This is a genomic window from Actinoplanes sp. NPDC051475 (assembly GCF_040689425.1).
Lineage (GTDB): Bacteria > Actinomycetota > Actinomycetes > Mycobacteriales > Micromonosporaceae > Actinoplanes.
Map to the genome: position 1 here is coordinate 230,686 of NZ_JBFAZZ010000014.1, position 56,823 is coordinate 287,508.

Consider the following 56,823-nt stretch of genomic DNA (forward strand, 5'->3'; position numbering starts at 1 on the left):
CGACGCCTCGCTGGACGCGGTGGCGTTCGGCGCCGAGGCGGACCGGCAGCGGCTGGCCGACCTCGCCGGTGTCACCGGCGGCCGGGTCCTGACCGCCGGCGACGCGCCGGCGCTTCGAGCGTCCTTTCGCGACATGGCAGAGGACCTCTCGGCGCCGATGGTGGTTCGCGTCGTCGTACCGGCGGAGCTGGCGGGCCGGCCCACGCTGCTGCGCGTACGGCTGCGACTCGGCGAGCTGGAGCTCGGCGCCGACGCCCCGGTCACCTTCCGCGCCGACCCGGCGGCGGGATCCGCTCCCCCGCCTGTGACGCTCGCCGGGCCCGCTTCGCCCGGACCGGCACCCACGCTGGCGGTGGTGGCGGTCGCCATCTTCGGTTCGGTGCTGCTGGCCCTGCGTCCCCTCCTCGGCCGCGGGCGGGTCCGGCGACGGCTCCGGGAGCTGGACCGGTTCGTTCCGGCCCGCCGCGGCGCACCGGCGGAGGCGGCGGCCGGCGGCAACGGACTCGTCCGCGCCGTGATGGAGGTGTCGGAGCGCGCGGTCCGCAAGCCGGACCGCCACCGGCGCCTGGAACTCATGCTCGACCGCGCCGGCAGTTCGCTGCGCCCGGCGGAGTGGCAGCTGATCCGGCTCGGCTGCGCGGTGGGCGGGGCGGTCGCGCTGGCGGCCCTGCTGCCCTGGTGGGCCGGCGTACCGGGCGGGTTGCTGGCCGGGTGGGGGGCGGCCGGACTGCACCTGCGGTTCCGCGCCGCCCGGCGGGTCCGGTCGTTCGCCGTCCAGCTGCCGGACGCCCTGCAACTGCTGGTCGGCTCCCTGCGCTCCGGCTTCTCGCTGCCGCAGTCGCTGGACGCGCTGGTCCGCGACGGCGCCGAGCCGATCGCCGGGGAGCTCGGCCGCGCGCTGGCCGAGACCCGGCTCGGCGGGGACCTCGAGGAGTCGCTCGAACGCGTAGCCGAGCGCAATGCCAGCCAGGATCTCTCGTGGCTGGTCATGGCGATCCGGATCCAGCGCGAGGTCGGCGGCAGCCTCTCGGAGGTCCTGGAGACGGCGGTGGGCACCATGCGGGAGCGGGCTCGCCTGCACCGGCACGTCCGCGCGCTCTCGGCGGAGGGACGGCTGTCGGCGATGATCCTCTTCGGCATGCCCATCGTGCTCGGGGCGTGGATGTTCGTGTTCCGGCGTGAATACCTGCGCCCGCTCTACACCGAGCCGCTGGGGCTGCTGATGCTCTCCGCGTCGGTGGTCGGCGTCCTCATCGGCGGCGTCTGGCTGCGCAAGCTCATCAAGGTGGAGGTGTAGCGTGCCGCCCTCGATGCTGCTCGGCCTCGGCCTGGTCGCCCTGACCGGCGCCGTGCTGGTGCTGGCGCTGGCCTTCGCCGGCGCCCCGGCCGGCGCGGCGGTGGCCCGGCTGCTCGAGTCGACGCCCCGGCCGGACCCGGCGACGTTCGTGGCGCCCCGCGACCGGCCGCTCGCCGAGCGGCTGGGTGCGCCGCTGACGCGGCAACTGGGCCGGCTGGGCACGGTGCTGACCCCGTCCGCAGTCGTCGCACGCCTCCAGCGGCACCTGGACTACGCCGGGAACCCACCGGCGCTGCCGCTGCAGCGGGTCGTGCCGCTCAAGGGCGTCACCCTCGTGGCCGGCGCGATCGCCGGTGCCGGCTTCGGCGGCCTGCTGGGCGCCGCGGGCGGTGCCGTGACCGGCGGCGTGCTGGGCGCGGCCGCCGGGTTCTTCGGGCCGGACCTGCTGATCTACAACATGGCGCTGAAGCGGCAGCAGGAACTGCTGCTGTCCATGCCCGACGTGCTCGACACGCTGGTCATCAGCGTCGAGGCGGGCCTGGCCTTCGACGCGGCGATGGCACAGGTCGCGCAGCACGGCCGCACTCCGATGGCGCGGGAGTTGTTGCGCGTCCTGCAGGAGATGCAGCTGGGCGTCGGGCGGGCCGCCGCGCTGCGCGCGCTGGCCGCCCGGACCACCGTCCCCGAGCTGCGCACGTTCGTGACGGCGGTGGTGCAGGCCGGCGAGCTGGGCATCCCGATCGCCGGGGTGCTGCGCGAGCACGCCTCCGAGATGCGGGTGCGGCGCCGCCAGCGCGCCGAGGAGATCGCGCAGAAGGTGCCGATCAAGATCCTGTTTCCGGTGTTGTTCTGCCTGTTCCCGGCCCTGTTCGTGGTGATCCTCGGACCGGGCGTGTTGCAGATGATCCACGCGTTCGCGCGGTGAGAGGAGAGGCATGGCCAAGGTCCTGGTGGTCGACGACGACCCGGCGATCCGGCAGTTGCTCAGCGACGTCCTGGAGCTGGACGGTCACGAGGTGCATGTCGCCGTGGACGGCGCCGAGGGTGTGCGGGCGTACGCGAGCGTGCGGCCGGACTTCGTGGTGCTGGACGTCATGATGCCGCGGCTGGACGGGTACGACGTGCTGCGCAGCATCCGGGCCGGGGAGGGCTCCGAGGTGCCGGTGCTGCTGCTGTCCGCGGCTCCCGACTGCGCCACGCGCGGCCGGGAGATCGGGGCGAGCTACTACCTCGCCAAGCCGTTCACCGCGGACGAGGTGCTGTACCTGATCGACGGCGTCGTCGGGCACCAGACCCCGATCGCCGACGTCCGGGCGGCCGTCGACGTCGCCCGGGGCCGCGGCTACTCCGGCTACGCCTGACGCGCCGGGCGGACACCTTTCGTCCGCCCGGCGCCAGGAGTACGCCCTACGAGACGGCCACAGTGGAGAGCGTGGAGTTCGCGCCCGCGGTGTACGCGACCACGTGGTAGGCGGAGGTCTTCGCGCGCGCCTCCGGGTCGATCCACTGCTCGGTACGCGTACCGGCGACCAGCCCGAGCCGGTCGACGAGGTGCACCTCGTCGGCGACCGTACCCTCGATGAGGTACCAGGCCTGCACCGACACCGCGTCGGCCGGCGCCTGGAACGTGTAGCTGCTGGTGATCCAGCCGTTCGCCGAGTCGGTCGTGGCGTGGTTGTTCGTGGCGAGGTTGTACACCGAGCCCGTGGCGGTGGTGAACTTCAGGCCGGCGCGTACCCAGCGGCCGGCGCCCGCGGCCTTCGCGGAGATGACCGAGGTGTAGCTCTGGCCCGGCGTGACGCTCAGCGCCCGGCCGGCGAAGCTGACCTCGCCGGAGCCGCTGGAGGTCAGCGACATGGCGCCCGTACCGACGGCGCCGGTGTCGACGCGGTCCAAGGTGGTGCGGAATCCCGCGGTCCACCCGGCGATGCCCGCGGCGGCGTCCTCGAAGCCGGCCTCGTCGGCCGTGAGCAGGTTGCCCGGGATCGTCGCGCTGCCCACGGGCACGTCCCCGACGAGCTCGTCGTCGCGGTACACGCGGTATCCGGCGATCGGGCGGTCCTCCAGCGCGTACGACTCCTCCCAGCTCAGGGTGGCGCCGCTCGCGGTGAGGCCGGCGGGCGCCTCGGGGGCCAGGGCCACATCGCGGTAGGCACCGGCGATCACCCTGGTCACCGCGTTGGTCTCCCCCGCCGGGCCGGTGAGCACGGTGTTCGACGGTACGGTGGGCGCGCGGCGGGCACCCAGCTGGATGCCGTACCAGGTGGTCCTGTGCGCCCGGCGGTCGCCGACGACGTTGCCGTAGATGCGGTCGCCTTCGCCGATCGACAGGCCGATGCCGGCGGTGTCGAAGAGCCCGGCGCCGGTGTCGTAACCGGTCGAGCCGCCCCAGCCGGAGTTGCGGACCCGGTTGCCGGTGATGGTGTCGGGGGCGTTCTTGGCGTGGCCGTAGCTGCCGAGGACGAGGATGCCCGACTGGCCGGAGTACCGCACGACGTTGTCGCGGACGACGTTGTTGCCGCCGGGGCGCACGACGTGGTCGCCGGCGGCGGTGCTGTGGTCGTCCCAGCCCCCGGTGGTGCCGGCCGTGCCGTCGGCGTCGCGGTAGTCGTCGTAGACGATGACGATTCCCGCGTCCTCGGCGTGGCTGATCCGGTTGCCCGAGACCACGGAGTCGCGCGGGTTGGTGATGTCCCGGTTCTCGCCGCTGTGGTCGTAGCCGCCGTTGGTCTTGAGGCTGATCTGGGCGCCGTACAGGACGTTGTCGGCGACGGTGGCCTGGACCAGGCCCTCGAGGTACATGTTCCCGTAGAGCGACTTGTCGCCGCGGGCGGCGGCGACGGCACGGTCGGACGTGACGCTGTTGTGACGCACCGTGGTCCGGATGGCGTTGGTGAAGTCGAAGCTGTTGCCCCGGATCGTCTTGTCGAACTGGTTGTCCTCGACGACGACGCCGTCGTTGCGGCTGCCGCCGCCCACGTTGTCCTCGTCACCGGACTCCGCGCCGCCCCAGTTGTCGAAGCGGTTGTCGACGATCCGGACGTCCTTCACCCCGTCGCCGACCCAGATCTTGAAGTACTCGAGGTTGGTGAAGCGCACCTGGCGTACCGTCCACCGGTCGCCGACCGCGATGCCGCCGCCGGCGTTCGTGCTGGCCAGATCGCCCTGGGGCCCGCGGAAGTCGCAGTACGCGCCCGGGCGGCCGGGCAGATCCCGGCGGACCGGCGCGCCGGCGCCCTCGCGGCAGTTGCCGTTCACGGTGAGGTCGGCGACGAGGTTGCTGCTGCCGGCCCGGCGGGTGTGGTAGTCCCAGCTGATCAGGTAGCCGTACGTGAAGTTCTGCCAGGAGGCCGTGATCATCGAGACCGTGGTGTCGGTGATGCCCCGGCCCCGCAGGTTCACGTCGGGCGGCAGCTGCAGGCCGCGGCTCAGCCGGTACGTGCCGGCGCCGAGCAGCACCGTGGCCGGCCGGGCGGCCCGGAGCACGGATCCGTCGGCCTTCAGCACCGCCGGGACGACCAGGGTGGCCGCCTTGGCGACCGCGGCCTGCAGCGCGGCGTGGTCGTCGGCGCCGGACGGGTCCGGCGCGAAGACGCAGGCGGCGTCGGCGCGGCAGTCGCGGACCTTCATGGCCGCGGGGGCCACCGTCGCCGCCAACGAGTACCGGGGCGGGTCCGCGGGGGCAGCCTGCGCCGGCCGGCCCACCAGCCCCGGGATCGAGACGAGCGGCAACAGGGCGGCGGCAGCCCACCGCCGGGCGAGGTACGTCATGCGTGCCCCATCGGCTCCTCACCTCAACGGCGGGTCAACGCGGGGTCATCTCGGGCGCAGGTCAGGCCGGCCGGTCCAGGAAGTCGACGAGGAACGGCAGGGTACGGGCCAGCGGGCCGGTGTCCCCCGCGGCGGCCAGTTCGCCCAGGTAGTCGCCGTGGTTGCCGGGCACGATCAGCACACGGGCGTCCGGGATGAGCGAGGCGAGGCGGACCGCGTGCTCGGTGCGGACCACGTCCCGGTCGGCGGCCACGACGAGGGTCGGCGCGGTGATCGAGGCGACCAGGGCCTCGGGCCAGTCGGTGAAGCCGGTGAGCATGAGGTCCCGGTCCAGGTGGAACATGAGCTCGGCGTGTGCGGGATCACCGCTGACGGCCAGGTCCGCCTCGCGGTACGGCTCGGGGAGGTCGGCGTACGTCGCCGCCGCCAGTCCGTCCCAGAACCCGTCGACCATGCCGTCGCGGCGGAACGGCGCGGAGGCGACGACGAGCCGGTGCACGGCGGCCGGGTGCCGTACGGCCAGCTGCATGGCGACCTGCCCGCCGTTGCTGAACCCGAGCACGTCGACCGGTCCGAGGGCAAGTTCGGCCAGCAGCCCCGCGACGCCGTCCGCCGACCGCTCGAAGGACGCGGCCCGGTCGCCCGCACCGGTGCGTCCGTGTCCCTGGAGCTCGACCGCGAGCATCCGCCGGGATTCCCGCAGGGCCGGGATGAGCCGGCCCCAGTTGGAGTCGATCGTCGATCCGCCGCCGTGCAGGAGCAGCAGCGGAGGGCTCGAGCCGTGCGGCGTGCCGTGCCATTCGAAATACAGCGGGAGCCCGGCCGACGAATACCCGTACTCGTCGCTCATGACAACGCCGGCAGGCCGTCGATGCTGTGGGCGTTGCGGGTACGCCGGTACTGCGCCAGGTCCTCGTCGCTCTTGCGTTCCGCCCACCGGACGAGCAGGTCCCGGTCCCCCGCGTACTCCATGAGCGGGACCTGGTAGCCGCAGGAGTCGCTGATCCGCTCGACGGCGACCTCGATGACCGACCGCAGGCCGTGGGCCGGCTCGCCGGGGAACAGCGTGAGCAGATCCGCGAATCCGGCGTCCTCGGGTGCGACCACCCGCCCCCGCCCGTGCAGCCGGACGATCTTCGGCGGCCCCTGGAACGCGCACAGCATCAGCGTGATGCGCCCGTTCTCGCGGAGGTGCGCGATGGTCTCTGCTCCGCTGCCAGTGTAGTCCAGATATGCCACCCGATTCTCGTCCGGCACCGCCAGGCAGCCGGTGCCGCCCTTCGGGGAGACGTTCACGTGTCCGCCGGAGCCGCTCGGTGCGGTGGCGACGAAGAACATCGGCTGCCCGAGGATGAACTCGCGCAGCCGGCCGTCGATCGCTTCGTAGACCTTGCCCATGCGCCCGATCGTCGCAGCAACCGTCCCCCCACGGCCAGTGCCCCCACCGGGATGCGCCGTCGTGCAAGGATGTGCCGCGCCACCTTCCGACGAGAGCAGAGTAGAGGGTCAATGCGTACGACGCGCTTCAAGCTTCCGGTGATCCCGGCCCTGGCAGTGGTCGCAGTGGCCGTCACCGGTACGGCGTTCGCCGTCGGCACCGCCTCCGCCCAGACGACGACGGCCGCCTCGGACGCGGCCCTGGTCGCGACGCTGGACCAGGTGCTCGCCGACCCCCGCCTGGCCGGCTCCACCACCGCCCTGCAGGTCCGGGACGCGACCAGCGGGGCGGTCATCTACTCCCACAACGTCGACCAGCGGGTCATCCCGGCCTCGAACGAGAAGCTGATGACCTCCGCGGCGGCCCTCGAGGTGCTGGGCACCGGCTACAAGTTCCACACGGTCGCCCGCTACTCGGGCACCAAGAGCGGCACGACCGTCTCCGGCAACGTCTACCTGAAGGGCCAGGGCGACCCCACGCTGACGTACGCGCAGTTCGACGCGATCGCCGCGGCTGTCTCCGGGGCCGGGATCAAGAAGTTCACCGGGTCCCTGGTCGCCGACGACTCGTGGTTCGACCACACGCCGCTGGGCCTGGACTGGTCGTGGCAGGACGAGACGTACGCCGACAACGCCCGGATCTCGGCGCTGACGATCGCCGCCGACGCCAACTTCAACACCGGCGCCCTCTCCGTGCAGACCAAGCCCGGCACCGCCGCGGGCCATGCGGGCACCCTGACGCTCACGCCGGCCAACTCGGTCGTGAAGGTGGTCAACAACACGGTCACCGGCGCGGCCGGTACGGCCACCACCATCTCGGCCACCCGCGGGCACGGCACCAACACCGTCACCGTGGCGGGCTCGATCCCGCTCGGTGGCGCCACGAAGACGAACCTCGTCTCCGTGCAGGACCCGACCAAGCTCGCCGCCGGCGTCTTCCGCGACGCCCTCAAGCGCCACGGCGTGACGGTCTCCGGCTCCACCACCACCGGGACCACGCCCAGCTCCGCCAAGACGATCACCGACCACGCCTCGATCTCGCTCGGCCAGCTGCTGCCGTACTTCCTGAAGCTGTCCAACAACGGCCACGCCGAGCTGCTGACCAAGGCGATGGGCCGGGCCAAGACGCCCGGGTCGGCCGGCAGCTGGAGCACCGGCCTGACCGCCGCCACCGGCGCGCTGAAGAGCATCGGCGTCGACACCAGCAAGATCACCATGGGTGACGGCTCGGGCCTGACCCGCCGCGACTGGCTCACCACCGCCCAGATCGCCACCCTGCTCCACGCCGCGCAGTCCCGCCCGTGGTTCGACACCTGGTACGCAGCGCTGCCGATCGCCGGTGACCCGAACCCCCTGATCGGCGGAACCCTCGCCAGCCGCATGCGCGGCACTCCCGCCGCCGGCAACCTGCACGGCAAGACCGGCACCCTCTCGGGCGTCAACGCCCTGTCCGGCTACGTCGCCGACCGCGCCGGACGCAAGCTGCTCTTCTCGTCGATCTCCAACGCCGCGCAGTCGAACGTCAGCGACCTGCTGGACACCGCCGCCGTGGCCATGGCGAGCTCCGGTGGTCCGTCGGCGGCGTCGCTGCGGGCACGGCAGCTGCCGACGGTGCCGCGCCACGTCGTCACCCGCAACGGCGAGGACGTCGAGTGCTCGTGGGTGCCGGACGCCTGCTAGCCGGACTGCTCCGGGGCATCCGGTGGCGGAATGCGGCGACGCACGTCCGCCACCGTGCCCGGACCGGGCTGCCAGGCGGCCACCCAGGCGTTGTCGCTCGGCGGCGCGACCATGCCTTCCTCGAGGAAGGCGTACCGCCCGTCGAGCAGGCGCCGCGCCGCCTTCCCGTCCAGCGCGTCGGTGTTGTCCCAGAGCGCGGTGAAGAGGGCCTCCACCCGCAGCCGGGCCTGGCGGCAGAACAGGTCCGCCAGCTCCGTGCCCGCCGGCCGGTCGCGCCGCTCGGCCCGGGCGCGGACGCAGGTCGCCGACATCGCGAACAGCTCCGCCCCGATGTCGACGATCCGGCCGAGGAAGCCCTGCTTGCGCTCGAGCTTTCCCTGCCAGCGGGACATCGCGTAGAACGTCGAGCGGGCCAGTTTGCGCGAGGCGCGCTCGACGTACCGCAGGTGGGCGGCGAGCGGGCCGAACTCGGCGTACGCGTTGAGCGTCTGACCGCGGCCGACCGCCAGGGTCGGCAGCCAGCGCGCGTAGAAGGCCCCGGCCCGCGCTCCGGCCCGGGCCTTGCGGGCCAGCCCGGCCTCCGGGTCGACGATGTCACCGGCGACCGCCAGGTGGGCGTCCACCGCCTCGCGGGCGATGAGCAGGTGCATGATCTCCGTGGAGCCCTCGAAGATGCGGTTGATCCGCAGGTCCCGCAGGATCTGCTCGGCCTCGGCCGGGCGCTCGCCGCGGGCGTCGAGCGAGGCGGCCGTCTCGAAGCCGCGGCCGCCGCGGATCTGGACGAGCTCGTCGGCGACCCGCCAGGCCATCTCGCTGGCGAAGAGTTTGACCAGCGCCGCCTCGATGCGGATGTCGTTGCGGTCGTCGTCGGCGATCAGGCAGCTGAGGTCCAGCATCGACTCCATCGCGTACGTCGTCGCCGCGATGAACGCGAGCTTCGTGGACACCGCCTCGTGCTGACCGACCGGGCGGCCCCACTGCACGCGGTCCGCCGACCATTCGCGCGCGATCTGGAGTGACCGCTTGCCCGCACCGACGCACATGGCGGGCAGGGACAGCCGGCCGGTGTTGAGCGTGGTCAGCGCGATCTTGAGGCCCTTGCCGAGGCCACCGATGACGTTCTCCGCGGGCACGAACACGTCGTGGAACCGGGTGACGCTGTTCTCGAGCCCGCGCAGCCCGAGGAACTCGTTGCGCCGTTCGACCGTGATGCCCGGCGCGTCGCCCTCCACCACGAACGCGGTGATGCCCTTGTCGGGCACCCGGGCCATCACGACCAGCAGGGTGGCCACCGTGCCGTTGGTGGCCCACAGCTTGATGCCGTTGAGCCGGTAGCCGCCCTCGACCGGTTCGGCGACTGTTCCCAGGCGGGCCGGGTCGGAGCCGACATCGGGCTCGGTGAGCAGGAACGCGGACACCTCCCCCGCCGCGAGCCGGGGCAGGAAGGCCTTCTTCTGCTCGGCGCTGCCGAAGATCTTGAGTGGCTGTGGCACGCCGATCGACTGGTGCGCCGACAGCAGCGCGCCGACGGCGGGGCTCACCGAGCCGACGAGCGTCAGCGCCTTGCAGTAGTGCAGGTTGGACAGTCCGAGGCCGCCGTACTCCTTGTCGATCTTCATGCCGAAGGCGCCGAGGCGGGCGAGGCCGTGGAAGACCTCGTCCGGGATGCGGGCCTCGCGCTCGATGCGGGCACCGTCCATCTCGGAGCGGGCGTACGCGTCCAGCCTGGCGAGGAAGTCGTCGGCATCGGGGCGCGGCTCCGGGGCCGGCCAGGGATCGATGAGGTCGAGCCGGAAGCGCCCGAGGAACAACTCCTTGCCGAAGCTGGGCTTGCGCCACTCGGTCTCCCGAGCCGCCTCGGCCACCCGTCGCGCCTGCTGCTCGGAGACGTCGGCCGGCTTGCGCTGCGTCGTGGTCACGGTTTACCCCCTTGACCCGGGTACGGCTACCGCCACGACGCTACCCATCTCCGTTACCGAGCGGTAGCTCCCCGCGCTCGCCAACGAAATGTTAAAGAGTGTTGACAATAAGTCTTTCCATCGACGAGGCTCCATGAAACGAGCCTCAGGAGGAGCGATGAGACCCTTGCACCGGTGGGTGGCGCTGGTGGCGGGAGCAGCCACCGTGGCAGCGGCGATGATGACGGCGCCGGCCAGTTTCGCGGCGACCGGCAGCGGCGCCTCGGTTCTCGTGGCATGCTCCGCCCCGGCCTGGGCGGAAGGCACCGCGTACGCGGCGGGCGCCCAGGTCACCTACGGCGGACGGCTCTACCAGGCCCTCGTGGCGCACACCCCGCCGCCGGGCGCGGGCTGGAACCCCGTCGCCGCCCCGTCGCTCTGGCGTGACCTCGGCGCCTGCGACGGCGGCACCCCGCCCACCACACCGCCCACGACCCCGCCGACCGTGCCGCCCCCCACGACGGCCGGGCTGGCCACCGCGCCGTACGTGGACATGGGCGCCTGGCCCACCCCGTCGCTGGCGTCCATGGTGAGCAGCGGGAACCTGAAGAACGTCACGCTCGCGTTCATCACCGCGTCCGGGTGCAAGGCCATGTGGTTCAACGCGTACGACCCCCGGGCCGGGTGGGCCAGGGACCAGATCGACGCCGTCCGGGCCCGCGGCGGGGACGTGAAGATCTCCTTCGGCGGCGCCACCGGCATCGAGCTGGCCCAGTCGTGCACCAGCGTGGCCGCCCTGCAGGCCGAGTACCAGGCGGTGGTCAGCGCGTACGGCCTCAAGTACATCGATCTCGACATCGAGGGGGCGGCCTCCGCGGACCCCACGTCCGTCAACCGCCGGTCGCAGGCGCTCGCCGGGTTGCAGCGCGCCAACCCCAGCCTGCGGATCTCGCTCACCCTGCCCGTACTGCCGGAGGGCCTCACCGCGGACGGGCTCAACGTGGTCCGCTCCGCCCGGGACGCCGGCGTGGCCGTCGATCTGGTGAACGTCATGGCCATGGACTACTACCGGGCCGGGGACTACGGCGATCTGGCCGTACAGGCGGCGAACTCGACCTTCGGCCAGCTGAAGTCCCTGTATCCGGGCCGGACCGACGCCCAGGTCTGGAAGATGGTCGGGGTCACCCCGATGCTCGGGCAGAACGACGACGGCCACGTCTACGACCAGAACGACGCCCGCCAGATGGTGTCCTTCGCCCAGGGCAAGCACCTCGGCATGCTGTCCTTCTGGGAGCTGACCCGCGACCGCAACGCTTGCACCGGCGCGCTCTACATGTGCACGAACATCCCGCAGGCGGCGTACGAGTTCAGCCGCATCTTCGCCGGCTACACGGGATAAGGGGCCACCCGGCCGGGTGGCCCCTTATCCCGGCCGGGTCAGATCTGGAAGCCGGCGACGAGCGTGTGCAGCTCGTTGCTCATCCGGGCCAGGTCGGTGGAGGCCTGCTGAGCCTGGGTGACGCCGGTCGCGGTGGTACGGACGGCGACGGCGACGCCGGCCATGTTGTCGGCGATCTCCCGGCTGCCGGACGCCGCCTCGGCGACGTTGCGGCTCATCTCGGAGGCCGTCGCGGTCTGCTCCTCCACGGCGGCCGCGATGAGGTTCTGCGAGTCGCTGATCCGGCCGATCACGTCGCTGATCCGGCCGATCGCACCCACCGCGCTGTCCGTGTCCGCCTGGATGGACTGCACCCGGCGGGCGATGTCCTCGGTGGCCTTCGCGGTCTCCTGGGCCAGGTCCTTGACCTCGCCGGCGACCACTGCGAAGCCCTTGCCCATCTCACCGGCGCGGGCGGCCTCGATGGTGGCGTTGAGCGCCAGCAGGTTGGTCTGCTCCGCGATCGCCGTGATCACCTTGACCACGTCGCCGATCTCCGCCGAGGACGTGCCCAGCTTGCCGACCGTCGTGGTGGTGTCCCGGGCGGCCGTCACCGCCTCGGCGGCGGTGCGAGCGGCCTCGCCGGCGTTGCGGGCGATCTCCTGGATCGACAGGCCCATCTCCTCGCTGCCGGCCGCCAGCGTGTTGACGTTGCCGGACACCTGGTCGGCGGCGCCGGTCACCACGTTGGCCTGAGCGTCGGCCTCCTCCGCGGAGGCGGCGATCTCCGTCGACACGGCGGACAGCTCCTCCGAGGCGGCCGACAGGGTGCCGGCGTGCCCGGCGATGGTCGACACGGTCTCGCGCAGGGCGGCCGCGGTGGAGTTGAGCGCCTCACCGAGCCGGCCCATCTCGTCCTTGGAGCGGACGTCGGCCTGCGCGGTCAGGTCACGCTGGGCGAGCCGGTGCAGCGCCGAGACGACGACCGAGAGCGGGCGTACGACGGACCGGGTGACCAGAATGCTCAGCAGCACCGCCAGCAACAGGGCCACCGCCAGTGCCACGCCGAGCACCGTCAGGCTGGCGACCCGCGCCTTGGCCGCCTCCTTCCGCAGGGACGCGACCCGCGTGTCGACCGACTTCTCCAGCTCGGCGGTGATGTCCAGGACCGCGCCGTACGAGTCGGCCGCCTCGCCGCCGTTGATGCTCTTCATCGCCTTGGCCCGGGCCTCCTGGGTGTCCGGCTTCAGCCACTCCATAAGGGTGTCGTCCCACTTGAAGAAGTCGTCCCAGGCGGGCTTGAGCTCGGCGAACTTGGCCTGCTCGGCCGGGGTCATGTCGGCGGTGTGCGCCGCCGCGTACGTGGCGTAGATGGAGGCCTTCGACTTCAGCTCGCCCTGGCGGTTGTAGCCGTCGGCGCCGGTGGCATATGCGTACCCGAACGCGCCGGCGTCGGCGACCACGAGGCCCTGCCACCCGGTGACGTCCGCCGCGTAGTACTTCATCAGCTGCACGTCGTCGCGGACCTGCTCCATGGCGGCCAGCCGCCGCTGGGCGTCGTCCTGCTGGCGCAGGCCCCACCAGCCGGCACCCGCGGCCGCCAGGATGAGCACGGTCAGGACGCAGAAGGAGAACGCCAGCCGCTTGCCGACGCTCACGTCACGGAAATACCGCACGACACAACTCCAGGGCTTTTCGGGAAAGCTTGGGAATACGTCTTAATGATCGGCAGCTTCGGCGCGCAGCAAAGGTCTGACTTTGGTGCTAACAGCCAATAAGGCACCCCGCGGTCTGCGAAGGTGGCTCTGGGGAGTCGTCACGACGGGAGTCATGCATGCCGCAGAGCTACGAGGGGCGCCCACTCGCCCGGCCGGGCGAGGAGCTCACCGACCAGGGCCTGGGCTTCGACCTGGGCACCCTGATCGACCGCCGGCAGCTCCTGCGGGCGCTCGGCCTCGGCGCCGCCACCCTCGGCCTGGCCGGCTGCACCGACGACGACCGGCCCACCGTCCGCAGCACCCCGGGGAAGTCGTTCTCGCCGGTGCCGCTGGGCGAGATCCCGGACGAGACCGCCGGCCCGTATCCCGGCGACGGGTCCAACGGCCCGGACGTGCTCGAGCAGAGCGGGGTCGTCCGCGCCGACATCCGGTCCAGTTTCGGTACGGCGAGCGGCACGGCCGAGGGCGTTCCCATGAAGCTCGAGCTCACCCTGCTCGACCTCGCCAACCGCGGTCAGCCCTTCGCCGGGGCGGCGGTGTACGTGTGGCACTGCGACCGGGCGGGCCGCTACTCGCTGTACTCCGAGGGCATCCAGGACCAGAACTACCTGCGCGGCGTGCAGATCGCCGACACGGACGGGCGGGTGCGCTTCACGAGCATCTTCCCGGCCTGCTACAGCGGGCGCTGGCCGCACATCCACTTCGAGGTCTACCGGGTCCAGGACGACATCACGGACCCTGCGAAGGCCGTCGCCACCTCCCAGGTCGCCCTGCCGAAGGACGCCTGCGACAAGGTCTACCACCAGTCCGGCTACGAGGCCTCGGTCACCAACCTCGCCCAGGTCAGCCTGTCGGGCGACAACGTGTTCGGCGACGACTCCGCCGCCCACCAGCTCGGCGTGGTGGCCGGGGACCCGGGCAGCGGTTACACCGTCTCGCTCGACGTCGCCGTCGACGCGACCACAGCCCCGGGCGGAGGCCAGCTGACCGGCGACGGCGCACCGTCCGGCGCACCGGGCGGCACCCCGCCGAGCGGCCCCCGGCCCACCGGTCCGCCGCCCACCACGGGGCCCTGAGCTACCGGGACCCCGGCAGCCCGGCGTCCACGCGGAACCGGCCGACCATGGTCTGCAGGCGTTCCGAGACCATGGCGAGTTCGTCGGCGGAGGTCCGTACCTGCCCGATCCCCTCGGCGGTCGCCTGCGTGGTGTGCGCGATGAGGCGGACGTTGTCGGCGATGCGGCCGGTGCCCGCCGCGGCCTCGGCGATGTGCCGTCCCATGCCCTCGGTGGTGCTGCTCTGCGCCTGGACCGCGTCGGCGATCGTTCCCTGATGCTTGTTGACCTCGCCGATGACCTCGCCGGTCACCGAGATGGCCGACACGGCCCGGTGCACCTCAGTCTGGATGGCGGTGATCCGGCGGGTGATGTCCTCCGTCGCCTTCGCGGTCTCCTGAGCCAGGTCCTTGACCTCCCCGGCGACGATCCCGAAGCCCCGGCCGGCCTCGCCGGCCCTGGCCGCCTCGATCGTGGCGTTGAGGGCGAGGAGGTTCGTCTGTTCGGCGATCCCGTTGATGATTGCCACGACATCGGTGATGGCCGCGGACGACTCGCCCAGCTTCGTCACGGTGCCGGTCGCATCCTCGGACCGGGACACGGCCGTGCGACCGGCCGCGCTGGCGTTCGCCGCGCTGCGGGCGATGTCGCCGACGGAGGCGGTCATCTCCTCGGTGCCCTCGGCGACCGTGTGCACGCTGCGCGACACCTCTTCGGCCGCCGAGGCCGCCGACTCCGCCTCCTGATGGGCCTGCCGGGCGCTCTGCGACATCTCGTTGCTCACGGTCGAGAGCTCCTGCGCGGCGGCGGCGGCGCTGGTCGCCGACTCGGCGATGTCGCGCACCAGGTTGGCGATGCCGTCGACGAACCGGTTGAACCGTCGGGCCAGGTCGCCGACCTCGTCGCGGCGGGTCTCGTCGACCCGCCGGGTCAGGTCGCCGTCGCCGTTGGCGATGTCGTCGATGCGGCGCGACAGCTCGTTGATCGGCGTGGTGATGCCCCGCGTGAGCCACAGCGCCAGGAGCACCAGCGACACGAGCGCCAGCGCCGTACCGCCGAGGACCACCGAGGCGGTGCTGGTGGCGGCCGCGGCGGAGGCGTCCTGCCGCTTCGCGACCACCGCACGCTGGGCGGCCAACATCTTCCCCACGACGGTCTCGACCCCGCTCATGAGCTGCTGACCCAGGTCCGTGGCCTCGAGCGCGCTCGCGGCGGCCAGCCCCTGGCCGCGGCGGGCCTCGATGATCCGTGACATGAGCGCGAACCGCGCGTCGACCAGCGGCCGCAGCTCCCGGATGAGGTTGCGCTGCACCAGGTCGGAGTGCGTCGACGCCGCGACGCGGGCGATGAGGTCGTCGACCGATCGGCGGGCGGCGTCGAACGGCGCGAGCGAGTCCTGGTCGTTCGTGATGAGGTAGCCGCGCTCGCCGTTCTCGGCCCGCGAGAGCGTGACACCCAGCGCCTGCAGGTCGTCCATCACCGAGCGGGCATGCGTCACGGCGCTCTCGTTGGAACGCAGCCGTGTGGTGTTGTAGTACGAGATGCCGCCGACAGCCGTCAGCAGCACCAGCGCCACGGCGAAACCGGCGAGCAGCCGCCGGCCGATCGTCCAGCGCCAGCGCCAGCGCCCGCGCGGCGGCGCGGACGCCGGCGCGCCGCTGCTCCGCTTCATCGCGTGATGGAAGGGCCGCACCGTGACCTCCAGGCGTAGTCGGATCCGGCTGGTCGGGGGCTATTCGTCCCGGGTGAACTTCGTGATGGAGGAGTCCTTGGCGACGGCGTCGGCGGCCCGCTGGAGCTTGGCCGAGAACGTCGCGGGAGTCGTCAGAGCGCCGGACATCACCTCGGCGATGGCCGCCTGCCAGGCCTTGTCGAGGTCTCCGTACCAGTCGCTGAACCGCCAGCTGATGGTGTTCGTACCGGCCTGCTTCATGACCGCCGCGGCCGAGGTGAGCCCGGCGGAACCGGTGACCGCGTCGGCGGCCCCGGCCACGCAGGACAGTGACCGGGTCAGCTCGGAGAACTTCTGCGCGGCCGGACGCGACAGCATGATGCGCAGGTATTCCAGGCCACCGGCCTTGTTGACGGCCTTCGTCGGCACCACGAACGCGCCGGCCGCCGACGCGCGTACCGTCTCGTAGGGCATCTTGTCGCCGGCGGCGGCGCTCCACACCGGAGCGATCGTCAGCTTCACCTCGGCGGGCAGCGTGTCCTTCATCTCGTTCTCGAGCCAGGTGCCGCACGGCAGAAGGGCGGCCTTGCCGTCGATGAGGGCCTGCTGGGATTCGGTGTGCGAGAGCTTGTCGCTGCCCGCCAGCACGTACCCCTTCCGGACCATCTCGATGACCATGGAGATGGCGGTCTGCACCGCATCCTGGCGCCAGGCGTTCGGCTCCAGGTTGTCGATCTTCATGGCGGCCTCCCGCCCGCCGATCTTCTGGATCCAGTCGGCGATGGGCCAGCCCATGTAGTACGGATACTGGCCCGCGTGCGCCCACGGCGCCACGCCCGCGGCCTTGATCTTCGGCGCGAGCGCCATGAACTCGTCCCAGGTCTTCGGTGGCTGCCAGCCCTGGCGGTCCCACAGCGAGGCGTCCCGGAACAAGCCGAAGACGGTGAACGCGTAGTTCATCGAGTAGAGCTTGCCGTTGAAGGTGCCGGCGGCGACCGTGCCGGGCACCAGCGCGTCGCCGACCTTGGCGCCCGGGTCGTCCAGGCTCGGCGCCTGGAGCAGCTCGGTGAGGTCGCACAGGGCGCCCTCGTTGACGAGCGTGCCGATCACGAACGCGTCCGCCCCGTCGTTGTTCATCACGTCCGGCGGCGTGCCGGCGGCGAACCGCGGCTGCAGGTCGTCGTGGATCGTCTTGGTGGCGGTGTGGGTCACCTTGGTACCCGGAAACCGCTGCACGAACATCGCCTCGTGGGCCTTGGCGTAGTCCTCGCCGAAGCCGCCGTTGAAGATGACAACGTCGAGCGGCTGGGCGCCCGCGCCTCCGAAATAGTCGGCGGCCGCTCCCGTCCCGGACCCGTTGTCGCAGGCTCCGAGCAGCGGGACGGCGGACGTGCCGACCACGGCGGCCACGGCGGTCCTCAGAAGAGTCCGGCGTGCGAGGACGCCGTCCAGATCCCCCACGGATACGCCACCCTTCCCATAGTCCACAGGTCAGCGCGACGGCGGGGGGCAGCTCCCCGGGTCACAATGGTCAGACCTTCACGGGCGCCGCAACGGCTCCATCGCAACCGGATCGGCGCCGCATCCGGCGCCGTGATCCTCACGTTCGGGTCAAGGGTAGATCGTCTCCCGGCGGCGTGTGCCGTTGATCGGGAAAGCTAAGGATGTTTAGTCGGCCGCTGCGTCGAGCCCGGCACGACGGCCGCGGAGGAAGGCCCGTTCGGTCCCGGTGCCGGCCAGTGCGATCGCCTCGTCGTAGGCGGCCGCGGCCTCCGCTCTGCGGCCGAGCCGCGCCAGCAGGTCGGCCCGGGTGGCCGGAAGCAGGTGGTAGCCCGGCAGCTCGACGCCCTCCAGGGTGGCCAGGGCCACCGCCGGCCCGTGCACCTCGGCGACCGCCACCGCGCGGTTGAGCGCGACCACCGGCGTCGGCGCCACGGCCTGGAGCTGGTCGTAGAGCGCCAGGACCTGGGACCAGTCGGTGGCGGCGCCGTCGGTGTGCACGGCGTTGATCGCCGCCTGGATCTGGTACGGACCCCGCCGGTTGCGCCGCAGGCAGCGGCGGACCAGGTCGTGCCCCTCGGCGATGAGCGCCTTGTTCCACAGCGACCGGTCCTGGTCCGGCAGCAGCACCAGCTCGCCGGCCGGGCCGAGCCGGGCGGGCCGGCGGGCCTCGGTGAGCAGCAGCAGGGCGAGCAGGCCGAGCACCTCGGGCTCGTCGGGCATCAAGGCGGCCAGCTCCCGGGCCAGCCGGACGGCCTCGGCGCACAGGTCCGTACGGATGAGCGACCCCGACGTGGCCGCGTAGCCCTCGTTGAACATCAGATAGAGCACCGTCAGGACCGGCGGCAGGCGATCCGGAAGCTCCTCGGCCGCCGGCACCCGGTACGGAATGCCGGCGTCGCGGATCTTCTTCTTGGCGCGCACGATGCGCTGGGCGACGGTGGCCTCCGGCACGAGGTAGGCCCGCGCGATCTCCGGCACCTCGAGCCCGCCGAGCAGGCGCAGCGTGAGGGCGGTCCGCGCGTCGGCGGCGAGCGCCGGGTGGCAGCAGGTGAAGATGAGCCGGAGCTGGTCGTCCCGCACGGGTCCCACCTCCCGAGGCTCGTCCGGCTGATGCAGCAGCAGTGCTTGGGCGTGCCGTGCCTCACGGGTCGACTCACGGCGCAGCCGGTCGACGGCACGGTTGCGGGCGGTGGTCACGATCCAGGCGCCCGGGTTCGGCGGCAGGGTCTCCCACTTCTCCAGGGCCACCGCGAAGGCGTCCTGGACGGCCTCCTCGGCGACGTTGATGTCGCCGAGGAGGCGGACGAGCGTGGCCACGCAGCGGCCGTACTCCGCGCGGTAGACGCCGTCGAGGTCCATGTCGGTGTGCCGGTCCGCGGTCAGCTCTCGGGTTCGTCCTGGAAGGGCCGCACCTCGACCGGCCCCATGCAGGCCTCCGCGCACTTGGCCGCCCAGGCCAGCGCCTGGTCGAGATCCTCGCAGCGCAGGACCCAGAACCCGCCGAGCTGTTCCTTGGTCTCGGCGAACGGTCCGTCGGTCATGGTGGTCCGGCCGTTCTCCGACCGGACGACGGTGGCGGCCTCCGCCGGCAGGAGACCTCCGCCGAAGACCCAGGCTCCGGCCGCCTGCAACTCGCGGTTGACCACGTCGACCTGGCCGTAGAGGGTCTGCATCTCCTCTTCCGACGGGGTCGGCTGGCCCTCGACCATGTGTACGGCGAGCAGGTACTGCTTCATGACGTTCCTCCGATGAAGTGGACGGGTGAAATGGTGGCAGAAGCGGGGTGACAGCGGTACCGGTCAGGCCGGCAGGCGGCGCGCGACGGCGGGGATCACGATGGCGGCGGCGATCAGGTGGGTGAGCATCAGCAGCGCCTTGGTGCCGACGGCGGCGTCCGCGAGCACGTCCGGGACCAGCGACAGGACCGTCAGCACCACCGTCGTACGGACGAAGGCGCGGCGCGGGGCGCGGACCGTGCGCGCGAGGACCGCGGCCAGGGCCAGGCCGATGATCGAGCAGATCGCCGTCAGCACGCCGAACCCGGACAGCGGGATCGGGGCCCCGCCGACGTCCAGGCTGAGGCCGGCGGCCCGGCCGGTGGCGGCGACGGTCATGGTCGCGGCGCAGGCGGCCGCTGCGGCGGCGATCCCGGTCCCGATCAGCGCGGCGAGGCTCGAGTCGGCGGCGCGGGTCGTCTTCGCGGTGGTGGTCATCGTGCCCTCCGGTGGTTCGGCAACCGGCTCGGTGCCGGCCTCTCACCAGGGCTACGAAAACGGGCCGCCCCGATCGACAGGGCGGCCCGAATTTCTCAGAAGTTTTTTGACCAGTGCGTCAGACGGCTACCGGTGCGGTCGCCGTCGCGATGTCCAGGGCCGGCTTGGGGTCGCCGACCACCCCGCCGGTCTCCAGCGCGAGGAACGCCTCCACGACGTGGGCGGGAAACTGCCGCCCGCTGCCGCGGCTCAGTTCGGCACGGGCCTGGTCCACCGGCAGTCCCGGGTGTCCCGGACCGGGCATCCGCAGGACGGCCCACGCGGCGCAGACGCCGGTCACCGCGCTGGCCGGAACCGGCACCGCGTCCGGGCGCCGGCGGGCGACCTCGGCCACGATCGTGGCCCAGTCCTGGATGCTCTGGTCGAGCTCCACCAGCTCGTCCGGGACGGCCGGGGCCGGCTGCGTCCGGACGGCCGGGTCGGCGATCACCACGCGGTCGCGGCCACCGCGCTTGGCCGCGTAGAGGGCGGCGTCGGCGGCGTTGACGAGCTTGTCGGCCGCGACCACGTGCGGCGACCCGGAGGCGGCACCACCGATCGACACGGTGACCACGACGGGCGTACGGCCGTCGACCAGCACCGGCGCCTCCTTCATCCGGGTCCGGATGCGTTCGGCCAGGACGGCCAGATCCTCCTGGTCGGTGGCGGTGGCCAGGACGGCGAACTCCTCGCCGCCGAAGCGGGCCACCACGTCGCTGCCGCGGCAGGTGCTCCGCAGCCGGCGGGCGACCTCGACGAGGACCTGATCGCCCGCGGGGTGCCCGTGCGTGTCGTTGACGCGCTTGAAGTGGTCCACGTCGAGAAGCAGCAGCGCGAACGAGCCGCCGTGCCGGGACGCCCGGTCGATCTCGACGCGCAGCTGCTCCGACAGGAAGCGGCGGGTGTAGAGGCCGGTGAGGGCGTCGGTGATCGCCAGCCGCCGCTGCGCCGCGATCAGCCCGGCCATCCGGAGCAGGACGAGCAGGAACAGCGCCGCCGATGCGCCGACCACCATGAGGTCGGAGCTGGCGGCACCCCGCAGGTTCTGCACCACGAGGACGGCAGGGGCCATCGAGGTGGCGATCCCGAGCAGCACGAGCCGGTACGACGTGGCGCCCGAGCGGGTCTCCGCCGGGTCCGCCGTGCGCCGCATCGACGGGTGCAGGCCCGCCGCCCCGAGCGCGATGTAGCTGAGCATCCAGATCGCGTCGGGCCAGCCGCCGTCGGTGAACGAGCCCATCAGGGTGAGCAGGCCGTAGGTGGTGTCGGCGAGCAGGGTGAGGCCGAGGAAGGCCAGTAGCAGCTGGTAGGCCGGCTGGCGGGCCCCGCCGCTGAGCAGCATGCGGATGGCCACGGTCAGCACGCACAGGTCCATCACCGGGTACGCGGTGGCCGCGACCCGGTCCAGCGTGCCGATGCCCGGGGTGGTGACCGTCGGGTGGATGAGGAAGACCCACCACAGCACCCCGACGCCGATCGCGAGGATCGCGGTGTCGACCAGCGCGGCGAGGTTGCGTTCCGGGGAACGCTTCCGGCTCAGCCGCACCAGGGCGGCGGCGACGAGCACGTACTGGCCCAGGTAGAGGACGTTCGCCAGCGGCGGGTAGCTGGAGTCGTTCTGCGAGGCGATGTAGTAGGTGATGTCGCCGCTCAGGTACATCACCTGGCCGGCGGCGAGCAGCCACCAGACCGAGGAGAGCTGTGGCCGGTGCCGGCGGATGCCCGCCACGATCGCGACCGACGCCGACCCGCTGATCAGGCAGTAGAGCCACGTCTGCAGCCCGGGCGCACCGACGGCGGGAACCACGTAGTAGCCGGCGAGGGGCACCAGAGCGCCCACCGTCCAGACGACCCAGGCCCACCGCCACACGTCGGGACGCGCCGGGGTGCCACCTGTCTGGCCATCACGAGAAGTCACGAAATCCATCCCATCATCGGGCGTTCACCGATCGGTAGTGCGCGGGTTGCCCCTGGGGAGCCGTCAGCCGCCGGTGATCGACCAGTGCCAGGCCTCGGAGGGCAGGTTCACGAACCCGTACCGGCCGGCGTTGGCGGCCAGCCACCGGAACGCGGCGCTGTCGCGGCCGATCGTCCTTCCCTCGGAGCTGATGTCGATGGCCAGGCCGAGCTCGTGCAGCGACCGGCCGGGAATCGCCGTCGGCACCCGGCACGAGGAGGCCGGCGCGGTCCAGACGTCCGGGCAGCCGTTGACCTTCCGCAGCTTGATCTGCTGCTGCTTGGTCCGGAACCCGCCGCCGGAGAGGACGATCCCGTCGGCCTTCGCGTCGGCGAGCATCCGCCGGAACGTGAACGCGACGCTCTTGTGCACGGTGATGCCGTTGACCGTGGTGGTGTCCGCGACGGTGAACCGGGTCCGCACGTCGGTGACGACGTCCCGGCTGATGGCCGCGGCCTGCCCGGCGAACTCGGCGGACTTGTCGAGCGCGATGAGCCGCTGCTGGTTGGTCCGGATCGCCGTCGTGAGGCGCTGGTACGCGGCGACCACCCGGTCGAGGGTCACGGTGGCGGTCCGGGCGGAGGACTGCGCCGCCTTCAGCGCCACGGCGGTCTTGCGCGCCTGGACACTGCGGGTGCTCGCGGACTGCACCGCGGCGGTGACGGCACCCTTCGCCCCGGCCACCACGACGCCGCTGCGCGGCCGCTGCTGCGACACCAGGGTCAGCCTGTTGCGAGCGCTGGTCAGTCCCTCGCGGGCGACGGCATAGCTGGTACGGGCGGCAGCGTCGGCGGCCACGGCCGTGGTCAGCTCGGCCTGGGCGGCGGTGTGCGCCTCCCGGCCCTTGCTGACCCGGGCGGACTGGGTCCGGAGGGAGGCCCGCTGAGCGGCGAGCGTGGTGCGCACCCGGACGTACGCGGCGGACGGGGTGAGGCTGTGGTGCATCAGCGAGGCCCACTGCTGCGCAACCTGGGGCACCGCGGCCGACGTGGGAATGGGTGTACCGGTGATGGTCAGCACAGCGGCAAGGGCCGCGACCAGCAAGAATCGAATTCGCGGTGTCGTCATCGGCGTACGCTCCTCGGCCTGAACGGTCAGGGGGCGGGACAGAGACGAACACCGGATGGTCCGTACCAATACCGAACCGCCCGCGACGGTGGCCGTCGCGGGGCGGAAGGCGAGCCCCGAGCTTGTCCAGACGAGTCTCGAAGCCCAGGGGTGCAGCTCCGGACCGGAGCCGGGAGCGGAAAGGTTGCCGTGGCCGGCGCTACATCCGGCCGACCACCTGCCGGGCCAGCGTGGTCACCCGGGCGACGTCGGCCTGCGGGGTGAGGGTCCGGCCCTTGAGGTACTGCACCGCCACGGTGACGTACAGGTCGCCGTCGAGCACCTTCACCTCGGTCTGGCCGCGGTGGTAGTACGAGTACGCCTTGTCCCCGATGCCGCTCACGTCCCTGGCCTCGGGCCGGACCTTCCGGACCGTCGCGTACTCCTTGGCGGCGCCGTTCGACGGCTTCGCCAGCTCGAGATACACCCACGACTCGCCCGAGCCGTCCTTCCACTGGCAGAACCGCGAGCTCCCGATGCCGTTGGGCTGCGGTTCGCCGACCGGCCCGCCGAAGAGGGTCTCCATGTCGGCACGGGTGAGCAGCCCGCACGCGTACGCCTCGTCCTCGTAGCCGCCCACCGGCTCCGCGGCCTCCGCCTCGGTGCCAGTTTCGGCATCGGCTGTCGCGCCCGGCGGCGCGGCGGCCGGAGGCTGCGGGTCGTCGTGGGAGGCGCCACATCCGGCGAGCGCGAGAACCGCGAGCATCAGTGCACTTGTCAGAAGCTTCTTCACGCCTGAGAAGGCTCCAGGAGTCACCGGGCGGCCGCATCCGTGCCCGCACGTACGCCTGGGATCTACGTGTCTCGCCCGGCCGGCCTCACTTCGGCCAGGAGTCCTCGATGCGCCGCAGCGTCGTCCCGGTGTCCGCGCCCTTGATCCACTGGGTCATGCCGGTCCAGAACGTACCGGCTCCCACCGTCGCCGGCATCATGTCCGAGCCGTCGAACCGAATCGTCACCGAGCCGTCGGTGAGGACGCCGGCGGAGAGCTTGTCGACGGAGGTGCGGGTGTTCGCCGGGTCGAAACCCTTGTTGGCACTGACCGCACCACCGAACTTGGCCCGCTCGTTCGCCCACTCCGGGGTCGACAGGTACGCGGCCACGGCCTGCACCTCGGGCCGGTCGGCGAACGCACCCACGAACTCGCCCGCCACCAGGATCTGCCGGCCCTTGGCCGGGTCGATCGGCGGCAGGACGAAGGCGAAGATGTCACCGTCGGGGGCGATGGTGGCGCTCTTGGGCCACAGGTCGGCGTAGAACGACGCCTGCCGGTGCATCGCGCATTTGCCGTCCAGGATCGGCAGACCGGCCTGGTCGAAGGAGGTGGAGACAACGCTCTTGGCGCTGCCGTTGATGTACGCCGGGTTGCGCAGGATCCGCCCGATGCGGTCCAGCGCGGCGGCCACCCGGGGGTCGTCGAACGGGATCTCGTGCTCCACCCACTGGTCGTAGACGTCCGCACCGAACTGGCGCAGCATCACGTCCTCCAGCCAGTCGGTCACCGGCCAGCCGGTCGCCGCGCCCGACGCGATCCCGAGGCACCAGGGCTTCATGCCGTCGGCCGCGATCCGGTCGCTGAGGGAGATCATCTCGGCCCAGGTCTTGGGTACGTCATAGCCGCGCGCGCGGAACATCTTGGGCGAGTACCAGACGTACGACTTGATGTTGGCGGTGTAGGGCGCGGCGTAGAGGACGTTGTCGACGGTGCCGTATCGGCTCCAGTCGGGCGAGAACCACTTCGCGACGTTCTCGCGTACCGTCGCCGGGGCCGGCTTGACCGCGCCCGCCCGGGCCAGGTCGGCGAGCAGCCCGGGTTGCGGAATGACCGCCAGGTCCGGAGCGGCGCCCTGCTGGACCCGCCGCCGGAGCTCGGGCTCGAACTCCGCCGAGCCCTCGAACCGGATGTCGATGCCGGTGCAGTCCTCGAACCGCTCCCACGACTGGTCGGCCTGCTGGACGCCGAGGCCGCGGATCGCCGAGAACATCGACACCGACGTGCCTGAGTGGCCGAGGTAGCCGGCGAACGCCTCGCACCCCGACTCCACCGCCGGCGAGCCGCCGGAGCACCCCGTGGTGCCGGCGAGAACGACCAGAGTCGCCGCAACCGCTGCACGTAGCCTCATGTCATCGCCTTCAACTGGTCGAACCGCACGACGGTGTTCTTGCCTTGCGCCTTGGCGGCGTACATCGCCACGTCGGCGTCGCGGATCAGGGCGTCGATGTCGGTGTGGCCGTTCCACAGCGCCACGCCGATGCTGGCCCGGGGCCGCAGCTCCACCTCGGGGAGCACGAGCGGTTCCCCGATGCTCGTGAGCAGGCGGTCCGCCACCGCGTACGCGTCGCCGGGCTTGGCGAACCCGTCGAGCAGGACCGCGAACTCGTCGCCCCCGAGGCGGGCGGCCGTGTCGTCGGGGCGCTGGAGGCCGTCGCGCAGCCGTTCGGCGACGGCGACCAGCAGGACGTCACCGACGCCGTGGCCGTACAGGTCGTTGATCTCCTTGAACCCGTCGAGGTCGACGAGGATGAGGGCCAGGTGGGCGCCCGGGCCGCTGCGGGCGAACGCATCGGTGAGCAGGTCCCGGAGCAGGGCCCGGTTGGGCAGCCCCGTGAGGTTGTCGTGGTACGCCTGGTGCTTGAGTCCCGCGAAGGCATCGCGCAGCGCCACGAGGGCCGTGTTCAACGCGTGACCCATCTGCCCGACCTCGTCGTTGCCCCGGACGGTGAGCCGGCGGTTGAAGTCGCCCCGGCCCACCGCGGTCAACACGTCGACGGCCTCCCGCAGCGGCCGGGACAGCGTCCGCGCCGCCAGGATCGACAGGGTGACGGCGACCAGCGCGCCGGCTACCAGCGACAGCAGCATCAGCCGCTCGGTGGCCCGGCTGCTGGACAGGGACTCGCGGGCGCCCGCGGCCACGGAATCGACGAGCTGGCTTAGCACGGCGTCGGCGCGGGTTTTCACCGACCGTGCCACCGCCTCGGACTGCACCAGGAGGATCGTGGTCGCCTTCTGCCGGTCGCCGCTGCGGCTGGCGTCGAGCGCGGTGTCGCGGGCGGTGCGCCACAGGTCCAGTAGCGATCCGAACGCCTCGAGGGCCCGCTTCTCCGGCCGGGCGAGGTCGAGCCGGCGCAGCTCCGCCAGGTCGACGTCGAGCCGATCGTCCGTCGTCGCGATCATCGTCTCGTACTGGCGCCGGTAGAAACCCGGCTCGGACAAGATGTGGGAGACGGTCGCCTCGAGCTGGGTGCCGACGGCGGAGCGGGCGTCGGTCATGTGGGACAGGGCCAGCACGTTGGTCTGGTACTGGTAGTCCTGTTGCGCCGCCAGGTCCTTGATCCGGAGCAGACCGACGACCCCGACCATCGCGAACACCGAGGCCACCACGAGGGCGACACTCACGATCTTGGTGTTGATCCGAAGGTCGGCGAAGGCCTGCTTCGGGTGCGTGACCCCGCGCAGCAGCCTGCTCGACACGGGCGCCTCCCCCCGGATACGCATCACCGACTGCGGACTCTCCTCCCATCGGTCGCGCGCGCCGCCAATCAAGCGAATAGCTGATCACCGCGGAAGGGGGCCACTATGCTGAGTTCGCCGGCCGGTCCTCGTCCTCGGAAGGGTGGTGCCATGCCCGGGCGCCGACGCGGCCCGCTCAGCGTGGCCCTGGTCCTTCTTCTGGCCCTCGTATCGGCGTGCGGGAACGGCACCGAGGACGGCGGGTCGGAGCGCCCCGACGACAAGGTCGAGGTCTTCTCGTGGTGGGACGGGCCCGGCGAGAAAGAGGGCTACGAGGCTCTCATCGCGTATTTCCAGCAGAACAATCCGACCATCGAATTCGTGAACGCCGCCGTCGCGGGTGGTGCCGGGATCAATGCGCGGGCCGTGCTCGCCAGCCGCCTGGCGGCGGGTGATCCGCCCGACTCCTACCAGATCCACGCCGGGCTGGAGCAGACCAGCGACATCAAGGCCGGCAAGGTCGAGGACCTCACGGCCATGTACGAGCGGAACGGCTGGCGGAAGCTGTTCCCGCAGGCGCTGCTGGACGCCACCACCATCGGCGGGAAGATCTATTCCGTACCGGTGACGATTCACCGCTCGAACGTGCTGTGGTTCAACGTCCGGACGCTGAGCGCCGCCGGCATCACGAAACCGCCGGCCACCTGGTCGGAGTTCCTGACGATCGCGGCGAAATTGAAGGCGAAGAACATCACGCCGTTGTCGATCGGCCCCGGCTGGACCCAGAAACATCTGCTGGAGAACGTGCTGCTCGGCGAATTGGGACCCGAGAAGTACACCGGACTCTGGAACGGTAAGACGAATTGGCTCGGCAAGGACGTACGGGCGGCCTTCGAGGTGTTCGCCAAGGTCCTCGCGGCATCGAACATCAAGACGTTCGGCGGTGACTGGCAGTCGACGCTGGACAGGATGATCGCCGGCGACGCCGCCTACACCGTGATGGGCGACTGGGCCGACGCCTACCTGGGCCGGGCCAAGGGCCTCAGGTACGGGACGGACTACGGTGCGGTGGCCTCCCCGGGCACCAGCGGCGTGTTCAACTTCCTGTCCGACGCGTTCACGCTGCCCAAGGGTGCCCCGCACCGGAGCGCGGCGGAGAAGTGGCTCACCGCGTGCGCGTCGCTCGAGGGCCAGGAGGCGCTCAGTGTGAAGAAGGGGTCGCTGCCGGCCCGGCTCGACACCGACCGGGCGAAGTACAGCGACTACCTGGCCACGGCGCTGGCGGCCTGGCAGGATCCGGCCACGGTGGTGGTGGGGTCGGCGACCCACGGCGTCACGGTCGACCCCGCGCGCAGCACCGAGATCGACACGGCGCTGGCGACGTTCGTCGAGGACCGCGACGTCGACGCGTTCGTGCGTTCGGTCGCCAAGACGTACGCCGGCTACCAGCCCTCCTGAGCCGCCCCGGTCACGCGGGCACCTTCGCCGGCTGCGTCGCGTACTCCTCGCGCAGTTCCTCCGGGCTGATCGCCGGGCCGAAGAGCCAGCCCTGACCGAGGTCGACCCCGACCGCCGCGAGGGCGGCGGCGTCGCACTCGGTCTCCACGCCCTCCGCGACCACGGTGGCCCCCGTGGCCCGGGCCAGGTCGACCAGGGAGTGGGTCACCACGCTCAGCACCGGGTCGGCGCCGATGCCCGTGACGATGCTGCGGTCCAGCTTGATGACGTCCGGCTGGGTGACCACGATGTGCCGCAGCGACGAGAACCCGGCGCCCACGTCGTCGATCGCCAGCCGCATGCCGCGGGCCCGCAGCGGGGCCAGCACGGCCTTGAGGGCGTCGTAGTCCTCGACCGGCTCGTGCTCGGAGAGCTCGAGCACGACCCGCTCCAGCGGAAAGCGCTCGAGCAGCCGGCTGCAGGCCCGGGTCAGCAGCGTCGCCGGCGAGACGTTCATGGTCACGTAGTGCGCCACGCGGTCGAGGTGCTCCGCGGCCCGGCGCAGGGCCAGCAGCTCGAGCCGGTGGCCCTCGCCGATGGTGTGCGCGTCGGCGAAGCAGCGGTCCGGCGGCAGATTCCACTCCTGGGGGAAGCGGCTCAGCGCCTCCGCGCCCACCCGGCGCCGGCTCGCCAGGTCGACGATCGGCTGGAGCAGGACGACGGGCCCGCCGGCGTCGAGGATGGGGCCGAGCCGCCCGGCGATCTCCGCCTGGCGCACGTGCTCCCGCAGGGTCGGCTCGATGATCATGGAGGCGGCGTGCGACAGCACGTCCATCAGGGCCCGGTCCCGGGGGGTGAGCGCGGGGTTCGAGTCGAAGCCGGCGGCACAGAAGGTGCCGTACACGGTTCCGTCGCTGAGCACCACCGGCACCGAGACGAAGCTGCGCAGCCACGGCACCTGCGCCCCGGGGAGGTGCATGGCCTCCGGGTGCACGGTGACGTCCGCCATCACCGGCGGGAGCCGCCCGTCCATGATCGCCTGGCAGAACGAGGACTCCTGCGGCTGGGACATGCCGGGGCGGAACACGTTCGGGATCGTGGACTCGACGGCCTCCAGGTGCTGGATCTCGCCGTCCATCCGGGTGAGGAAAGCGACGCCGAGGCCCAGCGACTTACGCGCTGTCTGCAGCAGGTCGGTGAGCTGCTGCGTCGCTTCCTTATGCTGCTTGAGCACGTCGCCTCCTTTCGCGGCGTCGGAGCCGCCGTCAGAGACAATCGGCGGCTTCGCCGCCTTCTTGAGCGCCCGTGACCGCTAGTCCGGCGAGGCGGCGCACCACCAGCAGGGCGATGTCGTCCATGGGATCGTGACCGGCGTCGATGGCGAGGAGGTGGTCGCACATGGCCTCGGCCGGTCCGGACTCGGCGGCGAGGGCGAGCCGGTCGATGCCGACGTCGATCACCTCGCCACGGCGTTCCACGAGCCCGTCGGTGTAGAAGACGAGGGCCGCGCCCGGCGGGATGGGTACGACGGTGGTGCGGCGGACGGCGGGCGGGTTCCCGACTCCCAGCGGCCGGTCGACGCGGATGTCCACGAGTCTCGCGGGCTCACCCGGAACCGCCAGCATCGGCAGCAGGTGCCCCGCCGACGAGAGGTGCATCGTCGCCCGGTCCGGGGCGATGAGGGCGTACATGGCGGTCGTGAGCGATCCGGCCTCGAAGTGGTGGATCTTGCGGTCGAGCGCGGTGAGCACCTCTGCGGGGTCGTCGATGATCAGCGCGTACGCCCGCAGGGCACTCCGGATGCGGCCCATGACGACCGCGGAGGGCAGCCCGTGGCCGGAGACGTCACCGATGACGGCGCCCACCCAGCCACCCGGGAGCTCGAAGACGTCGTACCAGTCGCCGCCGATGCCCAGGTCGTGCCCGGGCAGGTACCGGGCCGCGAGGTCGAGGCCCGGCAGCGCGGGCAGCCGGCTGGGCAGCAGGCTGCGTTGCAGGGCCAGCGCCGCCTGCCGGTCGAGGATCTGCAGCCGGGTCTGAGCGGCCTGCCCGGCCCGGTCCGCGACGAGTTGCAGCAGCTGGATGTCGTCCTGACCGAACTGCCGTGGCGTGAGCGTGCCGACGTGCAGGACGCCGACGAGCTGACCGCCGACGATCATCGGCACGCCGAGCAGGGACCGGAGGCCCTTGTCGATCAGCAACGGATTGATGACGCTGTCCGGCGTCACGTCGTTGATGATCACCGGTCGCCGGCCGGCCGCCACGCTCCCGGCGAAGCCCTGGCCGACGCCGATGCGAAAGCTGCGCCGTACCTCTTCCTCCAGGCCCTTGGCCGCGGTCGCGACCATCTCGTTGGTGTGACCGTCGACCAGCAGGATGACGGCGGTGTCGACGGTGAGCAGTTCCCGCGCGCGGTCCAGCAGCTCGTCGAGCAGCTCCGCGACGTGCAGGTCCGACAGCGACGCATCGGTGATGGCGGTGATACGACGCAGACGCTCCTCGTCGGTCATCGGTTCGGTAGGCGCCACGCACGCAGCCTAGACCGTCACTTGGCGGAGGCCCCTTGTAACCGATCGGTACCTCCTCGCGGCGCCCCCGGCGGCGTAGCGTGGGCCCCAGCGACGCGCAGAAGGGTGGGATGCGTGCGGACGATCTCGGTGGACACCGATGCCGACGGCCGGCTCACTGTGTTCCTGCGGGGTGATCTGGACTTCACCAATGCGTCGCAGGTCGCCGGGGCGGTGCAGGAGGCGATCCACCGGGGCCGCCCGGCCGCCGTGCAGGTCGACCTCGCCGACGTCACCTTCCTGGACTCCTCCGGCATCGGCCTGCTCGTGCGGGCCATGAAGGCGGCGGAGGAGGGCGGAGCCGGCTTCCGCGTCGCGAACCCCACCGCCAAGGTCCTCGACCAGCTGTGGATGTCCGGCCTGCTGGAGGCGTTCGGCCTGGCCGACCCCTCCGAGGACCCGTGATGGGCGAGCGGCCGCGCCGGGCCCTCGCCGGCGGCTGAGGGCCGGCATGGCGACCGAGGCGGACCCCGGGTACCTGCAGCGCCTGGCCGAGCTCGAGGCCCAGGTGAGCGAGGCCACACTGAGCTCCGACGTCGTGTGCGAGCGAGCCGCCGGGCTGCTCGCCGGACGGATCGGCTGCCGCATCGACGAGGCCCACGCGCACCTGCGGCACCTCGCCGGCCAGCAGGACCGGGAGGTCGCCGCGGTCGCCTCCGGCGTGCTCGCCGTCCTCGAGACCCAGGAGACCACGCCCTCGGGACGACTGCACCGCAGTGCCGAGGAGGTCCTGCGAGTGGCCCGGGCGCCCCGGGAGGCGCGGCCCCGCTCCCGGTCGCGACCCTCCCCCACGCCCCGGGACGACTGGACCGGCGTCGTGCAGCAGGTGCTCGACACCGTGCCCGGGGAGTACATCGTGGTCACCGCGCTCCGCGACGAGGCCGGAGACATCGCGGACTACGAGATCGTCGCGGTCAGCCGTACCGTCTCGGACCGGTCGGGCCGCACCGGCCCGCACCTGATCGGCCGGCAGGTCAGCGAGGTGTTCCCCGCGGTCGTCGGCGGACCGGTCTGGCGGGCCTGGTCCGACGCACTGGGCGACGGCCGGCACCGCCAGGTCGGCGGAGCGACCGCGTTCCACCAGGAGGACCGGCATGCGATGCCGCACCTGTCCGTGCGGGTCCGGCCGGTCGGGCCGGGCCTGATCACCACCTGGTCCCGCGCCGACGAACAGACCCGGCTGGCCGAGCGCATCGCGCAGACCGAACGGCTGGGCAATCTGGGCTGGGGCGAGTGGGACCTGGTCACCGACGCGACGGTGTGGTCCGACGAGATGTACCGCATCTATGAACGCGACCCCGCGCAGGGGCCGCTGCCCCGGGAGGAGTCCGACGCGCTCGGCCTGCCCGAGGACGAGCCGCTGCGGCGGCAGGCCATGGAGGCGTTCGGGCGGGGCGAGACCATCGACCTCACCGCCCGCACCGTCATCAACGGCACGATCAAGCACCTGAGAGCCGTCATCGACGCCGTCCGCGACGCCGACGGCAGGCCGGTGAAGGTGTACGGGATCATCCAGGACGTCACCGCCCGCGAGACGAGCCGCCTCAAGCTGGCCGAGGTGCAGCAGCAGCTGCGCGAGCACCAGGAGAGCCTGGCGGCCGAACACCGCCTCGCCGCCCGGTTGCAGCACATCGTCCTGCCCATCCCGGACGCCCCGATCGACCTGCCCGGACTGCGCGCGGCCGTCCGGTATCTCCCGGCGGAGCAGGCCAGCCGGGTCGGCGGCGACTGGTACCACGCCGCGACCGCCGGTGACGGCCGCATCGTGCTGGCCGTCGGCGACGTCGCCGGTCACGGTCTCAAGGCCGCGGCCACCATGGCCCAGCTGCGCCACGCGATGGCCGCTCTCGCCGTCACCACCACCTCCGACCCCGCGGTCCTCCTGGCGCATCTCAACAGGCTGCTCTACGCCGGTGACGCCGAGACCGGCACCGCCACCGCGGTCATCGCCCGCTACGACCCCGGCACCCACGAGTTGACGTGGGCGCAGGCCGGCCACCCGGCACCGCTGCATGCCCGGGCGGGCACCGTCACCGAACTCCCCCGGCGCCGGGGACCGCTGCTGGGGGCCCTCCGCGGCGCCGAGTACCACAGCTCGGTCACCCACCTCGAACCCGGCGACGTGCTGCTGCTCTACACCGACGGCCTCATCGAACACCGGTCGCACACGCTCGACGAGGGGCTGGCCCCCGTCCTGAGCGTCCTGCGCCGCGTCACCGGCGTACCGGGCGGGCAGCCCCTGGAGGACCTGCTCAGGGAGCTGCGCCGCGCCAACCCCGACGACGACACCTGCCTCCTCGCCGCACGCCGGCACCCCGGCCCACCACCCGACCCCGGAGCCCACCGTGGCTGACTCCCCCGCTCCCGAGCAACCGTCCGCCTCGCCACTGCTCGACCGCGACTTCGACACGGGGACCCTGGTGACGCTGCGCCGTGAGGTGGAGCGCTGCGCGCAGAGCAACGGCTTGGCGGATCTGGACCTGTACAGGTTCGTCGTGGCGGTCAACGAGATCACCACCAACGCCGTACGCCACGGAGGCGGGCGGGGACGGCTCGAACTGTGGCTCTCCACCGACCGCCTGCACTGCCGGATCACGGACGAGGGCGCCGGCATACCCGCCGAGTACCACCGGCCCCGGCGTCCGGAAATCCATGCGGTGGGTGGGCGCGGGCTGTGGCTCGCCCGCAACGGCATCCCCGCCTTCGCCATCGAGACCGGCGCCTCCGGCACCGAGATCACCCTCTCCAGCGCGGCCACCGCCGGGTGAGTTGATTCCGGGGGGCCGTGGGGCCAGCCTGGAGGGATGTCCCTGGTCCGCTCCGCCGGTCTGCAGAAGTTCCGGCAGGTCGTCGAGTCGCTCGGCGGGGACGCCGTCGGCTGTGCGCGGCGGGTGGGACTGCCGGTCGAGGCCCTGGACACCGACGAGCTGCTGGTGGAGGACTCGAAGCTGGCGGCTGTGCTCGAGGTGGCGGCCACCGGCCTCGGCTGCCCCGATCTCGGGTTGCGCGTGGGCCAGGTCCAGGACCTCGGCCTGCTCGGGCCGCTGGCGGTCGCGATCCAGCATTCGCCGTCGGTGGCCGACGCCTTGGAGTGCACCTCGCGCTACCTGTTCGTGCATGCCCGCGATCACAGCGTCGCGGTCGTCGAGGATCCGGAGGGGGCCCGTGGTGTGGTCGCCCTGCGCTACGCGTTTCCCGGGCGGCGGCCGCTGCCGCAGGCGACGGACATGACGGTGCTGTTCCTGCACCGTACGGTGATGTTCCTCGCCGGCGGCCCGTACGGGCTGAAGTCCGTCGACCTGCCGCACGAGCCGGTCGCACCCCGGCGGCGGTACGAGGAGGCGTTCGGCGCGCGCGTGCGCTTCGGCCGCAGCGTGGCGGTGCTGCGGATGCCGTCGAGCCTGCTGTCACGCACGCTGGACGGGGTCGACGCGACCGTACGGAGCCTGGCGATGGCCTTCCTGTCGAGGCAGTCGCCGGAGTCGGGCAAGGCGGTGACGTCGCGGGTACGGGCGGTCCTCGACCAGTCGCTGGGGACCGGGCCGACCGACCTTGCGGACGTTGCGAGCGTGCTGGCGGTGCATCCCCGTACGCTCCAGCGGCAGCTCGCCGCGGAGGAGACCTCGTTCGGGGCGGTGCTGGACTCGGTACGCCGGGCGCGGGCTCGGTCGTACCTCACCACCACGACCATGCCCTTGGCGCAGGTGAGCAACCTGGTGGGGTTCGCGGAACAGGCGGTGCTGACCCGGTGTGCGAAGCGGTGGTGGGGACGGACGCCTTCGCAGTTGCGGCGGGAGGCCCGGAACCGGCCCTGAGGGTGTCGCGCAGAATCAAATGCTTGTCGCGTACGATCAATTAATTCCGGTGTGGCTGCCTAGGCTGAAGTCATGGATTTCAGTCCCTCCCCCCGGGCCGCCGAACTGACCGAGGCGGTTCGCGCCTTCGTCGAGGCCGAGATCGCCCCCGTCGAGCGGCACCTGCACGACCGGGCGGGCGAGGTGCGCCGACACGGCACCGGAGCCGACCTGTGGCACGTGCCCGACGAGGTGCGCGAGCTGCAGCGCAAGGCCCGGAAGCTGGGGCTGTGGAACCTGTTCCTGCCGGCGGAGCACGCAGGCCCGTACGCGGAGCGGTTCGGCACCCGCGACGGCATGGGCCTGAGTAACCTGGACTACGCCCCCGTCGCCGAGGCGACCGGCTGGTCGGCCCTCGCGCCCTTCGTCTTCAACTGCAACGCGCCGGATTCCGGCAATGCCGAGGTGCTGCTGCGCTACGGCTCGCCGGAGCAGCGGGAGCGCTGGCTCGAGCCCCTGCTCGACGGGCGGATCCGGTCGGCGTTCGCGATGACCGAGCCCGCGGTGGCGTCCTCGGACGCGACGAACATGCAGCTGACCGCCGTGCTCGACGGCGACGAGGTGGTGCTCGACGGCCGGAAGTGGTGGACGACCGGCATCGGTCATCCCGACTGCGCGGTACTGATCGTCATGGGTCTCAGCAACCCGGACGCCCCCGGCACGGCCGGCACTCGATGGTGCTCGTCCCGCGCGACGCACCCGGCGTGAAAGTGGAGCGGATGCTCGACACGATGGGGTTCTTCGACGAGCCGTTCGGCCACGGCGAGGTCTCGTTCACCGACGTCCGCGTGCCGGCCTCCGAGGTCGTCGCCGGTCCGGGCCGGGCGTTCGAGATCGCCCAGGGCCGGCTCGGGCCGGGCCGGGTGCACCACGCGATGCGCATGATCGGCCTGGCCGAACGGGCCCTGCACCTGGCGTGCGAGCGCGGCCTGTCGCGTACGGCGTTCGGCAGGCCGCTGGTGGACCTCGGCGGCAACCGGGAACGCATCGCGGAGGCCCGCATCGCCATCGACTCCGCGCGGCTGCTGATCCTGCACGCGGCGTGGAAACTCGACCGGTACGGCCCGGCGGGCGCCGTCAGCGAGGTCAGCGCGATCAAGGTCGCCGCGCCCGCCGTGGCGCAGCAGGTCGTCGACTTCGCCATGCAGATCCACGGCGGCGCGGGCCTGTCCAGCGACTTCCCCCTGGCCGAGGCATGGACGGCGGCCCGCGCGGTACGCCTCGCCGACGGGCCCGACGAGGTACACAAGGGCACCGTCGCCCGCCGGGAACTCGCCAAGCACGGAGCTGCCCGATGAGCGCGCGCCGGGTCCTCATCACCGGCGGCGCGTCCGGCCTGGGCCGGGCCCTCGCCGTACGCCTCGCGGCCCGCGGGGATCGGGTGCTGGTCACCGACCTGGCGGCGGCCGCGACGGTGCCGCCGGACGCGCTCTACCAGCGCCTCGACATCACCTCCACCGACGATTGGGCGGCGGCCCTGCAACGGGTCGAGCACGACCTCGGCGGGCTGGACCTGCTCGTCAACAACGCGGGCATCGCCGCCGGCGGGCGCATCGACCGGCTCGACGACGCGCACTGGCGGCGCGTCCTCGAGATCAACGTGCTCGGGACGGTCAACGGCTGCCGCACCTTCGCGCCGATGTTCAAGGCCCAGGAAGGCGGCCACGTCGTCAACGTCGCCTCGGTCGCCGGTCTCATCCACGCGGCCGCGATGAGCTCGTACAACGCCAGCAAGGCGGCGGTCGTCGCGCTGTCGGAGACCCTGCGCTACGAGCTGGGCCCCTGGGGCGTGGACGTCAGCGTCGTCTGCCCGTCGTTCTTCCGCACCAACCTCCCGGCGTCGCTCGGCGGCGACGACCCGCTCATGGAGACGATCGCGGCCAAGCTCATCGCCCGGGCGCCGCTCGACGCCGCGGAGATGGCCGAGCGGGTCCTGCGGGGTGTCGACGCCCGGCGCTTCCTGATCGTGCCGGACCGGCCGGCCCGGCGCATGTTCTGGACCAAGCGCCTCATGCGTCCGCTGTACGACCGCCGGATGCTCGCCGGCGCGGCCCGCTTCCGGCAGGCCGAGCGGCGTGCGGGCAGCGCAACGGAGCCGCGGTGACCGGCGGGGGCGTCGTGCTGATCACCGGCGCCAGCGCCGGGCTCGGCGAGGAGATGGCCCGCCAGTTCGCCGCCCTCGGCTACGATCTGGCCCTGTGCGCGCGGCGCACGGACCGCCTCGACGTGCTCGCCGAGGCGATTCGCCGGGCGACCGGCCGGCGGGTCGAGACCGCCTCGCTGGACGTCACCGATGCCGATGCGGTCGACAAGGTCTTCCACGGCTTCGCCGACTCGTTCGGCCGGATCGACCGTGTGATCGTCAACGCCGGCATCGGCAAGGGCGCCCCGCTGGGCACCGGCCGGGCCGACGCCAACCGCGCCACGGCGATGACCAACTTCGTCGGCGCCCTGGCGCAGTGCGAGGCCGCGCTGGAGATCTTCCGCCACCAGCGGCGCGGTCACCTGGTCCTCATCTCGTCGATGTCGGCGCTGCGCGGCATGCGCCGGTCGATGACCACGTACGCCGCCACGAAGGCGGGGGTGGCGGCGATCGCCGAGGGCCTGCGCTCGGAGCGCATCCAGGGTCTCGACGTGTCGGTGATCTATCCGGGCTACATCCGCTCGGAGATGAACGCCCACGTCGAGCAGAAGACGCGTTTCATGGTGGACACCGAGACCGGCGTACGGGCCATGGTCCAGGCGATCGAGAAGCGGCGCATCAAGGCGTACGTGCCACGGTGGCCGTGGGTGCCGCTGGGCGCCGCCATGAAGCTGCTGCCCCTGCGGATCGTCCGGCGGCTCGTGTGAGCGCACGGGAGGTTCGCCAGGAGGACGCCTTCGACGCCGGCGCCATGGCCGCCTGGCTGGCCGGCAACGCGGCCGCCGGTTCCGGGATCGACCTGACCACGGTCCCCGAGGTCCGCCAGTTCTCCGGCGGCGTGTCGAACCTGACCTACCTGCTGCGCTACCCCGGCGGCGACCTCATCCTGCGCCGCCCGCCCAAGGGCGAGCATCGCAAGGGCGCCCACGACATGGCCCGCGAGCACAGGATCCAGACCCAGCTCGCCCGGCACCTGCCCTACGTTCCGCGGACCGTGGCCCTGTGCGAGGACACCTCGGTCATCGGTACGCCGTTCTACGTCATGCAGCGCCTCACCGGGCCGATCCCGCGCAAGGAGCTTCCCCGGGGCGTACAGCTGGATCGCGAGCAGACCGCGGCACTCTGCCGCAACGTGATCGACCTGCTGGTGGACCTGCATTCGGTCGACGTCGCCGCCACCGGGCTGGGCGACCTCGGCAAGGGCGAGGGGTACGTCGCACGGCAGGTGGCCGGCTGGTCCGAGCGCTACCGCAGGGCCCGGACCCGCAGCGCCGGTTCCTTCGAGACGGAGATGGACTGGCTGGACCGGCACCAGCCCCGCGAGCGGCCGCACACCCTGGTCCACAACGACTTCCGCTTCGACAACGTGGTGCTGGACCCCGCCGATCCCACCCGTCCCGTGGGCCTGCTCGACTGGGAGCTCGCCACGGTGGGCGATCCGCTCCTCGACCTCGCCAACTCGCTCGGCTACTGGGTCCAGCGCGGCGACGGACCGCTGATGCAGCTGTTCCGCCGCCAGCCCACCCACCTGCCCGGGATGATGACCCGCGAGCAGGTCGTCGCCTACTACTGCGCCCGGACCGGCGCGACGGTCACCCATGCCGAATGGGCTTGGTACCAGGTATTCGGCCTCTTCCGGGTCGCCGTCATCGCGCAGCAGGTGTACCAGCGATACGTGACGGGACAGACGACGAACAAGAAGTTCCGGCACTTCGGTAGCGCCGTCCTGATCCTCGAGCTGCGGTGCCGCCGCATCATCCGCCGCGCCCGCAAGATGTCCCCGCGAACCGCCGCCACACCCATCCGGCCGTCCCGTCAGGGGCGGCGTTCGACGACCGAGGAGCCATCCGTATGAGCCGCATCAACAGTCAGTACCGGCTGGCAGCCCGCCCCAGCGGGTTGCCCAAGCCGACCGACTGGAAGTACGTCGAGGAACCGGCCGCCGAGCCGGCCGAGGGTGAGCTCCTGATCCAGGTCCTCCACCTGTCGCTCGACCCGGCCATGCGCGGCTGGATGAACGAGGGCAAGTCCTACATCCGCCCGGTGGAGATCGGCGAGGTCATGCGCGCCGGCGGCGTCGGCCGGGTGGTTGCCTCCCGCCACCCGAAGTACGCCGTGGGCGACCACGTGTCGGGCACCCTCGGCGTGCAGGAGTACTGCCTCTCGGACGGCCGGGGTCTGACCAAGGTGGACCCCGCCCTGGCGCCGCTGCCGGTGTACCTCGGCGTGCTCGGCATGCCGGGCATGACCGCGTACTTCGGGCTGCTCGACATCGGACGCCCCGAGGCCGGGCAGACCGTCGTGGTGTCGGGCGCGGCCGGTGCGGTCGGCACCGTGGTCGGCCAGATCGCCAAGCTCAAGGGCTGCCGGGTGATCGGCATCGCCGGCGGGGAGCGCAAATGCCGGCTCGTCGTCGACGAACTCGGCTTCGACGCCTGCATCGACTACAAGTCCCAGGACGTCCGCAAGGAGCTGCGCGAGCTGGCGCCCGACGGCGTGGACGTCTACTTCGACAACGTCGGTGGTGACATCCTCGACGCCGCGCTCACCCGGCTGGCCCGCGGAGCCCGCATCGTCATCTGCGGCGCGATCTCGCAGTACAACGCGACCGAGCCGGTCAAGGGCCCGGCCAACTACATGTCGCTGCTGGTCAATCGCGCCTCGATGACCGGCATGGTGGTCTTCGACTACGCCGACCGGTACGCCGAGGCCGCCGCGGAGATGTCCGGCTGGCTGGCCGCCGGGAAGCTGCGGTCGCTGGAGGACGTGGTGGACGGTGGCGTCAAGGCGTTCCCCGACACGCTGCTGCGGCTGTTCAAGGGCGAGAACACCGGCAAGCTCGTGCTGAAGGTGGCCGACTGATCCCTGCCGGGTACCTGCTCAGGCCGGGGCGCGCCGACGGCCGCCCCGGCCCGCCTTCTCGGCATAGAGCTGGGCGTCGGCGTGCGCGTACAACGCGTCGAAGTCGTCGCCGTCGAGGCCGAGCGTGGCCCGGCCCATGCTGGCCGACGTGCGCTCGGCCAGGAGATCGCGCAGGTGTTCCGCGACAGCTCCGGCCTCCCCCTCGGTCAGCAGCACGACGAACTCGTCGCCACCCAGCCGGCCCACGGCGTCGCGCGCCTCGAGATTCGCGGTGAGCGTGGCGGCCACCCAGCACAGCAGCTCGTCCCCCGCGGCGTGGCCCTGCTGGTCGTTGACCTGTTTGAAGCCGTCGAGGTCGTAGATCAGCAGGGAGATCGCCGGGCCACCGCGGCCGGCGCGCGCCGACTCCGCGGCGAACCGCTCCTCGAAGCCACGCCGGTTGAGCACCCCGGTCAGCACGTCGACGCGGGACAGCTCGGTCAGGCGCCGCCGCTGCAGGGCGGCGGCGCGGCCCTGCATCCCGCACACGATCGACACCGCCACGGCGCCCGCGAGATGCAGGGCACCGTACCAACCGCTCGGCGCGTGCACCGTCACCGCGACCGCGGCGTACACGCAGGCGTAGAGGCCGAGGACGGGGACCGCCACCCGGGCAGGGCTGCTCAGCGCGATGAGCGGCATCGGCACCAGGATGGCGAGCTCGCAGACGGTGCCGGCTCCGCCGTTGAGCGCGCTCAGCGTGCCGCCCATGACGGCCATGACGACGGCGTACGCGAGCATGATGTCCCGGACGCCGCCCGCCCGGCTGAGCCGGCCGGCCCCCGCGATCAGTCCGGCCCCGACGACCCAACCGGCGGTGGCGAGCAGGCCGATGGCCAGCCGATGCGGCTCTTCACCGGCGAAGGCCGCGCTGTAGAGCACCCCGATGCAGGAGTCGAACAGGGCGATCCAGCCCATGTCGGCGATGGAACGGCGGCGCCGCTCACGGTGGGAGACCCGCAGCCCGGGAGCACGCTGGTCGACCGTCTCCCGCACCATGGCCACCGTGGCCGGGGACGGTAGCGGGCGGTCGCGGGCCGTCTTGTCCGCGTACACCCGGGCGTCCGCTGCCCGGCGCAGCTCGGCCGGCGTCGTGGCGTCGTACGGGAAGCAGGCGTGACCGATGCTCACCGGGACCACCCCGTCGAGGGAGTCGCGCAGCCGCTGGACGATGACGGTCGCAGCCTCGGGCCCCGTGTCGCTGAGCACGGCGGCGAACTCATCACCGCCGATGCGTCCCACGGCGTCGTGTGCCCGCAGGCCCTGCGACAGCCGGCCCGCGATCCACGTCAGAAGGCGGTCGCCGGCCTGGTGCCCGTACCTGTCGTTGATCTCCTTGAACCGGTCGAGGTCGGCGAAGACCACCGTGAGGGACTCGCCGGAGCGCCGCGCCTCGGCGAACGCGGCCTCGAGGCGCTCGTCGAAGCCCCGGCGGTTCAGCGCCTGGGTGAGCGGGTCGATCGCCGACACCTTCGCCAGGCGCCGTCGCAGCGAGACCAGTGCACCCGCGTGCCGCACGCAGAGGTAGCCCAGGCCGCTGGAGGCCAGCGTGTACACGACCGCGTACCCCGGCGGCGCCGGCTCGCCGAGCAGCGCGACCGCCCAGTACGCCACCGCACCGACGACCCCCAGCGCCGCGTAGGCCAGGGGCGGCGTCACGAGCGCCAGGAAGATGAACGAGAACGGCAGCAGCGCGCCCAGCGGACCGGCGATCCCGCCGTCGAGCAGGGTGAGCTCCGCGGCACCGAGGATGGCGATCAGAACCCCGGCCACCCGCAGCGGAACCTCGGCTCGCGACGCGGCCAGGGTGGCGGCGAACCCCCAGGTCATCGCGCAGACGACCAGCATCGCCGCGGACACCAGCAGCATCGACGGTCGTTCCGGATGTGCCGGGTTCGCGAGGGCGTAGGCGATCGCGATGCCGGGGCCGCCCAGTCCGCGGACGGCACCGGAGCGGATGGCGCGTACGCGCGCGGGCACAGCGGGTGCCGAGCCGGCGCCCGTTGCTACCATCTCCGCGGCCCCCGATCGGCTAGGACTACGCCCTTCCGATCGCCCGGCGGCGCCGACACCTGAGGATAGACCCGGCCCCGGCCACCGTCGGGTCCCTGCCAGCAGGTGCGGCGCCGAAGTGGTTCTCAGAGCCGAAGATGCGGCGGGTGATCCCCGTATCGGGCCGCAGGTGCGAACCCGTAGGGTGGTCGCCGTGACGGCATTTCGCATCGGTGAGGCGGCGGAGCTGCTCGGGGTCAGCCCGGACACGGTACGGCGCTGGGTCGATGCGGGCCGTCTCCCGGCGCAGCGGGACGAGCACGGCCACCGGGTGATCAGCGGGCCGGAGCTGGCCGGGTTCGTGCGGGCGCAGGCCGCCGACCCGGACGGCCGGCTGGGCGCGTCGTCGGCGCGCAACCGGCTGCGCGGCATCGTGACCGCGGTGGTCCGCGACACGGTGATGGCCCAGGTGGACATCCAGGCCGGCCCGTTCCGGGTGGTCTCGCTGATGAGCCGGGAGGCGGTCGACGCGCTCGGCCTCGAGGTCGGGTCGGTGGCCGTCGCGGTGATCAAGTCGACCACCGTGGTGGTGGAGCGTTCCACCCCCGGCGTGGGACAGGGGAGAGACGGTTGAGAACACTGCGGGTCACGGTGGCGGGAATCGCCGCGCTGCTCACACTCGGGCCGGCCGGCTGCGGGGACACGGCCTCGCCGGGCGGGGGCGCGAGCTCCGGGGCCGGCGGCGCGGTCACCGTCTTCGCGGCGGCGTCGCTGACCGAGTCCTTCACCACCATCGGGAAGCAGTACGAGTCCGCCCATCCGGGGTCGAAGGTGACGTTCAACTTCGCCGGGAGCTCCGCGCTGGCGACGCAGATCAATCAGGGCGCACCGGCGGACGTGTTCGCCTCGGCCGCGCCGAAGAACATGGCCACCGTCACCGATGCCGGCACGCCGGTCACCTTCGTGAAGAACCAGCTGATCGTCGCGGTGGCGAAGGGCAATCCGAGAGGCATCACCGGCCTGGCCGACCTGACGAAGCCCGGCGTGAAGGTGGCGCTGTGCGCCGAGGCAGTGCCGTGCGGCGCCGCGGCCAGGACGGCCCTGGAGACCGCCGGGGTGAAGCTCACGCCGGTCACGCTGGAGCAGGACGTGAAGGCGGCGCTGTCCAAGGTCAAGCTCGGGGAGGTCGACGCGTCGCTGGTCTACCGCACCGATGCCAGGACGGCGACGGCCGACGTGGACGCGGTCGAGTTCCCCGAGTCGGCGAAGGCGATCAACGACTACCCCATCGCCGTGCTCAAGAGCGCGAAGAACCCGGCCGGCGCCCAGGCATTCGTCGACTACGTGCTGTCCGCCGACGGCGCGAAGGTGTTGACGCAAGCCGGCTTCCAGGCGCCGTGACACCGGGCCGGAGCGGCCGCGTGCCGGTGGCCCTGCTGCTGCCGGCCGTGGCCGCGGTGGTGTTCCTCGTGGTGCCGCTCGTGGGACTGCTCGCCCGCACGCCGTGGGCGAGCCTGCCGCAACGGCTCACCGCGCCGGGCGTGCTGACCGCGCTGCGGCTCTCGATGCTCACCGCGACCCTCGCCACGCTGCTCTGCGTAGCGCTCGGCGTGCCGCTGGCCTGGCTGCTGGCCCGGGTCGACTTCCCCGGCCGCCGGCTGGTCCGGGCACTGATCACCGTGCCCCTGGTGCTGCCGCCGGTGGTCGGCGGCATCGCCCTGCTGCTGGCGCTGGGCCGGCGCGGCCTGCTCGGGTCCTGGCTCGACACCACCTTCGGGATCACGCTGCCGTTCACCACCGCCGGCGTGGTCGTCGCCGAGTCGTTCGTGGCCCTGCCGTTCCTGGTCATCGCCGTCGAGGGGGCGCTGCGCGGTTCCGACACCCGCTACGAGGAGGCGGCCGCCACCCTCGGCGCCACCCGCTGGACCGCGTTCACGCACGTCACCCTGCCGCTCGTCGCCCCGGGCATCGCCGCGGGCGCGGTGCTGTGCTGGGCTCGCGCGCTGGGCGAGTTCGGTGCCACGATCACCTTCGCCGGTAACTACCCGGGCATCACCCAGACCATGCCGCTGGCCGTCTACCAGACCATGGAGAGCGGCGACCTGGACGGGGCGGTGGTGCTCAGCCTCGTTCTGCTCGCGGTCTCCGTCACGATCCTCACCGCCCTGCGCGACCGCTGGCTGACCGCGCCGTGACCGGGCCGCTGCTGGACGCCCGTCTCGTGGTCCGGCGCGACGGGTTCCACCTGGACGCCGGCCTGCGCATCCACCGCGGTGAGACGGTCGCCCTGCTCGGGCCGAACGGTGCCGGCAAGACCACCGCCCTGCGTACCCTCGCCGGTCTCACCTCGCTGTCGGCCGGGCACGTCAGCCTGGACGGCCACGACCTGGACCGGCCTGGCGCGCAGAGCTGGACGCCGCCGGAGCGCCGTCCGATCGGTGTCGTGTTCCAGGACTACCTGCTGTTCCCCCACCTGAGCGCCCGCGACAACGTCGCGTTCGGGCCCCGCCGGCACGGAGCCGACCGGCGCAGCGCGCACGCCGTCGCGGACCGATGGCTGGAGCGCGTCGGGCTCGCCGAGTACGCGCGCCGCAAGCCCCGGCACCTGTCCGGCGGGCAGGCGCAGCGGGTCGCCCTCGCCCGGGCGCTAGCCGTCGACCCGGTCCTCCTGCTGCTCGACGAGCCGCTCGCGGCGCTGGACGCGCGGACCCGGCTCGACACCCGCGCGGAGCTCGGCCGGCACCTCGCCGCGCACCCGGGCGCCACCCTGCTGGTCACCCACGACCCGCTCGACGCCCTGGTGCTCGCCGACCGGCTCGTGATCCTCGAGCACGGCCGGGTCGTCCAGGAGGGCGACGCCGCGACCATCACGGCCCGGCCGCGCACCGACTACGTCGCCCGGCTGGTCGGGCTCAACCTTTATCGCGGCCGGGGCGAGGGCCACACCGTCGGCCTGGCCGGCGGCCTCACCCTCACGACCACCGACACCGTGCACGGTGACGCGTTCGTGGCCTTCCCACCCACGGCGGTCGCGCTGCACTCCCGGGAGCCGGACGGGAGCCCGCGCAACACCTGGCCGGCCGTGCTCGCCGACATCCAGCGCCACGGGGACAACCTGCGGATCCGCCTCGACGGCCCGATAACCGTGGCCGCCGACATCACCCCCGCCGCCGCGGCGCACCTGAGGCTGGAGCCCGGCCGGGAGCTGTGGGTCGCGGTCAAGGCGAGCGAGACCCGGGCCTACCCCGCCACGCCCGAATCGCCGCGCTGAGCACCGAACCACCGGGGCAGCCGGGGGAGCAGGTCCCGCTGCTCGTCGCCCACCCACGCCACATGACCGTCCGGCCGCATCAGCGCCGCGGGCACGTCCAGCTCCGCGCCCGCGTCGGCGAGCACCAGGCCGGTCGGACCACCGCCGGCGATCAGGACGCCGATCACGCCTGACCTCAGGTGAGGTCCAGCCCGGCGCGGACGATGCTGTCGGTGTCGATGCCGTGCTGCCGGTACACCGCGTCGAGCGCGCCGGACTGGCCGAAGGTGCTCACCCCCAGGTGGCGGGCCGGCCGGCGGTGCACGCCGGCCAGGAACGCCAGCGTGTGCGGGTGGCCGTCCAGCACGGTCAGCAGCGGGGCCGCCCGCTCGGCGGGGAACGCCGCGTCGAGGATCCACGTGTCGGCGCTGCCCTGCCCCGAGCGGGCCTGCATGGCGGCGAAGAGCAGGCCGGGGCTGGTCAGGCAGACGACGTCGGCGGGGGTGCCGAGGGCCGCGAGCCGGTCGGCGGCGGCGAGCGCCTCGGGCACCATCGCGCCCATGGCGGCGATGGTCAGCGCCGGCGGCTCCGGTGCGCGGCGCAGCAGGTAGCCGCCGGCGACGACCTGGCGGCGGCGCCGTTCGCGGGCCGCGGGGTCGGCCGGGACGGCGGCGAGTCCCTGGTCGACCGGGCGGGAGGAGAGCCGCAGGTACGCCGAGCTGCCGCCGGGCCGGCCGAGGCGGGCGAGCGCGGCGAGCAGCGTCCATTCCAGGTCGAGAGCGAAGGCGGGCTCGTAGCTGACGCATCCGGGCTGCTCGAGGCCGATCGACGGGGTCTTGATGGACTGGTGGGCACCGCCCTCGGCGGCCAGGGTGACCCCGGCCGGGGTGCCGACCAGGATCGACTGCCCGCCGGCGTACATGCCGAAGGACCACGGTTCCAGGGCGCGTTCCACGAAGGGGTCGTAGACCACGCCGATCGGCAGCAGCGGCTGTCCCCAGCGGCTCCACGTGGCACCCAGCTCGCCGAGCAGGCCCACCAGGTTGACCTCGGCGATGCCGAGTTCGATGTGCTGGCCGGTGGGGCGTTCCCGCCAGTGCAGGATGGTCTCGGGATCGTCGTCGAACCAGTTGCGCCGGTCGTCGGTCGACCAGACCCCGACCTTGTTGATCCAGCCGCCGAGGTTCGTCGACGACGCCACGTCGGGTGCCGCGGTCACCACGCGGCGCGCCACGGCGGGGGCCTGCCGGGTGAGGTCGAGCAGGGCCCGGCCGAGTCCCGCCTGGGTGGACGAGGTGCCCGCCGGCGTACGGCCGAGGTCGGTGGGGACGTCCGGGACCGGCTGCGCGGCCACCGGGGCGCGCTGGAGACGGTCGGCGACCTGCGCGCACAGCCGTCCGGGGGCCGACTCGGGCGCGAAGCGGGCCCAAGGCGCGGCCGGCGACATGCCGACGCGGTCGCCGAGCTCGCGCAGCTGCGTCTCGGTCAGCATCGAGGAGTGGTTCTGCGGGTGGCCCTCGGTGGCGAGGCCGTACCCCTTCACGGTGTAGGCGAAGATGACGGTCGGGCGGCTGTCGTCGATCGCGTCCAGGGTGGCGCCCAGGGTCTCCAGGTCGTGGCCGCCCAGGTTGCGCAGCGCCGCCACCAGGGTGCTGTCGTCGAGGTCGCTCACCAGCTCACGCAACGCCGGGGCGCCGGGGCCGTCGCCGGGCAGCCGGTCCCGCAGCTGCTCGGGCGAGCAGCGCAGCAGCCGCTGGAACTCCGCGTTGGACATGTCGTCGATCCGCCGGCGCAGCTCGTCGCCGCCGGGCCGGTCGAAGATCGCGCTGAGCAGCCGCCCGTACTTGGCGGTCAGGACCTGCCAGCCGGCGGCCTCGAACATGGCCTGCATCCGGGCCGCCGCGACGTGCGGGACGACCCGGTCCAGCGACTGGCGGTTGAGGTCGACGATCCAGCAGACCTCGCCGAGCCCGCCGACCATCGGGTCGAGGATCGCCTCCCAGCAGGCGCCCTCGTCCAGCTCGGCGTCGCCGACCAGCGAGTACTGGCGGCCCGTGCCGGTCGCCGCGCCGCAGGTGTCGACGTACCGGCGGGCCAGCGCTCCCCAGATCGGGGCGGTCGCGCCGATGCCGACCGAGCCGGTGGAGTAGTCGACCGGGTCGGGGTCCTTGCTCCGGCTCGGGTAGCTCTGCAGCCCGCCGAACGAGCGCAGGGTGGTCAGGTACCGCTCGTCCAGGCTCCCGAGCAGGTAGTTGATGGCGTGCAGCACCGGTGAGGCATGCGGCTTCACCGAGACGCGGTCGCCCTCGGCCAGGTGGCCGAACCACAGCGCCGTCATGATCGTCGCCATCGACGCGCTCGACGCCTGGTGTCCGCCGACCTTCAGGCCGTCGGTGTTGGGCCGGACCCGGTTGGCGTGGTCGATCATGGCCGTGGCGAGCCAGAGCACCCGCTTCTCCACCTCGCGCAACACGGCGACGCGGTCCGCGACGGCGGGCTCGGCCATGGTCATTGCCACCTCCATGAGGTTTCTCAGAGATCCGCGAGCAGGGTCGCGGGCTGTTCCACGCAATCGGCAACGTAACGCAGGAAGCCGCCGGCCGCGCCGCCATCGCAGACCCGGTGGTCGAAACTCAGCGACAGCTGGGTGACCTTGCGGACCGCGAGCTGCCCGCCGACCACCCAGGGCTTGTCGACGATGCGCCCGATGCCGAGGATGCCGGCCTCCGGGTGGTTGATGATCGCATTCGAGCCGTCGACGCCGAAGACGCCGTAGTTGTTGAGCGTGAAGGTGCCACCGGTCATCGCGGCGGGCGGCAGCGTACCCCTGCGGGCCAGCCCGGCGAGGCGGCTCACCTCGGCGCCGAGCTCGGCAGTGCTCATCAGGTGCGCCCCCTGCACCACGGGCACCATCAGGCCTCGGTCGGTCTGCGCGGCGAAACCGAGGTTGACGTACGGGAGCCGCAGGATCTCCCCCGCGGCCACGTCCACGGTCGAGTTGAGCTCGGGGAAACGCCGCAGGCCGGCGACGCAGATCCGGGCCAGCAGGGCGAGCAGGCTCACGCCCCGGCCGGCGAGCGCGTTCTTCGCCTCGATGAGGCCGGTGGCGTCGACGTCCACCCACGTGGTCGCGTCGGGGATCTCGCTGCGGCTGCGGGACAGCTTGTCGGCGACCGCCCGGCGCACACCCCGCAACGGAATGCGTTCGATCCCGGCCACGGGCTCGGCCGCGGCGACCGGCCGGGCGGCGGCGATGGCCTGCTCGACGTCCTGGCGCCGGATGACACCGTGCGCGGCGCCCGGCACGACGGTGGCGAGATCCACCCCGTGCTCGCGGGCGAGCTTGCGGACCAGCGGCGAGATGACCTGAGGTGCGACCGGCCCTGCACCCACGACCGGCCCGGCGCCCGCGACCGGCCCGGCGCCCGCGACCTGCGCCGGCCTCCCCCGGCGCGCACGGCGCCGGGAGGCGGGGGCATGGCCGGTGCCGTACCCGATCAGGACGTTGCCGGATCCCGCCCGCTCCTCGGTGCGGTACTGCTCGGCCGCGCCGGAGGCCTCGGCGGCCACCGAGATCAGCGGTGCCCCGACGGCCACGACCGAGCCGGCCTCGGCGTGCAGCATCGAGACCGTGCCCGCGTACGGGACAGGGACCTCGACCATCGCCTTGGCCGTCTCGACCTCGACGACGACCTGGTCGACGGTCACGGTGTCGCCGGCCGCGACGTGCCACTGGACGACTTCCGCCTCGGTCAGGCCCTCGCCCAGGTCGGGCAGGCGGAAGACCTGCTCCCCGCTCACGCCGCGGTCCCGGTGTGACGCAGGTCCGGCTCGTCGTCGAACTGCAGGCGGTCGACGGCGTCCAGGATCCGGTCCACGGTGGGCAGGTGGGGGTGCTCCATCTTCGGCGGCGGGTACGGGATGTCGTACCCGGTCACCCGCAGCACCGGCGCGGCCAGCGAGTGGAAGCACCGCTCCTGGACCCGGGCGGCGATCTCCGCGGCGACGCCCGCGAAGCCCTGCGCCTCCTGGACGACGACGCAGCGGCCGGTGCGGCGTACCGATCGCATCAGGGTCTCGTCGTCGAACGGCACCAGCGTGCGCAGGTCGACGACCTCGAGGCTGATCCCCTCGGCCGCTGCGGCCTCCGCCGCCTGCAGGGCGAGCGGCACGGTCGGCCCGTAGGCCGCCAGGGTCACGTCCGTGCCGGAGCGGCGCACCGCGGCCTCGCCCATCGGAGCGGCCGACCGGGTGGTGAGGTCGACCCGGTCCTTGCTCCAGTACAGGCGCTTGGGCTCCATGAAGACGACCGGGTCGGGGTCGGCGATCGCGTCGCGCAGCAGCCAGTACGCGTCCTCGACGGTGGCCGGCGTGACCACCTTGAGGCCCGGCGTGTGCGCGTAGTACGCCTCGCTGGAGTCGCAGTGGTGCTCGACGCCGCCGATGCCCCCGGCGAACGGCACCCGGATCACCATCGGCATGGTCAGGGCGCTGCGGGTCCGGTTGCGCATCTTCGCCACGTGCGAGGCGATCTGCTCGAACGCGGGGTACGCGAACGCGTCGAACTGCATCTCCACGACCGGCCGCATACCGCCCATGGCCAGGCCGACGGCGAACCCGACGATGCCGGACTCGGCCAGCGGCGTGTCGAAGCAGCGCTCCTCGCCGAACTTGCGGGTGAGGCCGTCGGTGATCCGGAAGACGCCGCCCAGCGGGCCGACGTCCTCGCCGAAGACCAGCACCGACTCGTCGTCACCCATGGCGTCGCAGAGGGCGGCGTTCAGCGCTTGAGCCATGGTCATCTCGGTCATGTCACGCCTCCCCGGCGTCGAGTTCGGCGACGAGCTGCGCCCGCTGCTCGCGAAGCTGCGCGGTCCGCTCGGCGAACACGTGATCGAACAGGGTCCGCGGGTCGGCCGTCACGTCCGCGTTCAGCGCGGTCCGCACCTGCTCGGCGAAGGTCTCCGCCTCGGCCTCGGCGGTCCGCACGGCCTCGTCGTCGATCAGGCCCCGGTTCATCAGGTACGTCCGCAGCCGGGCCAGCGGATCCGCGGCGGCCCACCGGGTCACCTCGTCCTCGTCCCGGTACCGGGTCGCGTCGTCCGCGTTGGTGTGCGCCTCCATCCGGTAGGTGTGCGCCTCCACCAGGTAGGGGCCACGGCCGGACCGGGCGTGCTCCACGGCGGTGGTCAGCACGGAGAGCACAGCGAGCAGGTCGTTGCCGTCGACCTGTTCGGAGCTGATCCCGTACCCGATGCCCTTGTATGCGAGCGCGGGCGCCGCGCTCTGCCGGGCCAGGGGCACCGAGATCGCGTAGCCGTTGTTCTGGATGAAGAAGACGACCGGCGCGCGCCGCACGGCGGCGAAGTTGAGCGCCTCGTGGAAGTCGCCCTCGCTGGTGCCGCCGTCGCCGATCAGCGCCAGCACCACGCCGTCCTCGCCCTTGCGGCGCATGGCCTCGGCCAGGCCGACCGCGTGGATGGTCTGCGTAGCCAGCGGCGTGCACTGCGGCGCCACCCGGGTCGCCGCCGGGTCGTAGCCGCAGTGCCAGTCGCCGCGCAGCAGGGTCAGCACCTCGGCCGGGTCGAGGCCCCGCGCGATCAGGGCGACGCTGTCGCGGTACGTGGGGAACAGCCAGTCGTCGTCGCGCAGGGCCAGGACGGCGGCGATCTGGCACGCCTCCTGGCCGCGGCTGGACGGGTACACCGCCAGCCGGCCCTGCCGGGTCAGCGCGGTCGCCTGGGTGTCGAAGCGCCGGCCGAGCACCATCCGCCGGTACGCCTCGACGAGCCGGTCGTCCGCGGGTCGCCGGTGTCCGGCCGGTGCCGCCGTCTCGGTGCCGTCCGCCGCGACGAATCGCACGGGCTCCGCGGAGGGCAGCAGGTCCTCAAGATGCATTGTGACGCTCGCCTCTCCCTGGACGGCTGATCGCATCAGCGTGATTTCACGGCGATGTACGGTCAAGAGCGCCGCGTCATCAAGGACGAACTGCCGAATCCGGCGCACAGGAGTGACAACATGTCCACCGAGACACCCCCCGCGGACGGTTCCGCTGGACGTTCTGCCGGACCGCTCGACCCGACCGACACGGCCCTGCTGGCGGAGCTGCAGCGCGACGGCCGCCTGTCCATCCGGGCGCTGGCCGAGCGCACCCACATCTCGCGGTCGAACGCGTACACACGCGTGGCGCGGATGGTCGAGGACGGCACGATCCGCGGCTTCACCGCCCTGCTGAACCCGCACAGCATCGGCCTGGGCACCACCGCATACGTGGCGATCACCATCGACCAGACCGCGTGGCGCCTGGTCGCCGCCGGCATCCGCGAGATCCCGTACGTGGAGCACTTCGCCCTGATCGGCGGCGACCACGACGTCCTCGCTCTGGTCCGCACCCCGGACAACACCGCCCTGCGCGACGTCGTGCTGGACCGCATCCAGGACATCCCCGGGGTACGCACCACCCGCACCTGGCTGGTCTTCGAGGAGGAGACCGGCCGCGGCGTCACCGAGTCCGGCCACCTCCCCTGAGCATCGCTATGCTGACGGGGAGCAGGAAGCGTGGCGGTGACGTTCCCATGACAGGACTCTCGCAGGCGCGGCGATGACCGCCAACGGGTCCGCTACTGCCGCCATCGAGGATGCGTACCCGCCCTACCTGGGAACTCTCGCCCGCCAGGACGAACGTGCGGCCGTCGATCTGGTCCTCGAGCTGTGCACGCCCGACATCGACACCGAGACGATCCTGCTCCAGCTCGTCGCGCGGGCGATGGTGCAGATCGGACGCTGGTGGCAGAGCAACGTGTGGACGGTGGCGCAGGAGCACGGCGCCTCCCACATCACGGGCAGGGTCGTCGCCGCCCTCGCGGCCACCGCCGGTAGCCCCGTACCGGACCGGCGGGTGGTGGTGGCCTGCATCGAGCGCGAGCTGCACGCCATGCCCGCCCTGCTGCTCGCCGAGACCCTGCGGCTGCGGGGATGGAACTGCATCTTCCTCGGCGCCGACGTCCCCACCCCGCACCTGGTGACCTTCCTGCGCCGCATCCGGCCCGTCGCGGTGGCGCTCAGCTGCAGCCTGCCCATGCGCCTGCCGGGCGCGCACCGGGCCATCGCCGCGTGCCGGCGCATCGGCGTACCCGTCATCGCGGGAGGGCGGGCCTTCGGACCCGACGGACGCTGGGCCGCGCGCCTCGGCGTTGCGTGGGCGGCGAACGGGGCCGCCGCGGTCACGCTTCTGGGCCGGCCGCAGCCGTCGGCCGACATCATCAGCCGGCGGGTGGGTGACGAATACCTCGCGCTCACCAGCCGGCGGGGCGAGCTCGTCCACGAGACCCTCCGCCGGCTCCGCGCCGCCTACCCGGAGCTGACGGCCGAGGGCCATCCCCTCGACATGACGGTGACCGACCTGGGCTACATCGTCGATCATCTCGCCGCAGCGGCGTACATCGGTGACGCGGCCCTGTTCACCGACTTCACCGGCTGGCTCGCCGACGTGCTGGGCAGCCGCGGCGTACCGGCCGGCTCCGTGGAGCTCGCCCTGACCGAGCTGGCCCGCCTCCTGCACGACCGTCCCCGCAGCCGGCGCTGTCTCGAGGCCGGGTACACCACCTTCCGGGTGGCCTCGATCCTGAGCTGAGCCGCGTACCGGTGCTCAGATGAGGCCGAGGCGGCGCACGGCGTCGCGTTCCTCGACCAGCTCGGCCACGGACGCGTCGATCCGCGAGCGGGAGAAGTCGTGGATCTCGAGCCCCGGCACGATCTCGAAGCGACCGCCGCGGGCGATGACCGGGAACGACGAGATCAGGCCCGCGGGTACGCCGTAGGAGCCGTCCGAGACCACGGCGGCGGAGGTCCAGTCCCCGTCGGCGGTGCCGTCGACCCAGTCGTGGACGTGGTCGATGGCGGCGGAGGCGGCCGAGGCGGCCGAGGACGCGCCGCGCACGTCGATGATCTCCGCTCCGCGCTTGGCGACCCGGGGGATGAACTCGTCGGCCAGCCACGACCGGTCCTCGGCGAGGTCGGTCAGGCTGCGCCCGTCGAGCCGGGCGTGGAAGACGTCGGGGTACTGCGTCGCCGAATGGTTGCCCCAGATCGCGACCCTCGTCAGCTGCGACACCGACACGCCGAGCTTGCGGGCGAGCTGCGCCAGTGCCCGGTTGTGGTCCAGCCGGGTCATCGCGGTGAAGCGTTCCGCCGGCACGTCGGGGGCATGGGACTGCGCGATCAGGGCGTTGGTGTTGGCCGGGTTGCCCACCACGAGAACCTTGACGTCCGCGGCGGCCCCGGCGTTGATCGCCTCGCCCTGAGGCTTGAAGATGCCCCCGTTGGCCTCGAGAAGATCACCGCGTTCCATCCCCCGGGTACGCGGCCGCGCACCGACGAGCAGGGCGATGTTCACCCCGTCGAACGCCGGTCCGGCGCTGTCGAACACGTCCACGCCCGCGAGCATGGGAAAAGCGGCGTCCTCGAGCTCCATGGCCGTGCCCTCGGCGGCCCGCGCCGCGGCCGGGATCTCGAGCAGGCGCAACCTGACGGGCCGGTCGGGGCCGAGCATCTGCCCGGACGCGATGCGGAACAGCAGGGCGTAGCCGATCTGCCCCGCCGCCCCGGTGACGGTCACGGTGACCGGTGCCTGCGCCATAGCCATTCCCCTGTCCTCGAAGGATGCCGGATCGAGCTTGATCCTCTCGACCCTAGCCATAGCGCGGACCGCCGGGACTGTGATAAACATCCTGGCAAGAGCTTTCCAGGTAGAAAGTACTACCCCTCGGGAGAGTGCCATGACCGACCATGACGCCCGCGCGGCGCGTGCCGCCCTGGCGGACATCGACGTGCGGACCCGCCAGGCCGTCGCCGCTTCGGCCGGCGTCGCGACCACCGTCTACCTGGTCGCGGCCGCGTTCGCCCTCAACCGGTGGCACGGCCGCCGGGCGTGAAAGAGCGATCCGATCCCGTGCGGCCGGACCCGGTCCTGTCGACGATGACCCGGCTGTCCCTGGTGGCCTTCCTCGCCGCCACGACGGAGGCCGACTTCGCCGGCGTCCGGGACGCGGTCGGGCTGACCGACTCGAACCTGTCCAAGCACGCCACCGCGCTCGAGACCGCCGGCTACGTCGCCGTCCGCAAGGGATACGTCGGCCGCCGCCCCCGGACCTGGCTCGCGCTCACCCCGGCCGGCCGACGGGCGCTCAAGACCCATGTGGCCGCGCTCAACGCGATTCTCGCCGACGCCGGCGAGCAGCTCGCCCCATGACGGCGGCACGCCCCGCCGGTCGTGCTAAATCGTTTGCGGCGACGCAACCGTTCGGGTGAAGGATGGCGATGGTACGGCCGATCTCAGGCACTATGCCTGGAGCGGGGGATTCCACCGCACCTGGGGAGGGTCCGATTTCCATGCCGGACGACGACTTCGCTGCCACCGGACTGCTGGCCCGGCTCCAGCTGTTGCTGCAGGCGATCGCGGCAGCGCCGGGGGACGTCGACGTCCTCGAGCTGGCGCTGGCCCAGGCGATCGCGGCCACCGGAGCCGACAGCGCGGTGCTCGGGCAGTTACGGCACCACCGGGGTGCCATGGCGATGATGGAGTTCCGGGCCGGTGGCGTGGTCCACCGGGGCGGCACGCTGCTGGTAGGTCCGCGATATCCCCTGACCGACGCCATCGCCCGGGAGGAGTCGATCTGGCTGTCGTCGCTCCCGGAGATCCGGACCACGTATCCCACCGCGGGCCGGTTGTGGGGCCGGGCCTTCGCCGCGGTGCCGTTGATGGTGCGGCACGTACCGGTGGGGGCGATCGCGGTCATCCACGACACCGGCGGGCACGAATTCACCGAGACCGAGCGGCTCTTCCTCCGATCGGTGGCCGACCTCTGCGCCCCTGTCGTCGCCGAGCTCGCGTGCCGGGACAAGCCGGCGGAGAGCACCTCATGGCCGGCCGGCCTGTCGGACCGGCCATGAGGTGAGTCACCCCCGGTCAGGCACCGTCGAGGGTGGTCGCGAAGATCCTGCTGCGGCGGATGTCCTCCTCGGTGATCAGCACGAGGTCGTCCCGGCCGACCTGACCGGGGAGTGCCACCAGGCGGTTCGCCTGCCGCAGCCGGGCCCGTTCGAGCGCGTTGCGGACGCTGCGCGCATTCGCGAACCGCGGCATCGTCCGCCGGCGTTCGAGATATTCGAGGAAGGCCGCGCGGCCCGCCTCGGTGAAGCAGTAGTCGTCGCGGGTGAGCATGAGCTCGGCGATCTCGGCCAGCTCGTCGGTGGCGTAGTCCTCGAACTGGATGTGGTGGGCCACGCGCGAGCTCAGTCCGGGGTTCGAGGAGAAGAACGTCTCCATCCGGTCCTCGTAGCCGGCGAAGATCACCACCAGCGACGCCCGGGCGGACTCCATCTCCTGGAGCAGGATCTCGATGGCCTCCTGCCCGTAGTCGCGCTCGTTGTCCGGCCGGTAGAGGTAGTAGGCCTCGTCGATGAACAGCACGCCGCCGGCCGCCCGGGCCAGGGCTTCCTTGGTCTTGGGCGCGGTGTGCCCGATGAACTGGCCGACCAGGTCGTCGCGGGTGACCGGGTGCACCCGCGGCGCCCGCAGGTAGCCCAGCGCGTGCAGGATCTCGGCCATCCGCAGGGCGACGGTGGTCTTGCCGGTGCCCGGCCCGCCGGCGAAGCTCATGTGCAGCGACGGCCTGCTCGCCGAGAGACCGAACCGCGCGCGTGCGCGGTCGACCATGAGCAGGGCCGCGATCTCCCGGATGCGCCGCTTGACCCCGGCGAGACCGACGAGGTCCGAGTCGACGGCGGCCAGGACCTCGCGCACCCGCGCGGCGGCCTCGTCGGCCTGGATGTCGACCTTGGCCTGCGGGTCCAGGACCGGCGTCTCCGGCTCCGCCTCCGCCGCGGTCGCCGGGGTCCCCGGGCGGTGCATCGAGAATCCCGGCGTCGTCACCGTACGTCCCCACCGCCGCGGCCGTAGCGGGCGCCGGCCGGTGCCTCGGTGGCGTACGAGTGCACGGCGTACCGCTGCACCCGGTTGCTGCCCTCGCTGCGGTCCAGCCGGAAGCCGGGTTCCTCGGCTGGGCGCTGGACCACGAAGCTCATCGCGGTCGTCTGCCGGCCCAGGCTCGCGTCGTAGGCCAGCACCCGGACGTAGTGCTGCGGGAACGTCGCGCGGCAGTCGTTGATCTCCCGCAGGACGCCGTCCGGCTCGGCCAGGTCGAACATGGGCAGTCCCCACAGCTCCCAGTAGACGTTGCGGGGGTGCGGGTCGTCGGTGTACTCCACCGAGACCGGCCAGCCGTTCAGCAGCGCGTAGCGGACCTGCGCGCCGATCTCGTCGTCGGTCAGTTCCGGCAGGTAGGAGAACGATCCGTGGCGCAGATACATGGCGGCTCCTAGACGCTCGGGGTGGGTACGGCATCGGGGGCGTCGGTCGCGGCGTAGTCGAAGGTGACGTCGCCCCAGGTGGCGAGCGCCACCTCGAGCGGCCGGTTGCGCTGGGCGGCGGTCCGCAGGATGTCCGGGCCCTCCTTGACGAGGTTGCGTCCCTCGTTGCGGGCCTTGATGACGGCCTCGAGCGCCACCCGGTTGGCCTCGGCGCCGGCCGCGATCCCCAGCGGGTGGCCGATGGTGCCGCCGCCGAACTGCAGGATGACGTCCTCGCCGAGCAGGTCGACGAGCTGGTGCATCTGCCCGGCGTGGATGCCGCCCGAGGCGACCGGCATGACGCCCGGCATGCTCGCCCAGTCCTGGTCGAAGTAGATCCCGTTGCCGTGGTCGGCCGGGACGTGCGGGAGGCGCAGCGTGTCGTAGAACCCCTTGGTGGTGGCGGGGTCGCCCTCGAGCTTGCCCACGATCGTGCCGGCGTGGACGTGGTCGACGCCGATCAGCCGGCACCACTTGGCGATGACCCGGAAGCTGACCCCGTGCGTCTTCTGCCGGGTGTACGTGCTGTGCCCGGCCCGGTGCAGATGCAGCAGCACGCTGTTGCGGCGGGCCCAGTGCGCCATCGACTGCATCGCCGAGTAGCCGACGGTCAGGTCCATCATCACGATGACGCTGCCGAGCTCCTTGGCGAACTCGGCGCGCTCGTACATGTCCTCGACGGTCGCGGCGGTGATGTTGAGGTAGTGCCCCTTGGTCTCGCCGGTCTGCGCCGTCGCCCGGTTCACCCCCTCCATCGCGTAGAGGAACCGGTCGCGCCAGCGCATGAAGGGCTGGGAGTTGATGTTCTCGTCGTCCTTGGTGAAGTCCAGGCCGCCCCGGCAGGCCTCGTACACCACCCGGCCGTAGTTGCGCGCCGACAGGCCCAGCTTCGGCTTGATCGTCGCCCCCAGCAGCGGGCGCCCGAACTTGTTGAGGATCTCGCGCTCGGTCACGATGCCGTGCGCCGGACCCTGGAACGTCTTCACGTACGCGACCGGGATGCGCATGTCCTCCAGGCGCAGGGCCTTCAGCGGCTTGAAGCCGAACACGTTGCCGATGATCGACGACGTGAGGTTGGCGATCGAGCCCTCCTC

General features: G+C 72.4%; 53 protein-coding genes (2 of these 53 cut by a window edge). 26 read left to right on the plus strand and 27 right to left on the minus strand.

Annotation, left to right across the window (positions count from 1 at the left end):
- The 3 genes in view from AB0368_RS27530 to AB0368_RS27540 are tightly spaced (at most 10 nt apart) and all read left to right on the plus strand, a layout consistent with a single transcriptional unit that may run on beyond the window.
- Positions 1-1,297, plus strand: partial view of a VWA domain-containing protein gene (locus AB0368_RS27530; RefSeq protein WP_366156872.1) — the 3' portion only. The gene continues 629 nt to the left of window position 1, outside the view; the window shows 1,297 of its 1,926 coding nt (coding positions 630-1,926); its start codon lies off the left edge, out of view; its stop codon occupies positions 1,295-1,297.
- Position 1,298: 1 nt separating this feature from the next.
- Positions 1,299-2,222: a type II secretion system F family protein gene (locus tag AB0368_RS27535; RefSeq protein ID WP_366156873.1), complete on the plus strand. Its 924-nt coding sequence runs from the start codon at positions 1,299-1,301 to the stop codon at positions 2,220-2,222.
- A gap of 10 nt (positions 2,223-2,232) precedes the next feature.
- A complete protein-coding gene (locus tag AB0368_RS27540) occupies positions 2,233-2,658 on the plus strand; it encodes a response regulator (protein ID WP_366156874.1) in 426 nt (141 codons plus the stop codon).
- A 46-nt stretch (positions 2,659-2,704) separates the two neighbouring features.
- Here the strand turns inward: AB0368_RS27540 and AB0368_RS27545 are convergent, their stop codons facing one another.
- From AB0368_RS27545 to AB0368_RS27555, 3 genes are all read right to left on the minus strand, one after another.
- Positions 2,705-5,068 carry a right-handed parallel beta-helix repeat-containing protein gene (locus AB0368_RS27545; protein WP_366156875.1) on the minus strand — a complete coding sequence of 788 codons (2,364 nt, stop codon included), beginning with the start codon at positions 5,066-5,068 and terminating at the stop codon, positions 2,705-2,707.
- Between the two features lie 61 nt (positions 5,069-5,129).
- The gene (locus AB0368_RS27550) at positions 5,130-5,918 is read right to left on the minus strand and encodes an alpha/beta fold hydrolase (protein WP_366156876.1); all 789 of its coding nucleotides are present in this window, start codon (positions 5,916-5,918) and stop codon (positions 5,130-5,132) included.
- Positions 5,915-6,466: a pyridoxamine 5'-phosphate oxidase family protein gene (locus AB0368_RS27555; RefSeq protein ID WP_366156877.1), complete on the minus strand. Its 552-nt coding sequence runs from the start codon at positions 6,464-6,466 to the stop codon at positions 5,915-5,917. Before AB0368_RS27555 ends, AB0368_RS27550 begins: the two co-directional genes overlap by 4 nt.
- A gap of 111 nt (positions 6,467-6,577) precedes the next feature.
- Between AB0368_RS27555 and dacB the strand changes: the two genes are divergently transcribed.
- Positions 6,578-8,185 carry a D-alanyl-D-alanine carboxypeptidase/D-alanyl-D-alanine-endopeptidase gene (gene dacB / locus AB0368_RS27560; RefSeq protein WP_366156878.1) on the plus strand — a complete coding sequence of 536 codons (1,608 nt, stop codon included), beginning with the start codon at positions 6,578-6,580 and terminating at the stop codon, positions 8,183-8,185.
- Here dacB and AB0368_RS27565 read toward each other — a convergent pair.
- A complete protein-coding gene (locus tag AB0368_RS27565; RefSeq protein ID WP_366156879.1) occupies positions 8,182-10,104 on the minus strand; it encodes an acyl-CoA dehydrogenase family protein in 1,923 nt (640 codons plus the stop codon). The two genes, dacB and AB0368_RS27565, sit on opposite strands and share 4 nt — an antisense overlap.
- 157 nt (positions 10,105-10,261) lie before the next feature.
- On the opposite strand from AB0368_RS27565, the gene AB0368_RS27570 reads away from it, so the two are divergent.
- Positions 10,262-11,482: a carbohydrate-binding protein gene (locus AB0368_RS27570; protein WP_366156880.1), complete on the plus strand. Its 1,221-nt coding sequence runs from the start codon at positions 10,262-10,264 to the stop codon at positions 11,480-11,482.
- A gap of 38 nt (positions 11,483-11,520) precedes the next feature.
- On the opposite strand, the gene AB0368_RS27575 is transcribed toward AB0368_RS27570, so the two are convergent.
- A complete protein-coding gene (locus tag AB0368_RS27575) occupies positions 11,521-13,137 on the minus strand; it encodes a methyl-accepting chemotaxis protein (protein WP_366156881.1) in 1,617 nt (538 codons plus the stop codon).
- Positions 13,138-13,295: 158 nt separating this feature from the next.
- Between AB0368_RS27575 and AB0368_RS27580 the strand changes: the two genes are divergently transcribed.
- A complete protein-coding gene (locus tag AB0368_RS27580) occupies positions 13,296-14,255 on the plus strand; it encodes a 3,4-dioxygenase subunit beta (RefSeq protein WP_366156882.1) in 960 nt (319 codons plus the stop codon).
- 1 nt (position 14,256) lies between these two features.
- On the opposite strand, the gene AB0368_RS27585 is transcribed toward AB0368_RS27580, so the two are convergent.
- The 10 genes from AB0368_RS27585 to AB0368_RS27630 all read right to left on the minus strand — a co-directional run bounded on the left by AB0368_RS27585 (position 14,257) and on the right by AB0368_RS27630 (position 26,197).
- Positions 14,257-15,906 (minus strand): methyl-accepting chemotaxis protein, encoded by a 1,650-nt coding sequence (locus AB0368_RS27585; protein ID WP_366156883.1) that lies wholly within the window; start codon positions 15,904-15,906, stop codon positions 14,257-14,259.
- A 60-nt stretch (positions 15,907-15,966) separates the two neighbouring features.
- Positions 15,967-17,367, minus strand: a complete 1,401-nt coding sequence (gene ngcE / locus AB0368_RS27590; protein ID WP_366156884.1) for an N-acetylglucosamine/diacetylchitobiose ABC transporter substrate-binding protein — start codon at positions 17,365-17,367, stop codon at positions 15,967-15,969.
- Between the two features lie 207 nt (positions 17,368-17,574).
- Positions 17,575-18,768: a sigma-70 family RNA polymerase sigma factor gene (locus AB0368_RS27595; RefSeq protein WP_366156885.1), complete on the minus strand. Its 1,194-nt coding sequence runs from the start codon at positions 18,766-18,768 to the stop codon at positions 17,575-17,577.
- A 20-nt stretch (positions 18,769-18,788) separates the two neighbouring features.
- Entirely contained in the window at positions 18,789-19,145 is a 357-nt protein-coding gene (locus AB0368_RS27600) for a YciI family protein (RefSeq protein WP_366156886.1), read from the minus strand.
- Positions 19,146-19,208: 63 nt separating this feature from the next.
- Entirely contained in the window at positions 19,209-19,622 is a 414-nt protein-coding gene (locus tag AB0368_RS27605; RefSeq protein ID WP_366156887.1) for a DUF6069 family protein, read from the minus strand.
- Between the two features lie 118 nt (positions 19,623-19,740).
- Entirely contained in the window at positions 19,741-21,579 is a 1,839-nt protein-coding gene (locus AB0368_RS27610) for a GGDEF domain-containing protein (RefSeq protein WP_366156888.1), read from the minus strand.
- 63 nt (positions 21,580-21,642) lie between these two features.
- A complete protein-coding gene (locus AB0368_RS27615; RefSeq protein WP_366156889.1) occupies positions 21,643-22,686 on the minus strand; it encodes a M15 family metallopeptidase in 1,044 nt (347 codons plus the stop codon).
- 199 nt (positions 22,687-22,885) lie between these two features.
- On the minus strand, positions 22,886-23,458 hold the full coding sequence (locus AB0368_RS27620; protein WP_366156890.1) for a DUF3558 family protein: 573 nt from the start codon (positions 23,456-23,458) through the stop codon (positions 22,886-22,888).
- Positions 23,459-23,543: 85 nt separating this feature from the next.
- On the minus strand, positions 23,544-24,848 hold the full coding sequence (locus AB0368_RS27625; RefSeq protein WP_366156891.1) for an ABC transporter substrate-binding protein: 1,305 nt from the start codon (positions 24,846-24,848) through the stop codon (positions 23,544-23,546).
- A complete protein-coding gene (locus tag AB0368_RS27630; RefSeq protein WP_366156892.1) occupies positions 24,845-26,197 on the minus strand; it encodes a diguanylate cyclase in 1,353 nt (450 codons plus the stop codon). Before AB0368_RS27630 ends, AB0368_RS27625 begins: the two co-directional genes overlap by 4 nt.
- A gap of 150 nt (positions 26,198-26,347) precedes the next feature.
- Between AB0368_RS27630 and AB0368_RS27635 the strand changes: the two genes are divergently transcribed.
- On the plus strand, positions 26,348-27,634 hold the full coding sequence (locus AB0368_RS27635) for an ABC transporter substrate-binding protein (RefSeq protein WP_366156893.1): 1,287 nt from the start codon (positions 26,348-26,350) through the stop codon (positions 27,632-27,634).
- Between the two features lie 10 nt (positions 27,635-27,644).
- Here AB0368_RS27635 and AB0368_RS27640 read toward each other — a convergent pair whose 3' ends face one another.
- Positions 27,645-28,847, minus strand: a complete 1,203-nt coding sequence (locus AB0368_RS27640; protein WP_366156894.1) for an EAL domain-containing protein — start codon at positions 28,845-28,847, stop codon at positions 27,645-27,647.
- A 31-nt stretch (positions 28,848-28,878) separates the two neighbouring features.
- Positions 28,879-30,141, minus strand: coding sequence for a GAF domain-containing SpoIIE family protein phosphatase (locus AB0368_RS27645; RefSeq protein ID WP_366156895.1), 1,263 nt, complete (start codon positions 30,139-30,141; stop codon positions 28,879-28,881).
- 114 nt (positions 30,142-30,255) lie between these two features.
- Here AB0368_RS27645 and AB0368_RS27650 point away from each other — a divergent pair, with 114 nt between their 5' ends.
- From AB0368_RS27650 to AB0368_RS27695, 10 genes are all read left to right on the plus strand, one after another.
- Entirely contained in the window at positions 30,256-30,585 is a 330-nt protein-coding gene (locus AB0368_RS27650) for an STAS domain-containing protein (protein ID WP_366156896.1), read from the plus strand.
- Positions 30,586-30,631: 46 nt separating this feature from the next.
- A complete protein-coding gene (locus tag AB0368_RS27655; RefSeq protein WP_366156897.1) occupies positions 30,632-32,533 on the plus strand; it encodes a SpoIIE family protein phosphatase in 1,902 nt (633 codons plus the stop codon).
- Positions 32,526-32,948 (plus strand): ATP-binding protein, encoded by a 423-nt coding sequence (locus AB0368_RS27660; RefSeq protein ID WP_366156898.1) that lies wholly within the window; start codon positions 32,526-32,528, stop codon positions 32,946-32,948. The genes AB0368_RS27655 and AB0368_RS27660 overlap by 8 nt, the downstream gene beginning before the upstream one ends.
- 36 nt (positions 32,949-32,984) lie before the next feature.
- On the plus strand, positions 32,985-33,995 hold the full coding sequence (locus AB0368_RS27665) for an AraC family transcriptional regulator (RefSeq protein WP_366156899.1): 1,011 nt from the start codon (positions 32,985-32,987) through the stop codon (positions 33,993-33,995).
- A 72-nt stretch (positions 33,996-34,067) separates the two neighbouring features.
- Entirely contained in the window at positions 34,068-34,742 is a 675-nt protein-coding gene (locus AB0368_RS27670) for an acyl-CoA dehydrogenase family protein (RefSeq protein ID WP_366156900.1), read from the plus strand.
- Positions 34,743-34,753: 11 nt separating this feature from the next.
- Complete coding sequence (locus tag AB0368_RS27675; RefSeq protein WP_366156901.1) at positions 34,754-35,332, plus strand: acyl-CoA dehydrogenase family protein; 579 nt, start codon at positions 34,754-34,756, stop codon at positions 35,330-35,332.
- Entirely contained in the window at positions 35,329-36,138 is an 810-nt protein-coding gene (locus tag AB0368_RS27680; RefSeq protein WP_366156902.1) for an SDR family NAD(P)-dependent oxidoreductase, read from the plus strand. Before AB0368_RS27675 ends, AB0368_RS27680 begins: the two co-directional genes overlap by 4 nt.
- A complete protein-coding gene (locus AB0368_RS27685) occupies positions 36,135-36,884 on the plus strand; it encodes an SDR family oxidoreductase (RefSeq protein ID WP_366156903.1) in 750 nt (249 codons plus the stop codon). Before AB0368_RS27680 ends, AB0368_RS27685 begins: the two co-directional genes overlap by 4 nt.
- Positions 36,881-38,032 carry a phosphotransferase family protein gene (locus AB0368_RS27690; RefSeq protein WP_366156904.1) on the plus strand — a complete coding sequence of 384 codons (1,152 nt, stop codon included), beginning with the start codon at positions 36,881-36,883 and terminating at the stop codon, positions 38,030-38,032. The genes AB0368_RS27685 and AB0368_RS27690 overlap by 4 nt, the downstream gene beginning before the upstream one ends.
- Entirely contained in the window at positions 38,029-39,039 is a 1,011-nt protein-coding gene (locus AB0368_RS27695; protein ID WP_366156905.1) for an NADP-dependent oxidoreductase, read from the plus strand. The genes AB0368_RS27690 and AB0368_RS27695 overlap by 4 nt, the downstream gene beginning before the upstream one ends.
- A gap of 18 nt (positions 39,040-39,057) precedes the next feature.
- Here the strand turns inward: AB0368_RS27695 and AB0368_RS27700 are convergent, their stop codons facing one another.
- Complete coding sequence (locus tag AB0368_RS27700; protein ID WP_366156906.1) at positions 39,058-41,091, minus strand: diguanylate cyclase; 2,034 nt, start codon at positions 41,089-41,091, stop codon at positions 39,058-39,060.
- A 193-nt stretch (positions 41,092-41,284) separates the two neighbouring features.
- Here AB0368_RS27700 and AB0368_RS27705 point away from each other — a divergent pair, with 193 nt between their 5' ends.
- Genes AB0368_RS27705 through AB0368_RS27720 form a run of 4 tightly spaced genes read left to right on the plus strand, consistent with a single transcriptional unit; the run spans position 41,285 to position 44,341 of the window.
- Positions 41,285-41,704: a MerR family DNA-binding transcriptional regulator gene (locus AB0368_RS27705; RefSeq protein ID WP_366156907.1), complete on the plus strand. Its 420-nt coding sequence runs from the start codon at positions 41,285-41,287 to the stop codon at positions 41,702-41,704.
- A 5-nt stretch (positions 41,705-41,709) separates the two neighbouring features.
- The gene (gene modA / locus AB0368_RS27710) at positions 41,710-42,471 is read left to right on the plus strand and encodes a molybdate ABC transporter substrate-binding protein (protein WP_366156931.1); all 762 of its coding nucleotides are present in this window, start codon (positions 41,710-41,712) and stop codon (positions 42,469-42,471) included.
- Positions 42,468-43,265: an ABC transporter permease gene (locus AB0368_RS27715; protein ID WP_366156908.1), complete on the plus strand. Its 798-nt coding sequence runs from the start codon at positions 42,468-42,470 to the stop codon at positions 43,263-43,265. The genes modA and AB0368_RS27715 overlap by 4 nt, the downstream gene beginning before the upstream one ends.
- Entirely contained in the window at positions 43,247-44,341 is a 1,095-nt protein-coding gene (locus tag AB0368_RS27720; protein WP_366156932.1) for an ABC transporter ATP-binding protein, read from the plus strand. Before AB0368_RS27715 ends, AB0368_RS27720 begins: the two co-directional genes overlap by 19 nt.
- Here AB0368_RS27720 and AB0368_RS27725 read toward each other — a convergent pair.
- Genes AB0368_RS27725 through pdhA form a run of 5 tightly spaced genes read right to left on the minus strand, consistent with a single transcriptional unit; the run spans position 44,311 to position 50,218 of the window.
- Positions 44,311-44,508 carry a hypothetical protein gene (locus AB0368_RS27725; protein WP_366156934.1) on the minus strand — a complete coding sequence of 66 codons (198 nt, stop codon included), beginning with the start codon at positions 44,506-44,508 and terminating at the stop codon, positions 44,311-44,313. The two genes, AB0368_RS27720 and AB0368_RS27725, sit on opposite strands and share 31 nt — an antisense overlap.
- Positions 44,509-44,516: 8 nt before the next feature.
- Positions 44,517-46,832: a pyruvate dehydrogenase gene (locus AB0368_RS27730; RefSeq protein ID WP_366156909.1), complete on the minus strand. Its 2,316-nt coding sequence runs from the start codon at positions 46,830-46,832 to the stop codon at positions 44,517-44,519.
- Positions 46,833-46,852: 20 nt separating this feature from the next.
- Complete coding sequence (locus AB0368_RS27735) at positions 46,853-48,121, minus strand: dihydrolipoamide acetyltransferase family protein (RefSeq protein ID WP_366156910.1); 1,269 nt, start codon at positions 48,119-48,121, stop codon at positions 46,853-46,855.
- Positions 48,118-49,131 carry an alpha-ketoacid dehydrogenase subunit beta gene (locus AB0368_RS27740; protein ID WP_366156911.1) on the minus strand — a complete coding sequence of 338 codons (1,014 nt, stop codon included), beginning with the start codon at positions 49,129-49,131 and terminating at the stop codon, positions 48,118-48,120. Before AB0368_RS27740 ends, AB0368_RS27735 begins: the two co-directional genes overlap by 4 nt.
- Position 49,132: 1 nt before the next feature.
- On the minus strand, positions 49,133-50,218 hold the full coding sequence (pdhA, locus tag AB0368_RS27745) for a pyruvate dehydrogenase (acetyl-transferring) E1 component subunit alpha (protein WP_366156912.1): 1,086 nt from the start codon (positions 50,216-50,218) through the stop codon (positions 49,133-49,135).
- Between the two features lie 120 nt (positions 50,219-50,338).
- Here pdhA and AB0368_RS27750 point away from each other — a divergent pair, with 120 nt between their 5' ends.
- Together AB0368_RS27750 and AB0368_RS27755 are read left to right on the plus strand one after the other, a co-directional pair.
- Complete coding sequence (locus AB0368_RS27750) at positions 50,339-50,848, plus strand: Lrp/AsnC family transcriptional regulator (protein WP_366156913.1); 510 nt, start codon at positions 50,339-50,341, stop codon at positions 50,846-50,848.
- A gap of 73 nt (positions 50,849-50,921) precedes the next feature.
- Positions 50,922-51,953, plus strand: coding sequence for a cobalamin-dependent protein (locus tag AB0368_RS27755; RefSeq protein ID WP_366156914.1), 1,032 nt, complete (start codon positions 50,922-50,924; stop codon positions 51,951-51,953).
- 15 nt (positions 51,954-51,968) lie between these two features.
- On the opposite strand, the gene AB0368_RS27760 is transcribed toward AB0368_RS27755, so the two are convergent.
- Positions 51,969-52,958, minus strand: a complete 990-nt coding sequence (locus AB0368_RS27760) for a malate dehydrogenase (protein WP_366156933.1) — start codon at positions 52,956-52,958, stop codon at positions 51,969-51,971.
- Positions 52,959-53,097: 139 nt separating this feature from the next.
- Here AB0368_RS27760 and AB0368_RS27765 point away from each other — a divergent pair, with 139 nt between their 5' ends.
- The 3 genes from AB0368_RS27765 to AB0368_RS27775 all read left to right on the plus strand — a co-directional run bounded on the left by AB0368_RS27765 (position 53,098) and on the right by AB0368_RS27775 (position 54,271).
- Complete coding sequence (locus AB0368_RS27765) at positions 53,098-53,253, plus strand: hypothetical protein (protein WP_366156915.1); 156 nt, start codon at positions 53,098-53,100, stop codon at positions 53,251-53,253.
- Positions 53,250-53,570 (plus strand): transcriptional regulator, encoded by a 321-nt coding sequence (locus AB0368_RS27770; RefSeq protein ID WP_366156916.1) that lies wholly within the window; start codon positions 53,250-53,252, stop codon positions 53,568-53,570. The genes AB0368_RS27765 and AB0368_RS27770 overlap by 4 nt, the downstream gene beginning before the upstream one ends.
- 140 nt (positions 53,571-53,710) lie before the next feature.
- Positions 53,711-54,271, plus strand: coding sequence for a GAF domain-containing protein (locus AB0368_RS27775; RefSeq protein WP_366156917.1), 561 nt, complete (start codon positions 53,711-53,713; stop codon positions 54,269-54,271).
- Between the two features lie 16 nt (positions 54,272-54,287).
- Here AB0368_RS27775 and AB0368_RS27780 read toward each other — a convergent pair whose 3' ends face one another.
- The 3 genes in view from AB0368_RS27780 to AB0368_RS27790 are tightly spaced (at most 8 nt apart) and all read right to left on the minus strand, a layout consistent with a single transcriptional unit that may run on beyond the window.
- Positions 54,288-55,253 (minus strand): AAA family ATPase, encoded by a 966-nt coding sequence (locus AB0368_RS27780; RefSeq protein ID WP_366156918.1) that lies wholly within the window; start codon positions 55,251-55,253, stop codon positions 54,288-54,290.
- Positions 55,250-55,690: a ribulose bisphosphate carboxylase small subunit gene (locus tag AB0368_RS27785; RefSeq protein WP_366156919.1), complete on the minus strand. Its 441-nt coding sequence runs from the start codon at positions 55,688-55,690 to the stop codon at positions 55,250-55,252. The genes AB0368_RS27780 and AB0368_RS27785 overlap by 4 nt, the downstream gene beginning before the upstream one ends.
- An 8-nt stretch (positions 55,691-55,698) precedes the next feature.
- A protein-coding gene (locus tag AB0368_RS27790; RefSeq protein WP_366156920.1) for a ribulose-bisphosphate carboxylase large subunit crosses the window boundary here: on the minus strand, positions 55,699-56,823 show its 3' portion. The gene runs 333 nt beyond the window's last position; 1,125 of the gene's 1,458 nt are visible here — the last part of the coding sequence; its start codon lies off the right edge, out of view; the stop codon is at positions 55,699-55,701.

Coding starts and splice junctions, on each gene's coding strand:
- AB0368_RS27740 (WP_366156911.1), bottom strand. CDS start 49,131: ATGACCGAGATGACCATGGCTCAAGCGCTGAACGCCGCCCTCTGCGAC.
- pdhA (WP_366156912.1), bottom strand. CDS start 50,218: ATGCATCTTGAGGACCTGCTGCCCTCCGCGGAGCCCGTGCGATTCGTC.
- AB0368_RS27605 (WP_366156887.1), bottom strand. CDS start 19,622: ATGACCACCACCGCGAAGACGACCCGCGCCGCCGACTCGAGCCTCGCC.
- AB0368_RS27755 (WP_366156914.1), top strand. CDS start 50,922: ATGACCGCCAACGGGTCCGCTACTGCCGCCATCGAGGATGCGTACCCG.
- AB0368_RS27680 (WP_366156902.1), top strand. CDS start 35,329: ATGAGCGCGCGCCGGGTCCTCATCACCGGCGGCGCGTCCGGCCTGGGC.
- AB0368_RS27730 (WP_366156909.1), bottom strand. CDS start 46,832: ATGACCATGGCCGAGCCCGCCGTCGCGGACCGCGTCGCCGTGTTGCGC.
- AB0368_RS27580 (WP_366156882.1), top strand. CDS start 13,296: ATGCCGCAGAGCTACGAGGGGCGCCCACTCGCCCGGCCGGGCGAGGAG.
- AB0368_RS27695 (WP_366156905.1), top strand. CDS start 38,029: ATGAGCCGCATCAACAGTCAGTACCGGCTGGCAGCCCGCCCCAGCGGG.
- AB0368_RS27670 (WP_366156900.1), top strand. CDS start 34,068: ATGGATTTCAGTCCCTCCCCCCGGGCCGCCGAACTGACCGAGGCGGTT.
- AB0368_RS27595 (WP_366156885.1), bottom strand. CDS start 18,768: ATGGACCTCGACGGCGTCTACCGCGCGGAGTACGGCCGCTGCGTGGCC.
- AB0368_RS27700 (WP_366156906.1), bottom strand. CDS start 41,091: ATGGTAGCAACGGGCGCCGGCTCGGCACCCGCTGTGCCCGCGCGCGTA.
- AB0368_RS27655 (WP_366156897.1), top strand. CDS start 30,632: ATGGCGACCGAGGCGGACCCCGGGTACCTGCAGCGCCTGGCCGAGCTC.
- AB0368_RS27615 (WP_366156889.1), bottom strand. CDS start 22,686: ATGACGACACCGCGAATTCGATTCTTGCTGGTCGCGGCCCTTGCCGCT.
- AB0368_RS27765 (WP_366156915.1), top strand. CDS start 53,098: ATGACCGACCATGACGCCCGCGCGGCGCGTGCCGCCCTGGCGGACATC.
- dacB (WP_366156878.1), top strand. CDS start 6,578: ATGCGTACGACGCGCTTCAAGCTTCCGGTGATCCCGGCCCTGGCAGTG.
- AB0368_RS27570 (WP_366156880.1), top strand. CDS start 10,262: ATGAGACCCTTGCACCGGTGGGTGGCGCTGGTGGCGGGAGCAGCCACC.
- AB0368_RS27750 (WP_366156913.1), top strand. CDS start 50,339: ATGTCCACCGAGACACCCCCCGCGGACGGTTCCGCTGGACGTTCTGCC.
- AB0368_RS27635 (WP_366156893.1), top strand. CDS start 26,348: ATGCCCGGGCGCCGACGCGGCCCGCTCAGCGTGGCCCTGGTCCTTCTT.
- AB0368_RS27540 (WP_366156874.1), top strand. CDS start 2,233: ATGGCCAAGGTCCTGGTGGTCGACGACGACCCGGCGATCCGGCAGTTG.
- AB0368_RS27555 (WP_366156877.1), bottom strand. CDS start 6,466: ATGGGCAAGGTCTACGAAGCGATCGACGGCCGGCTGCGCGAGTTCATC.
- AB0368_RS27675 (WP_366156901.1), top strand. CDS start 34,754: ATGCTCGACACGATGGGGTTCTTCGACGAGCCGTTCGGCCACGGCGAG.
- AB0368_RS27625 (WP_366156891.1), bottom strand. CDS start 24,848: ATGAGGCTACGTGCAGCGGTTGCGGCGACTCTGGTCGTTCTCGCCGGC.
- AB0368_RS27785 (WP_366156919.1), bottom strand. CDS start 55,690: ATGTATCTGCGCCACGGATCGTTCTCCTACCTGCCGGAACTGACCGAC.
- AB0368_RS27775 (WP_366156917.1), top strand. CDS start 53,711: ATGCCGGACGACGACTTCGCTGCCACCGGACTGCTGGCCCGGCTCCAG.
- AB0368_RS27760 (WP_366156933.1), bottom strand. CDS start 52,958: ATGGCGCAGGCACCGGTCACCGTGACCGTCACCGGGGCGGCGGGGCAG.
- AB0368_RS27585 (WP_366156883.1), bottom strand. CDS start 15,906: ATGAAGCGGAGCAGCGGCGCGCCGGCGTCCGCGCCGCCGCGCGGGCGC.
- AB0368_RS27545 (WP_366156875.1), bottom strand. CDS start 5,068: ATGACGTACCTCGCCCGGCGGTGGGCTGCCGCCGCCCTGTTGCCGCTC.
- AB0368_RS27550 (WP_366156876.1), bottom strand. CDS start 5,918: ATGAGCGACGAGTACGGGTATTCGTCGGCCGGGCTCCCGCTGTATTTC.
- AB0368_RS27665 (WP_366156899.1), top strand. CDS start 32,985: ATGTCCCTGGTCCGCTCCGCCGGTCTGCAGAAGTTCCGGCAGGTCGTC.
- AB0368_RS27600 (WP_366156886.1), bottom strand. CDS start 19,145: ATGAAGCAGTACCTGCTCGCCGTACACATGGTCGAGGGCCAGCCGACC.